This is a genomic window from Pseudomonas sp. S3_A03, assembly GCF_054668275.1.
The window spans coordinates 2,990,713-3,048,383 of sequence record NZ_CP162753.1 but is presented as its reverse complement, the minus strand read 5'-3'; the positions used below and the strand labels follow the sequence as shown (position 1 = coordinate 3,048,383).

The following is a 57,671-nucleotide window of genomic DNA, read 5'->3' as shown; positions in this document are numbered from 1 at the left end:
CGCAGGCTGCTCGCCGCACGCCCCACGCAGTTGCTGTTCGAACTGCTCGATAATCGCCGGCCAGCCCTGGCGGCTGGCGTGTTGGCGTGCATTCAGGCGCGCCCTGCGCAACGTTTCCCGTTCTTCCAGCAGCCAAATGGCCGCATCGCAAAACGCATCCTCATCCCCCGGCATCGCCAGCACACCGTTGTAGCCATGGCGGATGTGCTGGGTGGCGGCCGCCTGGTCATAAGCCACTACGCCCAACCCTGAAGCCATTGCTTCCAACACCACATTGCCAAAGGTTTCGGTCAGGCTGGGGAACAGGAACAGATCCCCAGAGGCGTAATGCCTTGCCAGTTCCTCGCCGCGCTGGGTCCCGCAAAACACCGCGTCGGGCAGCTCGCGCTCCAGCAACAGGCGTTGCGGGCCGTCGCCGACGATGATCAGCCGCATTCGGCGCTGTGGGTACGTTGCCCGCAAGGCATCGAAACAGCGTTTGAGTAACCCGAGGTTTTTCTCCTGGGCCAGGCGCCCAACGTGCAGCACGGCAATATCGTCGTTTGCCAGGCCCCAGCCCTCACGCAGTGCGTTGTCGCGCTTGATCGGGTGGAACAGTTGGCTGTCGACCCCACGCGACAACATCCCCAGGCGTTCGAAATGCCGACGCTCCAGTTCCAGGCGCTGGCTGGCGCTGGGCACCAGGGTCAGGGTGGAGCGGTTATGAAACCAGCGCAGGTACTGCGTGACCATGCGGCTCAACAGGCTCAAACCGTACTGGTTGGAGTACTGCTGGAAGTTGGTGTGAAAACCGCTGACCACGCTGATCCCCAAGCGCCGCGCCGCCCGCAAGGCCGACAGCCCCAGCGGCCCCTCGGTGGCGATATACAGCACGTCCGGGCGCTGCCGTGTCCAGCGTCGCAGCAGCTTGTGCATCGAAGATTGACCCCATTGCAGGCCTGGGTAACCGGGCAACGGCCAGCCACGGCACAACAACAATTGGTCGTCGCTGGGGCGGCTTTGGTCGGCGCCCTGGCGTGGGCGTACCAGTTCGACTTGATGGCCACGCGCACGTAGCCCTTCGCACAGGCGGCCAAGGGTATTGGCCACTCCGTTGATCTCTGGCGGGAAGGTTTCGGTAATCAGGGTGATATGAAGCAAAGCAGTCGTCATGACCCACAGTGTCCCTGTGGGCCATGTCGCCATTGTGTCGTGCAGATGATGGATTTATGACGGGGTCACTTTCGCCACGGCCATCGCCTCGGCACCCTGCTCGCGCACCCAGAACAACGTCGCCCCGGCCACCGCCGCCGGCATCATCAGCAGGTTGAGCACCGGCACCAGCAGCACCAGGTAGACGATCCCGCCGAAGCTCATGCTCTGCCAGCGTTTCTGGCGCAGCCAGGCGAGCATTTCGTTCCAGCCCAGCTTGTGGTTGTCGGCCGGGTAGTCGATGTATTGGATCGCCATCATCCACACGCCGAACAACAGCCACAACGGCGCGGCGATCAGGTTGACCACCGGGATAAACGACAGGATAAACAGGCCGATGGCCCGCGGCAGGAAATAACCCAGCTTGCGCATTTCACGGGCCAGGGTGCGCGGCACCATGGCGATCAGCTCGCCCCAACTAAAGGCCGGGAAGTCATCGGTGCCACGCACCACCACTTCGACCTTTTCCGAGAGAAAGCCATTGAACGGTGCCGCGATGATATTGGCGAGCATGGTGAAGGTGAAAAACACCATCAGCACCACCAGCACCACAAACAACGGCCAGAGCAGGTAATTCAAAAAGCTCAGCCAACTCGGCAGGGTCGGCATCAAATGGTCAACCCAGAGGCTGAACTGATGACCGGCGAAATAAATCAGGCCGACGAACAGCACGAGATTGATCACCAGCGGTAGCAGCACAAACAGGCGCAAGCCAGGGCTCAGCACCAGTTTGAGGCCTTCACGCAGGTATTGCGGGCCGGAAAGAGCAGGGGCAGGCATGGAAAACTCCGAGCATAGGGACGAACGCGCCGACCTTACCGGCTTTGTATTCCGGGCGAAAGCGGCGACATCAGCGGTAACAAACCTGTCGATTGACCGAGCCGACTGCATAGAGACCACCTATGAGCTGGATTGTTATTCCGTATTTCCTTAATCTTGCCCCCCTCTATACGCTGCACCCATTATTTTCAGGATCTGCGAGTTCAAGCCTTCCCCAAGTGCTTCGCGGTCCTTTTTTATTCCAGCCGTCTTGTAGTCCGGGCGGTCGATAGGAGCGAGTCATGTCTGATACCCGTCATTCGCGAGTGATTATTCTGGGTTCCGGCCCTGCCGGTTACAGCGCTGCCGTCTATGCTGCCCGGGCCAACCTCAAGCCGCTGCTGATCACCGGCATGCAGGCGGGCGGTCAGTTGACCACCACCACCGAAGTCGACAACTGGCCTGGGGATGTCCACGGCCTGACCGGCCCGGCGCTGATGGAACGCATGAAAGAGCACGCCGAGCGCTTTGAAACCGAGATCGTGTTTGATCACATCAACAAGGTCGACTTCTCCAAGAAGCCTTACAGCCTGACCGGCGACAGCGGCGTGTACACCTGTGACGCGCTGATCATCGCCACCGGTGCCAGCGCCCGCTACCTTGGCCTGCCGTCGGAAGAGGCGTTCATGGGCAAGGGCGTTTCGGCCTGCGCCACCTGCGACGGGTTCTTCTACCGCAACAAGCCGGTCGCCGTGGTCGGTGGCGGCAACACTGCCGTGGAAGAGGCGCTGTACCTGGCCAACATCGCCAGCACCGTGACTCTGGTTCACCGCCGCGAAACGTTCCGCGCCGAGAAGATCCTGATCGACAAGCTGCACGCCCGTGTCGCTGAAGGCAAGATCATCCTCAAGCTCAATGCCACCCTGGACGAAGTCCTGGGCGACAACATGGGCGTGACCGGTGCCCGCCTGAAGAACAACGACGGCAGCTTCGACGAGCTGAAAGTCGACGGTGTGTTCATCGCTATCGGCCACACCCCGAACACTTCGCTGTTCGAAGGTGTGCTGGAAGCCAAGGATGGTTACCTGGTGGTGCAGGGCGGCCGTGAAGGCAATGCCACCGCGACGAACATCGAAGGTATCTTTGCCGCGGGTGACGTGGCTGACCACGTGTACCGCCAGGCCATCACCTCGGCCGGCGCCGGTTGCATGGCGGCTCTGGATGCCGAGCGGTACCTCGATGGGTTGAAGGACGCTTCGTTCTAACCAACGCCGCAAAAAAACAAATGTGGGAGGGGCGGTGCGACGATTCGACTTGCTCCCGATAACAGGGTGTCAGTCACCGGATTTTTGGCTGATTCACCGCTATCGGGAGCAAGTCGAATCGTCGCACCGCCCCTCCCACATTTTGGTTTGCGTCTGGCTTAGGGTTTGCGGATCAGAGGCTGTGCGGTGAATTTGACACCGGCCAGGCCATGCTCGATCAGCGCCCGAATATTGCCGTGATCGCTGCCCTCAGGCGTAGCCACCACCGAACGGTAATGCTCCCCAAACGCCAGCAACGCCTCCTGGTCACTCAACCCTTCCAGCAGCGCCAAACCCAGGGTCTTGCACGAACCTTCGTTCTGCCCGGCGGCGTTTTCCACGCCGCCGTTGGTGAAGGCTTGCGGCTGGTAGTCGTAGCCGGCAGCGACAAAGGCCAAGGTGTCGGCAAACGCGTGTTCGCCACTGTTGAGGCTTGCGCGCAGGGTGTTCAAATCAGTCATGGGTTTTTCCTTTGACGAACGCCGCGTGTTGCTCGGCGCTGGCTTCTTTCTGGTAGTGGGCTTTCCACTCGGCGTACGGCATGCCATACACCACTTCACGGGCGTCATCGAGGCTGACGTCGATCTGGCGCTCATCGGCCTCGGCCTTGTACCACTTGGATAAGCAGTTGCGGCAGAAACCGGCGAGGTTCATCAGGTCTATGTTCTGCACATCCTTGCGGCTGTCCAGGTGCGCCACCAGCCTGCGGAAGGCTGCGGCTTCGAGTTCGAGGCGTTGTTGGTCGTTCATAAGGCTCACTTAACTATCAGCGGCTGGCCGCCAGAGTGATCGAAACCGACTCGGCAAAACGCAGCGCATGGGGCTTGTCCACTTCGACTTCGGCGTACAGGACCGATTCATTGCTCATCACCAGGTCCAGCAACTCCTGGGTCAGGCGCTCGAGCAGGGCAAAACGGTTGCCCTCCACGTGGGCGATGATTGCCTTGGTGATGGTGCGGTAGTTCAGGGCATGGTCGATGTCGTTGTCGCGCACGGCTTCCTGGGCGGCATACAGGATGGTCAGGTTGATCAGCACATCCTGCTTGTTGAGGATCTCGTCCTCATTGATGCCGATATAGGTGCGCAGGCACAGGTCCTTGACCCGGATGCGCGCCATGCCTGGTTGAAATTGTGGCATTGCTACTTGCTCCGTCCAATCAGTTGCAGGAACTCCATGCGCGTGGTGTTCGACTCGCGGAAGGCGCCGAGCATCACCGAGGTGTTCATGGTTGAATTCTGTTTTTCCACACCGCGCATCATCATGCACATGTGCTTGGCCTCGATCACCACCGCCACGCCGGCGGCCTGGGTCACGTTCTGGATGGCGTCGGCGATTTGCCGCGTGAGGTTTTCCTGGATCTGCAGGCGCCGGGCGAACATGTCGACGATGCGCGCCAGCTTTGACAGGCCCAGCACCTTGCCGGTTGGAATATAGGCCACGTGAGCCTTGCCGATAAAGGGCAGCAGGTGGTGTTCGCACAGCGAGTACAACTCGATGTCCTTGAGAATCACCATCTCGTCGTTGTCGGAGGCGAACAGTGCGCCGTTGACGATGGTTTCCAGGTTCTGCTCATAACCATGACACAGGTATTGCATGGCCTTGGCGGCGCGTGTGGGCGTATCGAGCAGGCCTTCGCGCTCCGGGTCTTCACCCAAGCCCTTGAGAATCTCACGGTAATGGTGGGGCAGGGATAAAGTCATACAACATCCTCACAAACGGCTTACTTGATATGCCGCCCGCCGTTGACGGTCAGGGTGGTACCGGTGACATAGGGATTGTCCAGCAGGTAACGCACGCTCTGGTAGATCACCTCGGGGCCGGGCTCGATGCCCAATGCCGACTTGGCCAGGACCTTGGCGCGGTAGGCCGCGTCGTCGTCCGCGTTGAACATCACCATCGCCGGGGCGATGCCGTTGACCTTGATCTGCGGCGCCAACTGCGCGGCAAATGACAGTGTCAGGCTGTTGAGCCCCGCCTTGGTGGCGCAATAGGCGATGTGCTGACGGCTGCCCTTGCGCACCACATCGTCGCTGATATGCACGATATCGGCAGGTGATGAGCGTTGCAGCAACGGTGAACAATGCAGGTTGATCAGGTAGGGCGCAAGCATGTGTACGCTGAACATGTCGCTGAACGCGCGACTTTCATCGCCTGGCGTTTCCGCGACCCAGGCCGAAGCGTTGTGGATGATCGCACGCAGGCTCTGGGTATGGGTGTTCAGTTCAGCAATAAACGCCAGGATCCCGGCCTCGCTGGAGAAATCGGCAAACACGCCGATCGCACCCCGTTCGCGCAGGGCCTGCACGCCGGGGCGTTCGCTGCGGTAGCTGAAAATCACCGACTGGCCCTCGTCCAGCAGGCGCTGGGCGCAATGCTGGCCGACGCGCTGGCCGGCGCCGGTGATCAGGATCGGGGCGTTCGTTGCAGTCATGGGAGGCTCGCGTCGCTGGCAGGCGCAAATCATACCAGCGACGGGCCGCCCCTGTACTCACGCCGCCGCTTCGGTGGCCTTGCGCGGTGCCGGCGCGGGATGCAGCCAGTTCGAAAGCAGGTGGGTCGACAGCGGAATGAACAGGTAAACCATCAGCGGTGTGAGCGCCAGCGTGCTGACCAGTACGCGCGGCAGCAGGGCCAATTCGTTGAGCAATGGCCCCAGTACAAAGTTGAACAGCAGCGACACCGGGAAAAACGCCAGCCAGATCGCCACGGCCTGCTTCCAGCGCGGCGGCCTTGAACCCACCGCACCGAACCAGCCATCGATGCCGCGCACGCGGTGCTCGGAGGGGTCGGCAAACAGCTCGCTGCCACGGCTCAGCCAGGCGCCGCGGGACGCGGAAAACTCCCAGGCGTGCAGGGTCTTTTCGTCGGCGAAGCGGAAAATGATCTGGAACTCATCATCGTTGGGCGGTGGCGCGAGCACGCCTGAACCCAGGTAACCGGGGAAGTCCGTAGCCAGTTGCTCGCCTTCGCGCAGCCAGGCCATCAGTTCTTCGTAACGACCTTTGGCGACGCGGCGCGCAACCATCAAGGTGACGGGAGAGGTAGACATTGTGTATCTCCAAGTATTCGGGTGCGTTCAACCGGGTAGGTGGTGCACGGACGACGCTGCGGGGTGGTGCCGCGTCGTTGCTCTTTTCACCAGAGCAGACAGGCAAGAATTATTCCTGTTTTAGCGCAATAAATCAGCGACATTGGTCCGAAAAGCACAGAACTTGAAAAAGACAGGTGTAAAGGCGTTAAATAAGCGCCCAATATCCGTCGGTGTTTTGCTCTCAAATGCCCGTGATTACTGCTCCCATTGATAGTCTTTCGCATCTGGAACCGGTCGACGCCGACGCGTTGTTTCCAATCCGTGAAGTCTCGAGATTGACAGGCGTCAACCCGGTCACCCTGCGTGCCTGGGAGCGCCGTTATGGCCTGATCCAGCCCCTGCGCACCGAAAGCGGGCACCGTCTCTACTCCCAAGCCGATATCGTGACCGTCAATCGTATTCTCGATTGGATTGAGCGCGGGGTGGCGGTCAGCAAAGTGGGCAAAATTCTTGCCCGCGACGAGCAGCAGGCCGAAGCGGTTCGCGCTCAGCGGGGCGCCGTCGAAGAGTGCGAGTGGTCGCAGTGGCGGGCCCGCCTGCGGCAGGCCGTCAGTGCCTTTGATGATCGTCAACTGGAATGCCTGTATGGCCGAATCTGCGCGACCTACCCCCTCAGCGTGGCATTCCAAGACATCTTGATGCCCCTCTGGAATGAACTGTTGCGTCATCAAGGCCGTTTCGGCCAGGCCAGTGAATGGCTGTTTTACGACTCTTTCCTGCGTATCCATACCTTTGAGCGCTTGCACCTGGCGAGCGTGTCGCCTGCGCCTCGGGTATTGCTGGCGGCGATGCCCGGCGAGTGCCGTAAATTGGAGCTGCTGGTGGCGGCAATGCTGATGAGCGGGGAAGACCTGGCCGTGAAGGTGCTGGGCATGGGCCAGCCATTTGATGAGTTGACGCTGGTGTGTGAGAAGGCTCGTCCGAAGGCGCTGGTGATGTTCTCCAACTATTCACATAACCACGAACTGGTCGGGCGCCTGAACCGTCTGGCGCAGACCCTGGACTGCCCGCTGTTCATCGCCGGGGCCGCTTCGGACCTGGCGGAACACGACCTCGCGGGGTCTTCCGTCGGTTGCCTGGGCAGTGAAGGGCGCTTGATGCAGCGCCGCTTGCAGCAGTTTCTCCGTGGCAGCCTGGATACCTGAGGTCAGGCGTGCACGTGCGGGTGCATCAGGCGATGTTGATGCAGGATGAACTGGCGCAGGCGCTCGGTTTCGCCCCCATCAGTCTGGCTCAAGCGGTAGGCAAACAGGCCACGGGCGGTTTCCCGCTCCAGCGTGCCACGCAACGCGATGCGTTCGTAGCCGGACGGGCTGAACCACAGTGAAAAGGTCCTGGGTGGTTTGATCCGGCCGCGAATTTCCACCAGCACGCCCTTGAACGACACTTCATGCACCCAAAGCGCGCCAGGAGTACCCCTGACGTTCTCCAATGCCACCGGTTCCTCAAGTGCCATGCGCCACGGCCGGATCATCGGCCCGTCTTCGAAAATGCTCGGTACCCCCAAGCGCAGATGCACCGCATTGAACTCATCTTCGACCAGATGCAGAGGGAAGGTCAGTTGCTGGTTGTCGAACTGCGCCTGGATGGTGACCTGGTCGTGGGCCGCCAGCCGGGTGAGCAAGTCGCGAATCTGTGCGCCTCCATTGACGGTCAGGCTCGACGAAGCCTCATGCAGGTTCAGTTGCGGGTTGTGCTGCATGCTCTGGATGAAATCCAGTTCGTCTTGGGTCAAGAGTGCGTTGCGTGGCATCGCGGTTGCTCAATAGAAGGGCATTAAAGTGCCATTATCCTACCGAATGGCTGCGGATTCTAAATTTTGTTAGATCCGCTCGTCGCCTTGAGCGCGGCCAGCTCGGCCTTGACCCCCGCCAGTTCGCTTTCCAACTGGGTAACACGCTGCTGGGCCTTGACCTGGAGCGTGACGTCCTTTTGTACGCCGACAAAATAGGTTTGTTTATCGGCCTCGTTATACACCGTTGAAAGTGACAGCTCATTCCAGAAATGGCTGCCGTCCTTGCGGTAATTACGCAGGATCTCCCGGCACGCACCGCCGTCCTCCAAGGCTTCGCGAATCGCCATCAGGGCCGGCTGGTCGCGGTCGCCTGACTGCAGGAAGCGGCAGTCCTGATAGAGGATTTCATCCAGCGTATAGCCGGTCAGCCGTTCGAAAGCCGGGTTGACGTAAATCAGCGGCTTGTCCTTGCCTTCGCGTTCGGCGACCACAATGCCGTCGTTGGAAGCGTTGACGACCATTTGCATCAGCTTGGCGTTAATCATTGAGCGATCCGTGGCTTTTATGTGCAAAGGAGCAGTTTATGGCAACTTCGGAATCTTGCACGACGGGCCCCGAAATATTTGCGTCGCTGTTAATATCCCAGGCTTTCACTCAACTACAGGATCAGATTGATGAAAGTCGCCATCCTTTCGGGCTCGGTGTACGGCACGGCGGAAGAAGTTGCCCGCCACGCCGCAAGCATCCTCACTAAGGCCGGTTTCGAAACCTGGCACAACCCGCGCGCCACCTTGGCCGACGTGCAGGCTTTTGCCCCGGACGCCTTCCTGGCCGTGACCTCCACCACCGGCATGGGCGAATTGCCCGACAACCTGCAACCGCTGTACTCGACCATTCGCGATCAGTTGCCCGCCGCCTGGCGTGGCCTGCCCGGCGCGGTGATCGGCCTGGGCGATGCGAGCTACGGCGATACCTTCTGTGGCGGCGGCGAACAGATGCGCGAGTTGTTCGGTGAGTTGGGTGTACATGAAGTGCTGCCGATGTTGCGCCTGGACGCCAGCGAAAGCGTCACCCCGGAAGCCGACGCCGAGCCTTGGCTGGCCGAAGTTGGTTAGCGCACTGCGCAATTGAACGGGCTTTGCCGACGGTGCGCGGCAGTTTTATTGACGGCGTCTCTTTGACGCCGTTTAAACAAAATTAAACTATCCTCACAGCTGACTCGCTCGGTCATCAAGCTGGCTGCGAAGGCAACTCCTTCGGCCAGGGCGTCTGACTAGACTGGCCCATCACTTAAAAAAACAATAAGAACGTGCGCCAAGGAGGTCATTGCCGTGAGCCTAGCCCCGGTTGTATCGCCGCAGAATGTCAAAGACCAGGTCAGCGCTGCCGAATGGCAAACCCGTGTCGACCTGGCGGCCTGCTACCGCCTGGTGGCGCTGCATGGCTGGGATGATTTGATCTTCACCCATATCTCGGCCAAGGTGCCGGGCACCGATGATTTCCTGATCAACCCCTACGGGCTGATGTTCCACGAGATCACCGCGTCGAGCCTGGTCAAAGTCGACCAGGCCGGCAACAAGCTGATGGACAGCCCCTACGAGATCAACCCGGCGGGCTACACCATCCACAGCGCCATCCATGAAGTGCGTCACGACGTGACCTGCGTGCTGCACACCCACACCGCCGCCGGTGTTGCGGTGGCCGCGCAAAAGCAAGGTGTGTTGCCGATCAGCCAGCAATCGATCTTCGTGCTGTCGAGCCTGGCCTATCACGCCTATGAGGGTGTGGCGCTGAATCACGAAGAGAAGGCGCGCCTGCAAGCCGACCTGGGCGACAAGCATTTCCTGATGCTGCACAACCATGGGCTGCTGACCTGCGCCAACACCATCGCCGACACCTTCCTGATGATGTTTACCTTCCAGCGTGCCTGCGATATCCAGGTGCTGGCGCAAAACGGCGGCGCGGAACTGATCGCCATCGGCCCGCAGATTCTGGCGGGCGCCAAGGCCATGGTGGCGGCGGTCACCAAGAGTGCTCAAGGTATGGGGGGCGCGCTGGCCTGGCCGGCGTTGCTACGTAAATTGGATGCTCAAGACCCGGGGTATAGAAGCTGATGCCACTCGCCGAGATCCCCCTCAGAGCCTGGCGCAAGCGCAGCCAGAGTTTCGATTTTCGCGGCCACACCCTCCGCTATTGGGTGGCGGGGCAGGGCGAACCCTTGCTGTTGATCCATGGCTTCCCCCACGGCCAGTTGGGACTGGCATTACCTGTGGCAGCCCCTGACCCAGCACAACCTGGTCATTGCGTGTGACATGCTCGGCTTCGGCGATTCGGCCAAGCCGCTCGATCACGGCTACTGCCTGTTGGAGCAGGCGGATGTGCAACAAGCCCTGCTCGAACACCTGCGGGTTGAGCAGCCGGTGCATGTGCTGGCCCATGACTACGGGGACAGCGTCGCCCAGGAACTGTTGGCTCGCCATTCCGAGGGCCGGTTCCGGATGGCCAGTTGCGTGTTTCTCAACGGCGGGTTGTTCCCGGAAACCCATCGCCCGGCGTTGGTACAAAAGCTCTTGCTCAGCCCATTGGGCTGGATGATCGGTCGAGCCTTCGGGCGCAATGCCCTGGCGAACAGCTTCAACGAGATTTTCGGCCCCGATACCCGCCCCAGCGAAAGCGCCCTGGACGACTTCTGGAGCCTGATCGACGGCAATGACGGCACGCGCATCCTGCACAAATTGATTGCCTACATCCCTCAGCGTCGGCGCCTGCGTGAGCGCTGGGTTACGGCGATGCAACAGGGTGAGGTACCGCTGAAGCTGATCAACGGCGAGCTCGACCCCATCTCCGGTGTTCATATGCTGGAGCGTTACCACCAGTTGGTGCCCCACGCCGACACGGTGTTGCTCGCCAATATCGGCCACTACCCGCAGATCGAGGCGCCGGTGCAGGTGCTCAAGCACTACCTGGCGTTTCGTGAGCGCATCCGGCAGGTTGAGTCGCGAGTGGCTTATTCCTGAGCCGCAGGATCATCCCCCAGCCTTATCGAGCACCATTCAGCCCTGGCCGTTTTTATTGTGACCAGAGACGCTGTGCCTGACACTCCACCCATTGCCATTGTCGCCATTGGAGTTCGGTATGAGTGAGTCAGTGCAGTTCCAGGATAAGGTCGTGATCGTCACCGGCGCCGGCGGCGGCTTGGGCCGGGCCCATGCGCTGTTGTTCGCCAGGCACGGGGCCAAGGTACTGGTCAACGATCTGGGTGGTTCTACCCAGGGCGAAGGCGCCAATGCGTCGGCAGCTGATCGGGTGGTGGCTCAAATCCGCGCGGCGGGCGGTATCGCCGAGGCCAACCATGACTCTGTCACCGACGGTGACAAGATCGTGCAGCACGCACTGGACGCCTTCGGCCGCATCGATGTGGTGGTCAACAATGCCGGCATCCTGCGCGATAAAACCTTCCACAAAATGGACGACGCCGACTGGGACCTGGTTTACCGCGTGCATGTCGAAGGCGCCTACAAAGTCACCCGCGCCGCCTGGCCCCATCTGCGTGAGCAAGGGTATGGCCGGGTGATCTTCACCGCGTCCACTTCGGGCATCTACGGCAACTTTGGCCAGTCCAACTACGGCATGGCCAAGCTTGGCCTGTATGGCCTGACCCGTACCCTGGCGCTGGAAGGGCGCAAGAACAACATCCTAGTCAATGCCATCGCCCCCACCGGCGGCACGCGCATGACCGAAGGCCTGATCCCGCCGCAGGTATTCGAGCGCCTCAAGCCGGAGCTGGTCAGCCCGCTGGTGGTGTACCTGGGCAGCGAGGCGTGCCAGGAAACCTCGGGTCTATTCGAAGTGGGCGGCGGCTGGGTCGGCAAGACCCGCTGGGAGCGCAGCCTGGGTGTGGGTTTTGACCCCGAGGCCGGTTTTTCGCCCGATGACGTGGCGGCGCACTGGCAGCAGATCTGCGATTTCGAAGGCGCAGCCCATCCTCAAGACAACATCGAGGCGTTGAAGGAGATGATGGCCAACCTGCAGAAATACAGCCTGTGATCGTTGCTTGAATACCCTTGAATATGACGGGGCGCCATGGGCGCCCCGTTTTTTATTCCAGGCATAAAAAAGGCCGCTGCAAACGCAGCGGCCGAAGTAAGACGTTGGATCAAGGAGCGACAAATCAACGTCAGTGAACACCGGTAACAGATTGAAAACAGGCACCAATCCATTTGAACATGGCTTTTCTTCCGGTGGCGGAAGCGGGCGGTTTGCCCTGAAAGCCCGGCAAGAATAGCCGTTGGTAACACAATGAGTAATAGCGCTTCGGGACAAGGACTGTTACCGATACGGCAACAGTTGCCCTGGGCGCCATCCATCCCCCTGATAAGCCACCATCCACCCGATCCATGCCGTCGCCAAGACCCCAGCCAGAGCGCCCGGTAATCCTTTTTGAGCGACAACGCGAATCCCTCCTTGGTGCGCTTATCGCTCCCGATGCGCGGCAGTAGGGTGGAGCCTTCTGTCACTCACCGGGGAAGACGCATGACAAAAACAACAATGCGCGCCATCTTCACGCCACAGGCGCTGGCCGCTGCGGTTGCCTTGGGTTGCTGCGCCCAGGCTCAGGCTGTTTCGTTCAATATTGGCGAGATCGAAGGGCAATTCGATTCGTCGTTGTCGGTGGGTGCGAGTTGGGGCATGCGCGATGCCGACAAGAGCCTGGTCGGCACCGTCAACGGCGGTACGGGGCAAGCGTCCACCGGGGATGACGGGCGGCTCAATTTCAAGAAGGGCGAAACCTTCTCCAAGATCTTCAAGGGCCTGCACGACCTTGAGCTCAAATACGGCGACACCGGTGTGTTCGTTCGCGGCAAGTACTGGTACGACTTTGAACTCAAGGACGAAGACCGCGAGTTCAAACAGATCAGCGACCACAACCGCAAGGAAGGCGCCAAGTCCAGCGGCGCGCAGATCCTCGATGCGTTCGTCTACCACAACTACTCCCTGGGCGACCTGCCGGGCACCGTGCGCGCCGGTAAGCAAGTGGTCAGTTGGGGCGAAAGTACCTTCATCGGCAACTCCATCAACAGCATCAACCCGATTGACGTGTCGGCGTTCCGTCGGCCCGGTGCCGAGATCAAGGAAGGCCTGATCCCGGTGAACATGCTATTCGCGTCCCAGAGCCTGACCAGCCAGCTGACCGTGGAGGGTTTCTACCAGTTGGAGTGGGACCAGACCGTGCTGGATAACTGCGGCACGTTCTTCGGTGGGGATGTGGCGGCGGATGGTTGCACGGGTAACTACACGGTGGGCAGCCCCGGGATTGCGCCGTTGCAACCCATCGCGGCGGCGCGCGGCCAAGGCTTTGTGGTGACACGCGAAGGGGTGGTGGTGCAGCGCGCCGGCGACCGCGATGCAAGGGACTCCGGCCAGTTCGGCGCGGCCTTGCGCTGGTTGGGCGACGACACCGAGTACGGTCTGTATTTCATGAACTACCATAGCCGCACCCCGACCGTGGGCACGATTACCGCCAACACTAACCTGGCGACTATCGGTGGCATCGCCGCCGCCGCCCCGGCGGGCTTCGGTTCGGCCCTGGCCCAGAGCACCATGCTTGGCCGCGGCCAGTATTACTTGGAATATCCGGAAGACATCCGTCTGTTCGGCGCGAGTTTCTCCACCACCTTGCCCACCGGCACCGCGTGGACCGGTGAGATCAGCTATCGCCCGAATGCCCCGGTGCAGTTGAATACCACCGACCTGACCCTGGCCTTGGTCAACCCGATCGCCGGCCAACTCGCCTCGCCCATCCGCAGCAATTTCGGCAGCGACAACAAAGGCTATCGCCGCAAGGAAATCACCCAGATCCAAAGCTCCCTGACTCAGTTCTTCGACCAGGTGCTGGGCGCCGAACGCCTGACGCTGGTGGGCGAAGCGGCCGTGGTACACGTGGCCGGGCTGGAAGATAAATCCAAACTGCGTTACGGCCGTGATTCGGTGTACGGCGCCTATGGTTTCCAGGGCGACACCGACGGTTTCGTCACTTCCACCTCGTGGGGCTACCGCGCGCGGGCGATCCTGGACTACAACAACGCGATTGCCGGGGTGAACCTCAAGCCCAACCTGTCCTGGTCCCATGACGTGGCCGGTTACGGTCCCAACGGTCTGTTCAATAAAGGCGCCAAGGCCATCAGCGTCGGCGTGGATGCGGACTACCGCAGCACCTACACCGCCAGCCTCAGCTACACCGATTTCTTCGGTGGCGACTACAACACCCTGACCGACCGTGACTTCCTCGCCCTCAGCTTCGGCGTGAACTTCTGATCTGGCTTAAAGAAGGACAAGAACCTATGCGTAAGACAATTGCAGTATTGGCCCTGAGTCTGTTGGCCGCCCACGTGATGGCGGCGGTGTCGCCGGAAGAAGCCGCCAAGCTGGGCACCACCCTGACCCCGGTCGGTGCCGAAAAGGCCGGCAACGCCGACGGCTCGATCCCGGCCTGGACCGGCGGCATCCCGAAAAACGCCGGCGCGGTGGACAGCAAAGGTTTCCTTGCCGACCCATTCGCCAGCGAAAAACCGCTGTTCGTGATCACCGCCGCCACCGTCGACAAGTACAAAGACAAGCTCTCCGACGGCCAGGTGGCGATGTTCAAGCGCTACCCCGAGACCTACAAGATCCCGGTGTACCCCAGCCACCGTACGGTCAACCTGCCGGCGGATATCTACGAGTCGATCAAGCGCAGCGCGCTGAACGTCAAGGCGATCAATGACGGTAACGGCCTGGAAAACTTCACCGGCAACCGTTACTACGCATTCCCGATTCCGAAGAACGGCGTGGAGGTGCTGTGGAACCACATCACCCGTTACCACGGCGGTAACTTGCGCCGCATCATCACCCAGGCCACCCCGCAGACCAACGGCAGCTACACGCCGATCCGCTTCGAAGAAGAAGTGGCGGTGCCGCAAGCGATCCCGGATATCGATCAGGCCAAGGCGGCCAACGTGCTCAGCTATTTCAAGCAATCGGTCACCGCCCCTGCGCGCCTGGCGGGCAACGTGCTGTTGGTGCATGAAACCCTCGACCAAGTGAAGGAGCCACGCCTGGCCTGGATCTACAACGCCGGCCAACGCCGCGTGCGACGTGCGCCGCAAGTGTCCTACGACGGCCCGGGCACCGCCTCCGACGGCCTGCGCACCACCGACAACTTCGACATGTTCTCCGGCGCACCCGACCGCTATGACTGGAAGCTGGTGGGCAAAAAAGAGATGTACATCCCCTACAACAGCTACAAGCTCGACTCGCCCTCGCTCAAGTACGACGACATCATCAAGGCCGGGCACATCAACCAGGACCTGACCCGTTACGAACTGCACCGGGTGTGGGAAGTGGTCGGTACGGTCAAGCCCAGCGAGCGGCATATCTATGCCAAGCGCCACATGTACATCGACGAAGACAGCTGGCAAGTCGCGCTGGTGGATCACTACGACGGCCGCGGCCAACTGTGGCGGGTTGCCGAAGGCCATGCGCAGTTCTACTACGACCACCAGGTGCCGGCCTACACGGTGGAAACCCTGTATGACCTGATCGCCGGGCGCTACATCGCACTGGGCATGAAAAACGAGGAGAAAAGCAACTTCGTGTTCGGCTTCGCGGCCAAGGCGGCGGACTACACCCCGGCGGCCTTGCGGGCTGAGGGCGTGCGCTGATCCCGGATCGAAGTGGAGGCAAAATCTGGGAGGGGGCTTGCTGCCCCCTCCCACACTGGTTTTGTACACATGGGGTTCTATGCATGGCCCTCAATCACCCCGCTGAATACTTCTTCAACAACCGCCCGCCTCAGGACTAGGGTACGCATCACGTTGCATAACAATAAAAACGCAGGATGCAGCAATGACTGCCATGACACGCTGCCTGGACCGTCCTGGATTCATGCCTCGGCTGTCCGCCCATCATCTGCTGCGCCCGCGCCTGGCCGAGCCGTTGCTGGCGGCGCAGGTACGGGTCAAGTTGTTGTGCGCTCCCGGCGGCAGCGGCAAGAGTGCCTTGCTCGCTGAATGCGCATTGCAGGCGCCGACGGGTTGCCAGGTGTATTGGCTGCCCCTCAATGGCGTGGCCCTCAGCCCGCTCGACCTGTGCCGACACCTGGCGCAGAACCTGGGCCTGACGTTTACCGATGAAGCCACCTTGTTGCTGGACCTCAGCCGTTGGCAGACCCCTGCCTGGCTGTTCCTCGATGATTTTGCCGCTTGCCCGCTCCTGCCACCGACGCCTTGCTCGATCGCCTACTCATTGCCAGCAGCCCGGCGCTGACCTGGTGGCTGGGCGCGCGACGGCGGCCGGCGTGTAACTGGCCGCGGCTGCTGCTCGACGATGAGCTGCTCGAATGTGGCGCCGAACTGGCGTTCAACCCGGCGGAAATCCAGCAACTGCTCAGCCATGCGCCGGGGCAGACGCTGGACAGTGTGTTGCAGTTCAGCGCCGGCTGGTGCGCCGGGGTGCGCATCGCCTTGCTGGGCGACGGCCATCCCGACAAAACCCTGCTCGATTACCTGCAACATGAACTCTTCAGCACCCTGCCGCCCGAACTGACGGAGGCCTGGCAGGTGCTGGCCCATCTGCCGCGTTTCAACATTGGCCTGTGCGAGCATCTGTTCGGCGCCGGTGATGGCGACCAGTATCTGCGCGATCTACAGGCCCTCGGTGCATTTATCCAGCCGTGGGAAGACAGCGACTGGCTGCAGGTTTTTCCGCCGCTGGCGCAGTTGATGCGCAACGCACCCTGGCCGGCCAAGCGCTCGTGGCACCGGCGCGCCTGCCAATGGTTCTGCGCCGAACAGGACTGGCAGGCCGCCTTCGAGCAGGCGCTGTTGGCCGAAGAATATGAAGTGGCGGTGAGCCTGTTGCAGCACTTCAGTTTCGAGGACCTGTTCCGCCAGCAAAACGCCGCGCTGCTGTTGCGTCTGCATGAACAGCACGGCGATGAATTGATGCTCGGTTCGGCGCAACTGGTGGGCCTGCTGACGGCGGCGCTGCTGTTCGCCGGGCGCTTCGATCAGGCGGCGGTGTGCATCGATCAGCTCGCGCGGTTTGCCCCGCAATCCACGGCGCCCCGCCAGCGACATTTGCTGGCGCGCTGGCAGGCGCAGTGGGGCTGGCTGTTGCACCTGGGCGGCGATGCCGAGGGTTCTCGCGGGCATTTTCTGGAAGCCCTGCAAGCCTTGCCCGACAGCGCCTGGACCTCGCGCCTGATGTGCCTGTCGGGGCTGACCCAGCAAGCCTTGCTGCGCGGTGAACTGGACGTGGCCCAGGGCCTGAACCGCGAGGCGTTGTGCCTGGCTCGCGCCCATGGCTCATTGTTGCTGGAGGCGCTGCTCGAGCTGGATCACGCCCAGTTGCTGGAACAGCGCGGCGCGCCTTACCGTGCGCAAAGCCTGCTGGAAGGGGTGCAGGCGATGTTGCTTAAACAGCGGCTCAGCGCGGGCCCGTTGGTTGGGCGTATCGCTCTGCGCCGTGGGCATCTGGCCCTGCGCCAGGGGCAGGATAGCCTGGCGGTGGAGTGTTTCGAGAGCGGCATGAAGATGTGCCTGCACAGCCAGGACAAACGCGTGCTCTACGGGTTTCTCGGCCTGGCGCTGGTGGCTGCCAATCATGGCGATTACGCCCAGGCATTTTTCCAGTTGCGCGAGGCCGAGCGGCTGATGCAGCAACGCCAGGTGCCGGACACGGTGTACCGCGCCGTGCTGTTGTTGGTCAGTGGGCACTTCTGGTTGCAGCAGGGCCGCGCCGAACTGACCGTGGAAGCGATGCGTCGCGTATTGCGCCACTTCCGTGGGCCCCAGGCCAAACAAGCGCCGCCGGCCACCCTGGAATTGATCCCGCGCCTCGAATACCTGCTGGTGTTGGCGGAGGTGAAGCTCGGTTGCGCCGAGCAACCGGTGGCGCGGCTCAGTGCCTTGCTGCAGGCGACTCATCAGCGCGGCATGCTCTGCCTGGAAACCGAACTGCACCTGGTGCTTGGGGAAGTCGCCTGGCACGTCGGCGAGCCCGCGTTGGCGCGTCGCTCGCTGCAAAACGGCTTGGAGTTGGCCGAGCGTTGCCAGGTGCAACAAGCGATCCGCGAGCTGCGACTACGCTCGCCGGGGTTGTTGAGTGAACTGGGCATGGAACCCCGCGCATGCACTTCGGGGGCAGTGGAAAACCCCTTGAGCCAGCGTGAGTTGGAGGTGTTGCAGTTGATCGCGTTGGGCAGTTCCAACCTGGAAATCGCCGACCGGCTGTTTATTTCCCTGCACACCGTCAAGACCCACGCGCGGCGTATCCACAGCAAGCTCGGGGTGGAGCGACGCACCCAAGCGGTGGCCAAGGCCAAGACGCTGGGCTTGATGGTTTAAATGAAGGCCTGGCGGTAATCGCCAGGCGCCGCGCCCATGGCCTGGCGGAAGCGATGGGTGAAGTGGCTGGCGCTGGAAAACCCGCACAGCAAGGCAATTTCACCCAGGGCCAGGGCGCCGCTGCGCAGCAGGTGTTGCGCGCGGCTGAGCCGGCGCGCCAGCAGGTACTGGTGGGGCGGCAGGCCGAAGCTTTGGCGGAACATCCGCGCGAAGTGGTAGTGCGACAGCGCACACAGCCCGGCCAGTTGCCCGAGGCTGATCGGCTCTTCCAGGTGTTGCTCGATGTAGTCCACCAATAGCCGTCGCTGGTATGCCGCCAAGCCACCTTTGAGGCGCAGGCCTTCGCGGCTGCCGACTTGGCTGAGCAAGGTGTGGCTGAGCATTTCATGGGCCAGGCTGCTGGTCAGCAAGCGTTCGGCGGGCTCGGCCCAGTTGAGGGCGATGAGCTGGTGGAAGCGCCGGGCCTGGCGGGCGTCTTCCAGGAAGGTGCTTTCGCGCAGCTCCAGCGCGCGCGGTTCGCGGTCGAGCAGGGTGACGCAACCCAGGGCAAATTGCTCCGCGCTGAAATACACATGGGCCAGGCGGATCTCACCGTTGATCACCCACGCCGACTGGTGCTCGGCCGGCAGGATGCACAACTTGTCGGGCCCACCCTTGGTGCCCGGTTGGTCACGCCGAAACGTGCCGGTGCCGCCGCCGATGTAACAGGACAAAGTGTGATGGCTGGGCGCCTGGTAATCCTGGGCGTCGTGGTGGTTGCTCCACAAGGCTGCGGACAAGCCGTCACCGAGCTCGGCGCAGGCTTCAAGGCGTGCGTTGGGCGAGCGGTTAAGGGCTTGAAAGACTTGCAGGGATTCCAGGTCTGGCATGGTGAGTGTTCTCCGACGCTTTGCATCCTACTCCGCGAAGCCTGCGCTGTGATCCGGGCGCCCGACAAAAGCGCAAGATTGTGCAAGAACGGTGTACGGGTTCAAGGCGACACTGTGGCTCAACCGATGGAGCCCGCTATGAACCTTTCTCTGTATCTACTCACCGTGCTGATCTGGGGTACCACCTGGATCGCACTCAAATGGCAGTTGGGCGTGGTGGCGATTCCGGTGTCCATCGTCTATCGCTTCGGCCTCGCGGCGCTGGTGCTGTTTGTGTTGTTGCTGCTCAGCCGCAAGTTGCAGGTGATGAACCGACGCGGGCACCTGATCTGCCTGGCCCAGGGCCTGTGCCTGTTCTGCATCAATTTCATGTGCTTCCTGACCGCCAGCCAATGGATCCCCAGCGGCCTGGTGGCGGTGGTATTTTCCACGGCCACGTTGTGGAACGCCCTCAACGCCCGTGTGTTCTTCGGCCAGCGCGTGGCGCGCAATGTATTGATGGGCGGCGGTCTCGGCCTGGCGGGCCTGGGTTTGCTGTTCTGGCCGGAACTGGTGGGGCATACCGCCAGCCCGCAGACCTTGCTCGGCCTCGGCTTGGCGTTGCTGGGTACGATGTGCTTCTCGGCGGGCAATATGTTGTCGAGCCTGCAACAGAAGGCCGGGCTCAAGCCGTTGACGACCAATGCCTGGGGCATGGCCTATGGCGCCGCGATGCTGGCGACCTATTGCGCGGTAAGCGGGATCCGTTTGAGATGGACTGGAGCGCACGCTATATCGGTGCCTTGTGGTACCTGGTGATTCCCGGGTCGGTGATCGGCTTTACCGCCTACCTCACCTTGGTGGGGCGCATGGGGCCGGAGCGGGCGGCGTATTGCACGGTGCTGTTTCCGGTGGTGGCGCTGAATGTGTCGGCGTTTGTCGAGGGCTACCAGTGGACCGCGCCGGCGTTGGCGGGGTTGGTGCTGGTGATGGTGGGGAATGTGTTGGTGTTTCGTAAGCCGAAGTCTGCCAGCCCGGCCTTCCAGGCGAAGACCGTCTAATGTGGGAGGGGACTTGCCTCCGATGGCAGTGTGTCAGCCAGACCGCTATAGCGGGGCAAGCCCTCTCCCACATTTCCTGCATTTCATACATTTGATCCAGTTGTGTGGTTATTTGAGGCCAAGGCGCTTGGCCATGCGGCCCAGGTTGGCGCGGTCCAGGCCCAGTTCGCGGGCGGCGCCGGCCCAGTTGTGCTGGTGGCGTTCGAGGCAGGCGTTGATCACCTGGCGCTGGTAGTGCTCGGTGGCCTGGCGCAGATCGCCGGTTATCGGCGCCACTGGGCTGGGCGCGTCAGCGACCGGTGCGCCGACATCAGGCAAGTCCAGGTCCTGGGCGCTCAGGCTGAGAATCTTCGGACGTTCGCGACAGTTGCCCAGGGCTTTCAACGCGCTGCGTCCGATCAGATGCTCCAGTTCGCGCACATTGCCTGGCCAGTTATAGGCCAACAGTGCCGCCTGGGCGTCGCTGCCCAGGCGCAGGCTGCCCAGGCCCATGCGTGAGCGGTTCTGCTCCAGGAAGAAACCCGCCAGCAGCAATACATCACGTCCGCGCTCGCGCAGCGCGGGCACTTGCAACGGGTACACGCTGAGGCGGTGGTAGAAATCGGCGCGGTAGCGGCCGTTGCGCACTTCATCGGCGAGGTCGCGGTTGGTGGCGGCGATCAGGCGCACATCCACCTGGTGCTCCTTGTCCGACCCCAGGCGCTGCAACTGGCCGCTTTGCAGTACCCGCAGCAGCTTGGCTTGCACGGCCAGCGACAGTTCGCCCACTTCATCCAGGAACAACGTGCCGCCATTGGCCAGTTCGAACTTGCCCCGGCGCTCGTTCAACGCGCCGGTAAAGGCGCCGCGGACGTGGCCGAACAGCTCGCTTTCCACCAGGGTTTCCGGCAGGGCTGCGCAGTTGAGGCTGATCAGCGGTTTGTCCGCACGGGTTGATGCCGCGTGAATGGCCTGGGCCACGAGCTCCTTGCCCACTCCGGTTTCGCCGGTGATCAGCACGGTCAGGTCGCTGCCGCCCACCAGTTTGATTTCCTCGACCAGGCGTTTATGAGCCTTGCTTTGGCCGATCATCTCGTTGTGTTGCTGGCCGCTGGCCTGACGGTAGATCTCGGCGCGCTGGTGTTCGTCTTCGGCACGCAGGGCCAGGCGTTCGATGCGTTCGGCGACGTTGACGGTGGCGGCGGCGAGGCTGGCGAAGGCTTGCAGGGCGTCGAGCTCAACCCGTTCGAAACGTTCGGTGTCGAGGGCGTCCAGGGTCAGAAGGCCCCAGGGGTGGTCGTCGACAAACAACGGGCAGCCCATGCAGTCGTGGACTTCAAGGTGCCCGTGCAGGCCATCGACCAGGCCGTCGTAAGGGTCGGGCAGTTCGCTGTCGCTGTCGAAACGTGTCGGGCCGGGGCTGCTCAGCAGCACGCCGAAGCGCGGGTGTTCGCTGACCTTGAAGCGCCGGCCGAGGGTGTCGGCGCTCAAGCCGTCCACCGCCAACGGTACCAGCCATTCGCCATCCAGGCGCAGCAAGGCGGCGGCATCGCAGGGCAGCAGGGCGCGCATGGCTTGCAGCAGGCGGCGGTAGCGCTCGCCTTCGGGCAGGTCGCGGGACAGGTCGGCGACCAGGGGCAGCAGGGTGGTGAGCAGCGACTGTGCGGTCATAATGACTCCTCGTAGTCCTTATGACTATAAAGTGTGGGAAGTCATACTGACTACATATAATTTAAGCTATTGAAAAATAACGGTTTATTAGTTGGCATGAATGCTGACTAGGTAAAGGCAGTCAGTAAAGAAGCCCAGGAGGCTCCCATGCTTAGTGCCCAAGACCGTGCCATCGTCAAATCCACCGTGCCTCTGCTGGAAAGCGGCGGTGAGGCGCTGATTACCCATTTTTACCGCATGATGCTCGCCGAATACCCTGAGGTGCGTCCGCTGTTCAACCAGGCTCACCAAGCCAGCGGCGACCAGCCTCGCGCCCTGGCCAACGGCGTGTTGATGTATGCGCGGCATATCGACCAGCTTGACCAACTCGGCGACCTGGTGGCGAAGATCATCAACAAGCACGTGGCGTTGCAGATATTGCCCGAGCATTACCCGATCGTGGGGGCGTGCTTGCTGCGTGCGATATCCGAGGTGCTGGGCAGCGAGATTGCCACCCCCGAGGTGATGAATGCCTGGGGCGCCGCCTATGGGCAACTGGCGGATATTTTGATTGGCGCCGAGGCGGCGATCTATGACGAGAAAGCCCATGCGGTGGGTGGCTGGCGCGGTGCGCGATCGTTTACCGTGGTCCAGCGCGTGCAAGAGAGTGGTGAGATCACCTCCTTTTATTTCGCCCCGGTGGACAACGGCCCGATCCTCAAGGCCGCGCCCGGCCAATACATCGGCATGAAGCTGGTGCTCGACGGCGAAGAAGTGCGCCGCAACTATTCCCTGTCGGCCTTGAGCGATGCCGGCCAGTACCGCATCAGCGTCAAGCGCGAAGTGGGTGGGCGGGTGTCCAATTACCTGCACGATCAGTTGCAGGTCGGCGCGACGATCGAGCTGTTCCCGCCAGCGGGCGAGTTCACCCTGGCAGACAGCGACAGGCCACTGGTACTGATCAGCGGCGGCGTCGGCATCACCCCAACCTTGCCGATGCTCGAAGCGGCCCTGGCCACCCAGCGCCCGGTGCACTTTATTCATTGCGCGCGTAATGGCGGGGTGCATGCGTTCCGCGAGTGGGTGGATGCACTGGCGGCCAAGCATCCACAGCTCAAGCGCTTCTATTGCTATGCCGAGGATGACGGGGTGAGCGCGGCGGCGGATAAGGTCGGGCTGCTGAGCCAGGAGCAACTGGCCGAGTGGCTGCCCGAGCAGCGGGATGTGGACGCCTACTTCCTGGGGCCTAAAGGCTTCATGGCGGCGATCAAGCGCCACCTCAAGGCGTTGGGCGTGCCGGAGAAACAGAGCCGCTACGAGTTCTTTGGCCCGGCGGCTGCCCTGGAATAGATTTTTCGAAACAACACTGTTCAAAGTGTGGGAGGGGGCTTGCCCCCCTCCCACATTTGCTTCTCTATTCCTCCAAATTAATCCGCTGTTAACCCCCTTCTGTTTTAACCACTCCCTGTGTGTAAACTTGCGCCCATAGGCACAACCAAACTAAGGAATACGGGGATGAGTGACGAATTGCGTTTAGGCAGGGAGCGGCGCTTTCTGGTGTTGCTGGGCATTATCTGCCTGGCGCTGATCGGCGGGGCGTTGTACATGCAGGTGGTGCTGGGCGAGGCGCCATGCCCGCTGTGTATCCTGCAGCGTTATGCCTTGTTGTTGATCGCGCTTTTCGCGTTCATTGGCGCAGCCATGCGCACCAAGGGTGCGCTGACCTTTTTCGAAGGGCTGGTGGTGCTCAGCGCCCTCGGGGGCGTGGCGGCGGCCGGGCATCATGTGTACACCCAGTTTTTCCCACAGGTGAGCTGCGGCGTCGATGTGCTGCAACCGATTGTCGATGACCTGCCGCTGGCCAAGGTCTTCCCGCTGGGCTTCCAGGTCGATGGTTTTGCAGCACACCGTATCCGCCGGTGCTGGGCTTGTCGCTGGCGCAATGGGCGCTGGTGGCGTTCGTGCTCACGGTGGTCCTGGTGCCGCTGGGCATCTATCGCAATCGCCAGCGCAAGGCCTGACCCATTCGCTCAAACGCCCCGGTCCCTCTACAAAGAAGGCCGGGGCGTTTTTGCATGTGCGGGTTTTGTGAACAGAGCGTGACGCCGGACAATTTTGGGTGCGCGCAGTGTGCGACATGTTGTCACACGGAAGCGGGCGCAGGACGTTTCCACGCCGCCGAACCGCACTTTAAATTTGCAAAAAACAGCCGGGGTGTGCTGTCAGTTTGCAGCTTGGACAATGCCGCCAACCTCACGCCGCACGCGTGTTTGCGTGATGTCTGAATGCCTTGTTTTCTGGGGGCTTGCATAGGTTTTACCTGCCCTTACAAGGCGTATGGGGTGTGGCGGTTTGCCCTATAACACGGCAATTTTTGTGGTTTTTGTTGAGAATCGAACGCGATAAGATCGCGAACCTTTGCGATATTGGTGAAGGATTATTGCTGCTTTCGATAAAAATTATTTCTTTATAAGACATGGTTTATACATCGCCAGCTAACTACAATCGCCCGCACTGAATGTCCGGTGCTGTTCAATATTTGAGCATTGGAGCGGTCGAGGGGGCAGATGGATGGCTCTGTGCGACCCCAGGTTCCGGCAGCCTTTCAACTATCCGCACCAAAGGGAATTGGTCTGTAACAAGGCCTTTAACCACGAAATCGAATAAGAACTCACCGCAGGTCCGTGCAACGTACATGTGTGACGTGACGGGCAGGCTCTTATTCAATCGAAGAGAAATGCCAACCCTTGGCAGGGTGAAGTGTTGGCGATCAAAACCCAACTGCATTGCGCAAGCTGCTTTAGAGGTCGTGAGATGAGTAAAAACAGGTACCCCCGATTACTAGGCTTTTTGCCGCTGCTTGGCATGTTCTTAATGCTGGGAGGCTGCAAGTGGACCTTGCTCGACCCAAAAGGACAGGTCGGCCTGGATGAACGAAACCTGATCATCACCGCCACCCTGCTGATGCTGCTGGTCGTGGTCCCTGTGATCATCATGACCTTCGCCTTCGCCTGGAAATACCGCGCGTCCAACACCAGCGCCACCTACGCGCCGAAGTGGTCGCACTCCACCAAGATTGAAATCGCGGTGTGGCTGGTTCCGATCCTCATCATCATTGCCCTGGGTTATGTGACCTACAAGTCGACCCACGCACTGGACCCGTACCGTCCGCTGGAATCCGACGTCAAGCCGATCAACATCGAAGTGGTCGCGCTGGACTGGAAGTGGCTGTTCATCTACCCGGACCTGGGTATCGCCACGGTTAACCAGATCCGCTTCCCGGAGCACACTCCGCTGAACTTCAAGATCACCTCCGACGCTGTGATGAACTCGTTCTTCATCCCTGCCCTGGGCGGTCAGATCTACGCGATGGCAGGCATGCAGACCAAGCTGCACCTGATCGCCAACCAGAAAGCTGAAATGGAAGGCATCTCCGCCAACTACAGCGGCGCTGGCTTCACCGGCATGAAATTCAAAGCGATCTCGACGAGCCAGGAAGACTTCAACGCCTGGGTAGCCGAAGTCAAGGCCGCACCTAAACAGCTTGATCAAGCTGAATACGACGCCCTGACCAAACCAAGCCAGAACAACCCAGTCGCCCTGTACTCCGCGTACGAGCCGAACCTGTTTCAGAAAATCGTCGACAAGTACGAAGGCATGAAACCAGGCAAACCGGTCAAGCACGAGAAGAAAGAAGTGGCCGCGGTTGAAGGTTCTGACACGGGCGCGCATTCAACTGCTGGGGCAGAGGAGTAAACGATGTTTGGTAAATTAAGTTGGGATGCGGTCCCGTTCCACGAGCCGATTGTGATGATTACCATCGCCATGATCGCGCTGGGTGGTCTGGCACTGTTTGCAGGTATCACCTACTTCAAGAAGTGGACCTACCTGTGGACCGAGTGGCTGACTTCGGTCGACCACAAGAAAATTGGCGTGATGTACATCATCGTTGCCATGGTCATGCTGCTGCGCGGCTTTGCCGACGCCATCATGATGCGTACCCAGTTGGCCATGGCCACCGAGGGTTCGCCTGGCTACCTGCCGCCTGAACACTATGACCAGATCTTCACCGCTCACGGTGTGATCATGATCATCTTCATGGCGATGCCTTTCTTCACCGGCCTGATGAACCTTGCGGTGCCGCTGCAGATCGGTGCGCGTGACGTTGCCTACCCGTTCCTGAACTCCCTGAGCTTCTGGCTGCTGGTTTCCGGTGTTGTGCTGATCAACGTGTCCCTGGGCGTCGGCGAATTCGCCAAGACCGGTTGGGTTGCGTATCCGCCGTTGTCGGGCATTCAGTACAGCCCTGGCGTGGGTGTGGACTACTACATCTGGGCGCTACAGTTATCAGGGCTCGGGACGACGCTGACGGGGGTCAACTTCCTGGCCACCGTGCTGAAGATGCGCGCCCCTGGCATGAAACTGATGGACATGCCGATCTTCACCTGGACCTGCACCTGGGCAAACGTGCTGATCGTGGCTTCGTTCCCGATCCTGGCCGCTACCATGGCGCTGCTGTCGCTTGACCGTTACCTGGATTTCCACATTTTCACCAATGAACTTGGTGGCAATCCGATGATGTACGTGAACCTGTTCTGGGCATGGGGTCACCCTGAGGTGTACATCCTGATCCTGCCGGCGTTCGGTATCTTCTCCGAAGTGATCTCGACCTTTACCGGCAAGCGCCTGTTCGGTCACCACTCGATGGTCTACGCCTCGGGCGCGATCTCCGTACTGGGCTTCATGGTCTGGCTGCACCACTTCTTCACCATGGGTTCGGGGGCCAGCGTCAACGCCTTCTTCGGCCTGGCGACGATGCTGATTTCCATCCCGACGGGGGTGAAGCTATTCAACTGGCTGTTCACCATCTATCACGGTCGTCTGCGCATGACCAGCCAGGTCCTGTGGACTCTGGGCTTCATGGTGACCTTCGCCATCGGCGGCATGACCGGCGTACTGCTGGCCATTCCGGGCGCTGACTTCGTGCTGCACAACAGCCTGTTCGTGATCGCGCACTTCCACAACGTGATCATCGGTGGTGCGGTATTCGGTTACATTGCCGGCTTCAGCTTCTACTTCCCGAAAGCGTTCGGCTTCAAGCTGCACGAAGGTTGGGGCAAGGCTGCGTTCTGGTTCTGGATCTCGGGCTTCTTCGTCGCGTTCATGCCGCTCTATGCACTGGGCTTCATGGGCATGACCCGTCGTCTGAACGCCACCACCAACCCTGAGTGGGTGCCGTACCTGTACGTCGCCATGTTCGGTGCGGTGATGATCGCTGTGGGCATCGCCTGCCAGCTGATCCAGCTGTATGTCAGCGTGCGTGATCGCAAGCAGAACATGTGCGAATCCGGCGACCCGTGGAATGGCCACACCCTGGAATGGTCGACCTCGTCGCCACCGCCGTTCTACAACTTCGCCGTGATCCCGACTGCGAACACCATCGATGCGTTCACCGAAGCCAAGGAAGACGGTACTGCGTACCAGCAACCCAAGCACTACGAACCGATCCACATGCCAAGCAACACCGCCACTGGCGTGGTGATGGGTGCGCTGTTGACCGTGTTCGGTTTCGCGATGATCTGGCACATCTGGTGGCTGGCAATCGTGAGCCTGGTGGGCACCATCGGCTACTTCATTGTCCACGCAGCACGTGATGATCAAGGCTACATGGTGCCGGTCGAGACAATCGAGCGCATCGAAGCCGAGCAGCACGCTCGCCTGGTAGCCGAGAAGAAAATCCCGGCCAACCGTGTTGAAACCTCGTTGGAACAGGCTTAAACCATGTCGAACTTAGTGACCAATGCTGGACACGCCCATGTCGATGACCATGGGCACGATGACCATCACCACGACTCGGGGCCAATGACCGTCTTCGGTTTCTGGCTCTACCTGATGACCGACTGCATCTTGTTTGCGTCGATCTTCGCGGTGTACGCGGTACTGGTAAACAACGTAGCGGGTGGCCCGTCGGGCCACGACATCTTCGAACTGCCTTACGTGCTCGGCGAAACCGCCTTGCTGTTGTTCAGTTCGATCACCTACGGCTTCGCCATGTTGGCCTTCTACAAGGGCAACAAGAAAGGCGTGCTGAGCTGGCTGGGCCTGACGTTCCTGTTCGGCCTGGGCTTCATCGGCATGGAGATCAACGAGTTCCACCTGCTGATCTCCGAAGGCTACGGCCCGCACCGCAGCGGCTTCCTGTCGGCGTTCTTCACGCTGGTTGGCACCCACGGCCTGCACGTTTCGGCCGGCCTGCTGTGGATGGCGGTGATGATGTATCAGGTCAATAAGCACGGCCTGACCAACACCAACAAGACGCGCCTGAGCTGCCTGAGCCTGTTCTGGCACTTCCTGGACGTGGTCTGGATCTGCGTATTCACCGTCGTCTACTTGATGGGGACTCTGTAATGGCTAATGCACACTCCCATGACAGCCACGATGCAAGCCACGGCAGCGTAAAGTCTTACGCTATCGGCTTCATCCTGTCGGTCATCCTGACCCTGATCCCGTTCGGCCTGGTGATGTACCCGACCTTGCCGAAGTCGATCACCCTGATGATCGTCCTGGCGTTCGCGGTGATCCAGGTGCTGGTTCACCTGGTGTACTTCCTGCACCTGGACCGCTCCGAGGCCCAGCGCGAGAACGTGATTGCGTTCGTGTTCGCAGGCCTGGTGATCGTTCTGCTGGTTGGTCTGTCGCTGTGGATCATGTTCAGCATCCACACCTACATGATGGCGAAGTGAGGTAAGACCCGATGTCGCTTAAGCACTTTATCCAAATCACCAAACCGGGGATCATTTTCGGTAACGTGCTTTCTGTGGCGGGCGGTTTCTTCCTGGCCTCCAAGGGACATGTCGATCTGGCCATCTTCCTGGCTGCGATGATCGGTACGTCCCTGGTGGTGGCTTCCGGTTGCGTGTTCAACAACTGCATCGACCGTGACATCGACATCAAGATGGAGCGCACCAAGAATCGCGTGCTGGTCCAGGGCCTGATCTCCCTGAAGCTGGCACTGATCTATGCGACCGTTTTGGGTGTTGCCGGTGTGGCGCTGTTGTACAAGGTGGCCAACCCGCTGGCGGCGCTGTTTGCCGTGATCGGCTTTGTCATCTACGTCGGCCTCTACAGCCTGTACCTCAAGCGCAAGTCGGTTCACGGCACGCTGGTGGGCAGTCTGTCGGGGGCGATGCCGCCGGTGATTGGTTATGTGGCTGTGACCAATAGCTTCGACATGGCCGCGCTGACGCTGCTGGTGATGTTCAGCCTGTGGCAGATGCCGCATTCCTACGCCATTGCGATCTTCCGTTTCAACGACTACCTGGCTGCGTCGATTCCGGTCCTGCCGGTCAAGCGTGGTATCCAGGTCGCCAAGAAACACATCCTGCTCTACATCCTGGCCTTCCTCGTGGCGACCTTGATGTTGACCTTCAGTGGCTACGCCGGCATGAGCTACCTCGCCGTCGCCGCCGCCATGGGCATGTACTGGTTGTACATGGCCTGGACCGGCTACAAGGCGGTGGATGACACCGTCTGGGCGCGCAAGCTGTTTGTGTTCTCGATCTTCACCATCACCGCGCTCAGCGTGATGATGTCCCTGGATTTCCAAGTGCCCAAAGAGCTGTTGCTGACTTACGCACACTGAGTGGCATGAGCAACAAAAAGCCCCGCCTTCGCAAGAAGCGCGGGGTTTTTTATTGAGTGACCCTTAAACTAGCGCTAAACCCTATCCGTGCAGGAAGCAAAGCAATGAGTAAAAAAGCCGTTATGGTGTTCAGTGGCGGGCAGGATTCGACGACCTGTCTGATCCAGGCGCTGGCGCTGTATGACGAAGTGCACTGCATCACCTTCGACTACGGCCAGCGCCATGTGGCGGAAGTCGAAGTCGCCCAACAGTTGGCCAAACAGTTGGGAGCCACCGTTCATAAAGTGATGGATGTGTCGTTGCTCAACGAGTTGGCCATCAGCAGCCTCACGCGTGACAACATCCCGGTACCCACCGTGAACAGCTCGGGCGACAGCCTGCCCAGCACCTTTGTGCCCGGGCGCAATATCCTGTTTTTGACCCTGGCGGCAATTTACGCATACCAGGTCAAGGCTGAGACGGTGATCACCGGCGTCTGCGAAACCGACTTCTCGGGCTACCCCGACTGCCGCGACGAGTTCGTCAAGGCGTTGAACCAGGCGCTCAAGCTGGGCATGGAATACGACGTGCGCCTCGACACGCCGTTGATGTGGCTGAACAAGGCTGAAACCTGGGCATTGGCTGATTACTACCAGCAACTGGACTTGGTCCGTGAGCAGACACTGACCTGCTACAACGGCATCATCGGCACCGGCTGCGGCAACTGCGACGCGTGCAACCTGCGCGCGCGCGGTTTGAATGATTACCTGCAGAACAAAGCGCAGGTCATGCAGAGCCTCAAGCAGAAGTTGCCACTGGCCTGACCGCCGACCGTCATGGCAGCTGCTTCGGCAGCTGCAACGACGCCAGGCAACGGCCGATCACGCAGTGGCGTTGGTCAGGTAGCGTTTGAATAATGAACGTGCGCCATAGGCCGGCAAGATGTTGAAGAACGCAAAACCGACTTTGATCGCGATCTGCACGTAGATCATGCTCACAATGTCGCTGGTCTGCATGGCGCCATAAAACGCGATAAAACAGAACAGGAAGCTGTCGATAATCACCGCAAAGAACGTGCTGAGGAAGATGCGCAAGTACAAGTACCTGGAGTTGGTCAGCTCTTTGATCTTGCACAGCAAATACGAGTTGATGTTCTCCGACACCAGGAACGACACCGACGACGCGATCAATACCGATGACACCTGCACGATCACTGCGTTGTAAGGCCCATCGAGCTTCCAGCCTGGCAGGCCGGGCAGAAAGGTCGAGCCGTAGAGCAGGATAATAATCATCGCGTTGCTGGCGAAGGCAAACAGGATGGCCTTTCTGGCAAGCCTTAGGCCGAAGTTCTCGTTGAGCAGATCCACGATCAGGAAGGTCAGCGGATACAGGAAAGTGCCCGGTGTGACGATGATGTCGAGGGATTCGATGTAGATCGGTTTGGTCGCGGCAATGCTGGTAAAAATATAAAACGTGAAGAGCAGCAGGTTCAGGATGATGTAGATCATCCAGGAGTTTTCATTGCGATCATTGAGGTCGTACGCGGTGACCGCGCCGCCCTGGGAATAAAACTTCTTGTACAGGTTTTTAATTTCCATTTTGTTCAGATTGTCCATGATTTCGCTGTTTAAGACTTCGCTCAACTTGACCCGAATGATCTTGCCCGTGGCGATGATCATGATCACCGCCAGGCACTTGTCATTTTCAAAGCCAAGCAGTTTGTATTTGCTGTTTTCGATCTCGCCTTCATACGCCGTCATTGAAGCGCTCCTCAATGATATCGCCCAGTACACACAGGCGTTCTGAGCTGGCGCAGGGTTCACGGCGGATAGACAGCGTCTGGGTGGCCCTGTCGAACACCAACTTTTCCTTATCGTCGCTCGACATGCCCTTTTGGATGATCAACAGATCGCCCGGCTCGTTCACCCCCGGTATGGCCTGCTCCAGCCGCACGCCGATCAGGTTGTGGGACGTGCCGAAGTAGTACGTAAGGGGGAAGAGCGTGGCCAGTTCGCCAATGCGCTTGTCCAGGTGCTGCATGACCTGGCTTTGCTTGAGCACCGGCACGGCCGCCGGGTTCATGTTGCCTTGGGGCGAAACGCTGCTCTCGATAAGCTCTTTGGCTTCAAAATCGATGGTCTCGATTTCTTTGTAAGACACACCGAAAAAATCTGAAATCTTGCGCAGGGTCGACTGCTGTACGTTGACGACCTTGCCTTCGAGGATGTTGTAGATCGTGGTGCGGGTGAGCCCGGCGGCGTTGCACAACGACAACTGGGTCTCGCCGCGGCTTTTGATCAGATACTTGATGTTGCTCTTCAAATGCTCGGTTTTTTCGCGTCTGTGCATCACGTGCTCACCACTTCCTTTTAGTCAGAACCGTTGGACCTTGCCGCTGCCATGGGGTGTTTTCCAGCGATTGAGCGCCCATCCGGGGCGTTTATGGCTGCGTGGCGGGCGCAAGTGTTGCACGCGTGCGGTTCAACAATAAAGTCCAAGATGCTCGGCGCTGGCAGCAGGCAAGGCAGATGGCCATTAACTCGGTTGGAGCGGACGAAAGAGAACATATAATTTGGAAAATGTTTAATTTCCTGTTTAATTGGTCGCCACGGTTCAGGACGAACTGACGAGCAGCAACCCAGAAAAGGACATCGCCCATGGCAGTCAACACCGTACAACTGCAGGATCAGGCTGACTTGCTGCGCCGAGGCATGGCGAGATCTGCGCGCCGAGGACTTGGAGCTGGCGATGCTCCTCGACGCCGAAGTCGAGCGTCAACACCGAACCCTGTCGCTGGTGCCTTCCTCCTGCGCTGTAAAACCCCGCACTCTGGCGGCGTCTGCTTCTGCACTGGTCAACGTCACCGCCGAGGGCACGCGGGGCAGTCGCCATCGCGCCGGTTGCGAGAATGTCGACCGGGTCGAATCCCTGGCGATTGGCCGCGCCCGTGAACTGTTTGATGCCCACTACGCCCATGTTCAGTCGCACTCCGGCTCCCATGCCAACGCCCAAGTGCTGTCCGCACTGCTTGAACCTGGCGATACTCTGCTGGGCATGGCCCCTGATCATGGTGGGCACCTTACCTACGGCAGCCCGGCGATATTTACCGGCGCCTATTACAAGGCTATCCGCTACGGCACCACCGCCGAGGGGCTGATTGATTACGCGCAGGTGCGCAGCCTGGCACTGGCCCATCGGCCACGCGTTATCCTCTGCGGTGCTTCGGCCTATTCGCGAGTGGTGGATTTCGAGCGGTTCCGTGCAATTGCCGATGAGGCGGGCGCGATCCTGCTGGCGGACATCTCCCATATCGCCGGGCTGGTGGCGACAGGTCGGCACCCAAGCCCGATCAATGCGGCACACGTCACCACCACCTGTACTCACAAACAACTGGGCGGCCCACGTGGCGGGCTGATCCTTTGCGGTCGCGATGCACATACCAAGGTGCCCGGCTTGCGGGCGACGTTCAGCCGTGTGCTCGACCAGGCTGTATTTCCGCGCATGCAGGGCGCGCCGGCGGTCAATATGATCGCCGCCAAAGCGGCCGCGCTGGGCTACGCGATGACCGCGGAGTTTGACGCCTGCATGGGCCGGGTTCGCAGCCTGGCCGATGAGCTGGCCGGTGCATTCCTGGCCCGCGGCTATGAAGTGGTGGGCGGGCGCAGTGAAAACCATACCGTGCAGATCTGCTTGCGCGACGGTATTAGCGGTTCCATCGCCGAAGTGGCATTGGAAAGCTGCGGCATCGTGGTGAACACGCATCGCGTGCCGGGCCAGGTCCGCGCGTGCGCTGTCGACAATGGGTTGAGCATCGGCACCGGATCCATGGCGCAACGTAACATCGACACCGATGGCTGCCGACAGGTCGTCGATCTGGTGTGCCGAATACTGCAGCAGGTGACGCCGCTCGGCGAACACGAGTACCGGTTGGAACCGGCAATGCAGGCGCAATTGCGTGCGGAACTCGAGCACCTGTGCGCGAAATATCCCATCGCCGACTACTGGGAAAGCTGAGGCCGTGGCTGGAAAAAAGCCCCGCCTTGAGTGGTCGCGCGCGGCTCGTTTATCGGGGGCTCGGTTAAATCATCCGACGCTTGTCTCGTCATACCTTTCACTAGGAGCAGTGCCCATCCATTCCCTCTACACGGAGTAGTCACCATGGTCAGCGTCAGCCGTCGATCCCTTCTGGCCCTGGGGGCCGCCCTGCCGGTGCTGGGCCACCTGAATTGGGCGGTCGCCGCGCCGCCGGCGGCGGAGACTGACGAGGTGCTGCTCAACTATAACGAAAGCCCCTACGGACCATCGCCGGCGGCCCGCGCGGCGATGCAGCGCGGGATCACGACGGCCGGGCGATATCCCTACACGCATATGTACGCGCTGGCCGGTTTGTTTGCCCAGCAACACGGGCTTGCCGAAACGCAGGTGGCGGTATTTTCCGGTTCCATGGCCGCATTGCGTTATGCCGTGCTGGCGTTTACCAGCCAAACCCGTGGCCTGGTAATGGCCACGCCGTCGTACGAAGTGCCACGGCAGGCAGCCGAGTCACACAAGGCGCCCGTCAAGGAAGTGAGCCTCAACGCCGAGCATGCCCACGACGTGTCGGCCATGCTGGCGGCCGACACGCAGGCCGGCATGCTGTACCTGTGCAACCCTAACAACCCCACCGGCACCCTGACCCCGTTCGAAGCCATCCGCCAGGCGCTGACCAACAAACCCAAGGGCAGCGTGCTGGTGGTGGACGAGGCTTACATCGACTTTGCCGACACGCCGAGCGTGGTCAATTGGGTCAAGGACCACGACGACCTGCTGGTGCTGCGCACCTTTTCGAAAATCTATGGCATGGCCGGTGCGCGCCTGGGCTTGGCGATCGGCCACCCGGCGCTGCTGGAACGCTTGGCGGTATTTGGCGGCGACAACGTTCCGGCGGGCGCTTCTTTGCTCGGAGGCCTTGCCAGCCTGGAAGACGTGAAATTATTGGCGCAACGCAAGGCGCTCAATGCCCAACTGCGCGATGAGACCATCACGTGGCTCAAGGGTCGCGGTTTCGCCTGCACGGCCTCCCAGGCCAACTGTTTCATGATCGACGTCAAGCGGCCGGCGGAGCAGGTCATCGAGACACTCGCCGCACACGGCGTACTCATCGGACGGGTGTGGGAAAACTGGCCGCAGTGGGTGCGGGTGACGGTGGGGAGCAAGCAGCAGATGGCGCGCTTTCGCGAGGTGTTCGCGGCGCAGGTTGAGCGCGTCGGTTGATACCACGTGTGGGAGCGGGTTTGCTCCCACACGTTCAGTTGTGCGGTGTTGCCTGGAGGGGTTATTGCTGCGCGATGCTGTAGCCTTCGAACGCGCTCTGTTGCTGCAGGGCGGTGATCACGCTCTTGCGGCTCAGCGGCTGTTCAATGCCGGCGTTATCCACAAAGCTGTCCACTTCCAACTCCGCTTCATCGCCTTCGCCTACAAAGCGCAAACCCAGGAACTCGAAGGCTTCACGGTCGACATTCAACTTGGAGCGCGGCGTGCGCAGGGGCAGCGTGACGCTGACGCCATCTTTGCTGATCACAAACACTTCGGCTTCTTTCTTGGCGCGTGCGGCCTTGCCCTTGCCGGTGCTTGGGTTGCTGATGGCCTGGTGAGACTGGTTCAGCACTTTGAGGGCCAGGCCGTAGACCAACTCCTGGAACTCGGGGTCGTCCTTGAAGCTGGACAGGATGCGGCTGATCGAGAATTTGCTGCTCAGGTCTTCCAGTGCGATGTTGTCGGCGGCTTCGGCGTCTTTCAACTGCTTGAGCTGGCCCATCAGTTCGTAGGCTTTGTCGTCGTCGAAGGCATCGTGCGCCTGGCGGATGGCGATGCGCAGTTCGCGGATCTGATCGCTTTCCTTGGAGGTATGGAACGCGTCCAGCACCATCTCGCTGATGATCTTGGCGGCGGGTACATGCTGTGAAAGATTGATGGCATTTTCGTATTCAGCTTTGGCGTGCAAGGCGACTACGGATTCTTCGGCGGTGTGTTCGGTGTAAGAATCGGACATTGAAATTTCACTACTTCAGTAAACGGGGGAGACAAAAAAACGTCGCGCATTTTCAGGGGGCGGGGGAATCAGGTCAAGGCAGCACAATGCCCTTATCGTGCGGTTGGGCTGCCGGCCGGCGGATGCGGGGGTTAAACCAACTGCTTGAGACACGCTTGAAGAATATCCAACCCTTCTTCCAGTACCGCAGGTTCAATGGTCAGCGGCGCCAGCAGGCGAATGATGTGCCGAGACTTGCCACTGGGCATCAACAGCAAGCCGGCGTCCCGCGCCAGGCTCAGCAACTGGGCCAGTTGCTTGGGCGCGGGTGTACCGTCGGCATGCGCCAGTTCTATGCCGCGCATGGCACCAACGCCAGTCAAGCGGCCCAGGTAGGGCGACAGATGCTGCTCGCGCCAGGCCTGGTAGCGACTGACGATGGCCGCTTCTTGCCGGGCGCCCCACGCGTGCACCTGTTCATCGGTCATTGCATCCAGGGTCGCCAACGCCGCCGCGCAGGCGATGGGGTTACCGGAGTAGGTACCGCCCAGCCCGCCCTTGGGCAGGTTGTCCATCAACGCTTTGCGCCCGACCACCGCACCCAGTGGCACGCCGCCGGCGATGCTTTTGCCGAGCAGGATCAGGTCGGGTTCGATGCCCAGGCGCGAAAAGGCGAAACGCTGGCCGGTGCGGCCAAACCCCTGATTGGATTTCGTCGGCGATCAGCAGGATATTTTTTTCATCGCAGAAACGCCGCAGGGCTTGGGCGAATTCGCTGTCCAGGAGCAGAAAGCCGGCTTCGCCCTGTACCGGTTCGATGATGAAGCAGGCTACATCGTCGACGTCGATTTCTACGCTGAACAGTCGGTCCATGGCCTTCAATGCTTCAGCGCAGGTGACACCGTTATCGGCACTGGGGTAGGGCAGGTGATACACCGGGCCGGGCAGTACGCCGACCTTTTGCTTGTAGGGCGCCACTTTGCCATTGAGGTTGAGCGTGGCCAGGGTGCGGCCGTGGAACGCGCCGTCAAAGGCGATCACCGCCGTGCGGCCCGTGGCCCCGCGCACGATCTTCAAGGCATTTTCCGCGGCCTCGGCGCCGCTGTTGGTGAGCATGCCGCTGACCGGATAGCCCACCGGAATAAACGCGGTCAGGCGATCCATCAGTTCGAGGTAGGGCTTGTGCGGCGCGGCGTTGAAGGCGTAGTGGGTCAGCTGGGTCGCCTGTTCACGAATCGCCGCCACCACGGCGGGGTGGCAATGGCCGAGGTTGAGCACGCCGATGCCACCGACAAAATCGATATAGCGCTTGCCCGAGGTGTCCCAGACTTCGGCGTTTTTACCGTGGCTGAGGCTGATGGGGTGAACGACGGAAATCGACTGGCTGATGGTTTCGCGGCTCATGGATCCTGGACTCGGCAGTGGCGGGCGTCTTTTTATCTAAGCTGCCGGCGGGGCCTTGGCGCAAAGGAAATAAAATCGCCGGGTCATTCCAAATCGGAAGGAGCTGTTGCCAAAAGGTCGTTTGTGGCGGCGCTGTAAACCCGTCACTCTCCCCGGCAGCATCAGAAACCGGCGCGGGCTGTGCAGCGCCGAATAATAAGGACCGACAGGGAGCGCCTCGCATGAACCTATTCAAAACCACCTTGGCCACGATCAGTGCCACGGCCCTATTGGGCCTGGCCGGCACCGCCCACGCCGGTGCGACGTTGGATGCAATCCAGAAAAAAGGTTTTATTCAATGCGGTGTCAGCGACGGGTTGCCTGGCTTTGGCGTGCCCGACAGTACGGGCAAGATGACCGGCATCGATGTGGATGTGTGCCATGCCGTGGCGGCCGCGGTGTTCGGCGATGCATCAAAAGTGAAGTTCACCCAATTGACCGCCAAGGAACGTTTCACCGCCTTGCAGTCCGGCGAGATCGACCTGATCTCGCGTAATACCACCTGGACCAGCTCCCGCGATTCGGGCATGGGCCTGGTGTTTACCGGCGTTACCTACTACGACGGCATCGGTTTTCTGGTGAACAACAAACTCGGTGTTAGCGCCGCCAAGCAGTTGAATGGCGCCACCGTGTGCATCCAGGCCGGCACTACCACCGAACTCAACGTGGCCGATTACTTCCGCACCCATGGCATGAAGTACACGCCTATCACCTTCGATACCGCCGACGAAAGCGCCAAGGGCCTGGAAGCCGGGCGTTGCGATGTGCTGACCACCGACCAGTCGGGCCTGTATGCCCAGCGCATCAAGATGGCGCACCCGGATGAGTTTGTGGTGCTGCCGGAAGTCATCTCCAAAGAACCCCTGGGACCGTTGGTGCGCAAGGGGGATGACGAGTGGTTCAGCATCGTCAAATGGACCCTGTTCGCCATGCTCAATGCCGAGGAGATGGGCATCACGTCGCAGAATGTCGAAGCGCAGGCCAAGGATTCCAAGAACCCGGATGTGGCGCGGCTGCTGGGTGCCGACGGCGAATACGGCAAGGACCTCAAACTGCGTAAGGATTGGGTGGTGCAGATCGTCAAGCAAGTGGGCAACTACGGCGAAGTATTCGAGCGCAACATCGGCCAGGGCAGCGTGTTGAAGATCAAGCGCGGGCTCAATGCCTTATGGAACAACGGCGGCATTCAGTACGCGCCGCCGGTGCGCTGATACCGGGGCGGCCTATGTCGATACGCCGTCTTTGCCCGCCGCTTTGGCTCGATACAGGGCCTGATCGGCGCGCGCCATCAGGGCGGCGGGGGCTTCATTCACTTGGCGTTCGACCACGCCCAGGCTCAGTGTGACCTTGACGTCGTCGGTTATCCGGTGAGTTCTCAAGCTCTGGCAGATAGTCTCGGCCAGGGCCTTGGCTGTTTCCAATGAGCTTTCGGGAAGGACCACCATAAACTCATCGCCCCCCCAACGAGCCAACAGGTCGCCCTGGCGGACGCAGCTTTCCAGGCGTTCCACCACCTGCACCAGGGTCTGGTCGCCTACGCCGTGCCCGTGTCGATCATTGATCGGCTTGAAGTCGTCAACATCCATCGCGATCAGTGACAACGGCAGGTGAAAGCGCTGGGCGCGTTCGCACTCTTGGAGCAACACTTTTTCCAGGCGATAACGGTTGGCGACGAGGGTCAAGGCATCCCGTTCAGCCAGGACGCGGTTCTCATCCACCTGCAGCTGCAATTGCTGATTGACCCGCGACAGTTCAAGCGTGCGCTCGGCCACCAATGCCTCAAGGGATTGATTGCGCCGCTCCAGTTGCTCGATGGAATATTTGCGCAGCTGGATATCGCGCAGGGCCCCGACCATCCGCGCCACCGAACCGTCGGGGTTACGCGCCACCACATAACCGCGGTCCTCGATCCACAGGTAGCTGCCGTCTTTTTTGCGGCAGCGGTATTCAGTTTGATACTGGGGGGCGCGACGGTTGATGTAGTCGTCAAACACCGTCATCACTTGGTTGTAATCGTCGGGGTGGATCACGTTTTCCCAGGTGAATACGTTGTTGTCCAGAGCGTGGCGGGGGTAGCCGAGCATTTCGTACCAGCCTGGGTTGCGGTAGACGAACCCGGTATTGGCGTTCCAGTCCCAGATCCCGTCGCTGGAGAGCTCCAGGATGGTGTGCAACATATCGGCATTGAGGCGAGAGAAATCATTTTTCGTTGAGCTTTTTCCGGAGATATCGTCCATCTGCGTACTCCTTGCCTGGGCGGGCGACAAAGGCCTGCCAACGTTGACACCGATACTCCGTGGCTGGCGCTACTGTACAACGGCGCTTGGGCACTTTGAATAGAGGCGATGGGACGCTGTGAAAGAGTGGCAGCGGGCTACTGCTTCGGCGCCACCATCCTCGTCCGTGGCTTCCCGTCGGCGTTGTGCTGGTAAATCGCTTCCGGTTGGCCCTGCTCGTTGAAAAATACCTGGCCGATCCCGGCCGAATTCCACAAGCGCTCACCGGCTTCGGCATGTTCCGGAATATGGGGCACTACCTGCATCGTGCGACGCCGGGTGAACCAGTTGAGCGGCGAGCGGGGGAGTAGAGCCAGCGGTTGAGGCGGTCGAACCATTCCAGCAAGCGCGGTGGGAATTCGTTCTTGATGCCGCTGCTGGTGATTTGCCAGATCCTCGGGCCCGCGTTGCGATGACGGATCAACACTTCATAAACGAAGGAGTAGTGCACGTCGCCCGACAGGATCACGTAGTTACCCGGCGTGCGCGAGTGACGGAAAATGTTGAGGATGACCTGCGCGGCTCCGCGATGGGCCATCCAGTTTTCCGCGTCCACCAGCAAGGGGTGGCCGCACCAACTGAAGATTTTCTGCACAGTCTCGATCAGCTTCACGCCAAAGATCGGCGCGGGCGAGACGATGATGGCCGAGGGATGGTCAAGCAGTTCCTGTTGCAGTTCACTCAAGGCTTCCCAGTCCAGCAGGCCGGACGGTTGCTTGAGCGTGAATTCACTGCGCCAGCGCCGGGTACGGGTGTCGAGCACCACCAGGGCGGGGGTGGTGGGCAGCACGTAATGCCATTGTTGAAATTTCAGCAGCGCGCCGAGCAAATTATCCTGTTCGGTCGCGTCCAGGTGATTGTTGTGCGCCTGGCGGCCGAGCGCCTGGGTTTGACTTATTAATGTGTCGAACGCATCCGGGTTGTTACCCCAGCCCTGGCACAGCAGGTACGCGAGCAAGGCATTGCCGATGATGCGCTTGGAGAACGGATGGCCGTAGGCGGTTTCTTCCCACTGGGCGCTGAGGTTCCAGTCGTCGGTGATGTCGTGGTCGTCAAAGATCATCAAGGTGGACAGATGGGCGAATACCCGTGCCACGCCGGGCAGGCCATCGCGGAAGTCATCCACCTGCACTTGCTCGCGGGCATAGCGCGCCGCTTCATCGGTGTTCAATTGTGGCGGTTGCGTGGCGATCAGGCGCCACGGGGTGGGTGACCATACCAGCAGGTACATCGCCATGACTTCGGCGAAGCTCACCAAGTGGTTGTCGGCCGTGCTGCTGGTGAAGATCGGTTTTTTCACGCCACCAAAAAAACGCTCGCGCAGGGTCTCGTTGCTGTCCAGTGCCGGCAGCAAGTCCGCGCGATGGTAATAACTGGCGGGGTGCCCGTAGAGGCTGGCGCTGTCATCTATCACTGCCCCTTCCAGGTATTCGTCGAACAGGCCCAGGCGAGCGATCAGCGCGTGGATCGCCCGCAGCATCGGCCCGGCGACATCGTCGGCGTAGACCTGATCGCCACTCATGATCAGCAGGGCCGGGCGCTCGGCACGGGTTTCGGCGAGCAGGCGGTCGACGCACAGCAGGCCTTCATCGGCGCAATGGTGAGGTTTGCGGCAAGAGCCGTGCACCAGTTGGTGGATTCGGCTGTGCAGTATGAAAGAGGCGGATTGGGCGTTGGCGTACAACAGGTGCGGCGCCCACTGTGCCATGCCGTTGCCATCGATCAGCAGGTCATAGTCGATGCTTACATTCTGCGGCAGCGCCTGCTCCAGCGACACATCGATGAGGTGGATAAACGCCTGGCGGCCCACTGGCACCACTTGGCAGTGGCGCGGGGTCAGTGGGATATCACGCGTCTGCTCGCCAACGTGCAGCCTCAGGCTCAGTACCAGCTCCCGGCTGCCCACCAGCCACATCACCAGCCGCCGAGGTTCCAGGCGGCGGAGCATGGGGCCTGCGAGAACGGTGGGCAATGGGTCGGTCAGCGGCATGCGGATGAGGTTTCCAGGCAGGTTTGAGCCGGCAAGATTAGCGCACTGAATGTCAGTGTTTTGTTAAGCGCCTTCCTTCAAGGGCAGCGTTAGCGCGACTGCCCGTGGCTAGGGTGGATGGCTGGAACACGGCATTGGCGGGCAGGCCGCGCCCAGCGTTTTACGGCGTCAGGTCGGTGAGTTTTCAGTCACCTTCGGCACCGTGAACCGGAACTCACTGCCACGTCCCACTTCACTCTCGGCCACGATCCTGCCGCCATGGGCCTGGACGATGCCCTGGGTAATGTAGAGTCCCAGGCCACTGCCGGTGGGGTTGTTTTCGGTTTGTGTCCAATAGCGTTCGAACACATGAGGTAACTGCTCCGGCGCAATGCCTTCGCCGGAGTCGCGCACCGAGAATACGATCTCTTCGCCATTGCTCATGGCACTGATGCCGATATTGCCCTGGCGCGGGGTGAACTTGATGGCGTTGCCGATCAGGTTCGAGAGCACCTGGAACAGGCGCTCGGGGTCGCCGTTGATTTGCAGGCCTGGCTCGGCGTTGAAGCACAGGTCGATGCCTTTTTCCATCGCCAGCGGCGCAAGCAACGAGTACGCCTCTTCGAACATTTGGCTGACATCCAGTGCCACCGGCTTGACCACATAGCGTCCGGCTTCGATTTTGGAGGTGTCCAGCAAGTCTTCCAGCAGGACGTTCATGCGTCCGGCAGCCTGCTGCATGGTGTCGATTGCCGAGGAAATCCGCCGCGAGGTATGTGGGCCGTCGGAACTGAACGCCTTTTGCATCATGCCGCACAGCATCGATATGACCGTCATGGGGTTGCGCAAGTCGTGGGACACCACCGCCACCAGTTCATCGCGGGCGCGCACGGCTTGTTGCTCGCGCAGCACCTGGCGGGCCAGGTCGTTCTCCAAGGCAAAGCGGCGCAGGTCATTGGCGGCGAACAGGTCGCCATGGCTCCAATTGGTGGAGATACCGGCCATTTCCACTTTCCAGATTTCAAACGAGGTGCGTGGGCGAAGGCGCAGGCCTGCGTCGGAACTTTCCAGGTTCAGTGGCTTGTTCGGGTCGCCGCTCCAGTGGATGTTCTCTTTCACTTCCGGCCGGAACCACAGCACACCATTGTCCACTGGCTTGGGCAGGCTCATGGCCAAGACCCGCTGGCCACTTGCTGGAACTCGGCAGCGGGCGCGTACACCGAGGCCAGGTTATGGTTGGCAAACACGGGTTCGCCGCGTGCCTGCAGCCACTTGTGCAACGCTCGGATCTGCGCCGGCTCGGGGCAGTTGCCGTAGCGGTGCAGTTGCTTGTCTTCGATGATCGCTACGCCGCCGGCCAGGGTCAGGTCCATCAGCAATTGGCCGCGCTGGGCCAAGCCTTCGAACACGTTGTACTCCGAGGCTTTCATCGCCTTGTCCAGCAGTTGCAGGGCCTCGACTTTTTCTTCGCGCTGACGGCTCAGGTCCAGCGCTTCCATGGCGCTGATCTGCAATGACAGCACCTGGCCGATAGTCTGGCAGGCCATGCGCAACTCGTTGGGCACCAGCAGTGGCTCACGGTTACCGCAACTGATCAGGCCCCAAAGTTTGTCGCCCTTCATGAGCGAGATGCTCATGGACGACAGCACGCCCATGTTCTGCATGTACTGGCAGTGAATCGGCGACACGCTGCGCAGGGTGGCGAAGCTCAAATCCAACGGTTTGCCGGTATCCGGGCGCAGCTTGGGCAGCAGCGGCACCGGCTCGTAGGCTGCGTTGGGGATAATGCGCAGCCAGTTGGTGCGATACAGCTCGCGAGCCTGTTCCGGGATGTCGGACGCGGGGAAGAACAACCCGTGGAAAAGCTCCATGGACGGCGCAGACGCTTCGGCGATTACCTGGCCATGGCCTTCGTCTTCAAAGCGGTAGATCAGCACGCGGTCGTAGCCGGTCATGGCCTGGATTTCATTTACGCTGACTTCGTATAACGCCTGCAGGGTTTTCGCTGCCTGCAAGCGTTGCAGCATCTTGCCCAGGTCACTGGTGCGGCCATTCACTGCACGTGGCTGGAAGTCCTCCAGCAACGGCTCGAACTCCAGCACCAACACACCCTGATGGCGATGCAGCAGGCCGTCGAACCTGGTGCCATTGAAGGTCATGTGCAACGGCGGCGCATCGGTAAAATTGTTGAGCTCGACCATGCACCGCACGGCCGCAGCAGGCTCGGCACCGAGCAATACGTGCAGCGGTTGGCCCAGCAGGGTCTCGGGCGCATGGTCGAACAGGCTGGCGACATTGGCGCTGACCTGGAGGATCTGCAAGTCAGGGTCCGACAGCGTCAGCAACACACCATGGGGCTGGATAGCCCCGGGAAAGCGGATAGGCTCGTCGGCGCAGTTGGCAAGCAGCTCTTCAAAATCATCGGGTTTCATAGCAGTACCTCCTGGCTGTCGAGCCATTGCTCAAAGCAGCTAAATGTCGAACGGGCCGCATCCACGGCGCACGGTCTGGCTTGCGCGTCCATCGGCTGGCGGGCCAGGTAATCGAGAAAGTCTTTCCAGCGCCGACCGGTCTCGGCACCGTACACATTGAGAAAGGCACCCCCGTTGTCGGCGTCCAGGCCCAGGCGCCGGGCCATCTCGCGACGCAATACTTGACCGCCCAGGGTTGCGCCTTCCAGCACATAGGCGGCGCCGAGGCAGGCAGCGGGGGTATCAAGGGACGGCAGGTGGGTGCAGCGGGGCAGGGCGTCGATGGCTGCGTCATTCAAGCCGAGGGCATGAAGGTCGCTCACCAGGGTAGGCGTTTTCACGCGCAGTTGCGGATCAAAGCCTTCCGGGATCAGATCACCTTCATACAGCGCGGCTTCAATCGGCGCATAAAACCCGTAATACGCTCGGAGCAAGCTCAGGTAGCCGTCGGCATCCAGGTGTTCGGAGAAAAACGGCAGGCGCTTTTCCAGCGCGATGTGCAGCAGGCCGTGCCGGCGCGTAGTGTTTCCAGCAATGAGGGCGCACCAACGTCATGGGCCTGTGAGTGCATTCAATAAGCTCGAACTGTGGGCCTGCCGGCCATGAATGACGCGAGAAAATGGGCGACGATTCTACACAACTCATAGCCACTGACTGTAGGCGCAAAGCGAAAAGCCTGACCAGCGGATCAGAAAAGTCGCTCCTTGCCCATTAGTGACCGCTGCGCTGGTGTTGAAGTTCGGTTTAAATGATATGGCGACGCTATCGATGCATGGGCGAGCCTTGTTGGGTCAGCGCCGATTGCACACACTCCAGCAGGTGCTCAGTGCTCCAGGGTTTGGGTAAAAACCGTACTCGGCTGCTCAGTTGCGAGGCCATGGCGCTGTTGCCCGAGGTGAGCAATACCGCGACGGTTGGCCAGCGATGGGCTACAACCCGGCTCAAGTCATAGCCATTCAACAAGCCTGGCATCTGGATATCGCTGACGATCAGATCGACTTGTTCATCATCACGCTCCAGAAAAATCATTCCTTCGTCCGCTGAAGGAAACGAAGTGACATGGGCACCAAATTCCTCCAGTACATCCACCATTAACGAGCGAATGATCTCGTCGTCCTCCAGTACCAAAATCGATGGCTGAGCCATGATCCTTACTCCGCCATCAGGGTTCAGTAAGGTGGAGTGGGGCACGGCTGGATAGGTTCGATTGGAAGTGGATTAAACGATGGGTGGTCAAGTGTCTAGGTTGCGTATTTGCCGGGAGGTGAGGCGCGAGCCACAGTTGCAAACGACGTGGCGACCATTGCCTTGATTGTGTATTAAGAGTGGCGTATGACCGGTGCGCTGGCGGTAGGGCTTGAAGCTGTGATCCGGATGGTCAAGCGTTCCTGGCAAGCAGGCATAATCGTGTGCAACAGCTGATGTGGAGTCCCTATGAAATACGCCTTGCTAACCCTCGCTTTGATCTTGAATGCCCACGCGGCCCTCGCAGCCGGCGATGCGCAGGCGGGTGCCAAGCTCTTCACCAAGACCTGCGGCGGCTGCCATAGCGTCGGCGAAGGTGCGCGCGCAGGGTTTGGCCCGGAACTCAACGGCATCATTGGCCGACCTGCGGGGGCGACCACCGATTACCAATATTCCGATGCGATGAAAAACTCGGGGGTAGTCTGGACTCGCGACAAACTTGCCGCCTATATAGAAGCCCCGAAGAAGGTGGTGAGTGGTACGCGGATGATTTTCTGGGGGATCAGTGATCAGGACAAGATTGAAAACATCCTGGCGTACCTTGAGACGTTTCAACCCAAGTAGCCGTTTGGTGTTCGGGAACATTTTGTTCGAGTGCCGGTCAAGACATCACTGACCTCCCTGCGATAAGGACATCCTCCGTGAAGCGAATCGCGCTGCTTTCCCTCGTTCTTGCCCTGTGCGCCTGCCAATCCAACCAACGCGACTCCTCGCCCAGCCTGCTCAAGGATGGCATCCAGTTGCGCCAGAAAACCGTAGCCGTAGATGCCGAGCACGCCAAAGTCATCATGAAAGCCAGTGGCGGCACCAACCCCGTCGAATTTGCCATCCATCGCGAAGGCGACCCCGACTCACGCATGGAAAAGCTCGGCACTGTGATGGATACGGGTGAGGGCAAGGTCTTAAACTGGATCGCCAAGCTCAACCAGACCGTGGCCAGCGCAGGGTTCAAGCGTTTCCCGCAGCTTGAAATCCAGGCCGATCCAGGCAAGAAGCTCACCGTGTCCAGTTCGGCGGGAAGCCAGGGCAACGGGGTTTACTACAGCTGCGGGCCGGTGATGAGTACGTTCAGTCCGGAGAAGGCGAAGGTGTATCTGGTGGAGTTTCAATTCAAGGACGGTCGTTCGACGTGTGCGCAACAAGTGTTTGATATTACGGATCCGGCAAATCGGGTGCTGATTGAAGGCTCGGGGAATGGTTCGAAGGAAGGTTGAAGGTTTGGTGGATGAGTGTGGGGCGGTAGGCAAACGGTCCAGCTTGTTCTGAATGCTGCGATTTACGTTTGCCTAATGTTGTGTCGACGATTTGCCTGGCGCTGGAACAGCAACCCTTTGATCGCAAGGGGCGGCGTCACTGAATGGCTTTGAGGTAGTACTGGAGTGCGTCGAGCGGAGGGGGCAGATCCTCCAGCCGGGTGGTTTGGCTGACGTCGACAGACAACCGCTTCAATTCGCGCCCCAGTACCGTATCGGCACCGCCCACGGCTGCCAAGGCTTGCACGACGCACTCATCAATCTTGAGCAGGATCGCCTTCAGTTGCCCCTGCCTTACCAACAACCCAAACACCTCCCTTTCAAAGCTGCTCATCACCGGGTCATCTCGCAAAACCGGACTGCCGCCGTATTCTTCATGCGCCAGTTTTAGAGCAAAGAGCGCAACAGCTTCCAGCATCAATTCCATGGTTTTGGTTTCTCGATGTTCGGGACGGAGGGCGATGATCACTGTTCTCTATATGAAAAAAAGACCTGGCGAGTCGAATGCAATCCCAGCGCCGGCGTGTGAGGTGCCTCCAAGGTTGCACGCCTGCAGTCACCTCTTAATAAGAGACTGCATTGACGGCGGGGGTGGAGCGGGGGGGGGGGGGGGCGTGAAAAGAATTTCTATGGGAGGGTTGACCGCATAGTTTAATACTGTATTATTCGCCTCCCGCTGACGAGAGATCGGAAGCGCAAGTGGTTGAAGTTGTTGAAGAAATCTTCGAAAGCTTCTGAAAATAACCGCTTGACAGCAAATGAGGCTGCTGTAGAATGCGCGCCTCGGTTGAGACGAAAGCTCTTAACCAACCGCTCTTTAACAACTGAATCAAGCAATTCGTGTGGGTGCTTGTGGAGTCAGACTGATAGTCAACAAGATTATCAGCATCACAAGTTACTCCGCGAGAAATCAAAGATGTAACCAACGATTGCTGAGCCAAGTTTAGGGTTTCTTAAAAACCCAAAGATGTTTGAACTGAAGAGTTTGATCATGGCTCAGATTGAACGCTGGCGGCAGGCCTAACACATGCAAGTCGAGCGGTAGAGAGAAGCTTGCTTCTCTTGAGAGCGGCGGACGGGTGAGTAATGCCTAGGAATCTGCCTGGTAGTGGGGGATAACGTTCGGAAACGGACGCTAATACCGCATACGTCCTACGGGAGAAAGCAGGGGACCTTCGGGCCTTGCGCTATCAGATGAGCCTAGGTCGGATTAGCTAGTTGGTGAGGTAATGGCTCACCAAGGCGACGATCCGTAACTGGTCTGAGAGGATGATCAGTCACACTGGAACTGAGACACGGTCCAGACTCCTACGGGAGGCAGCAGTGGGGAATATTGGACAATGGGCGAAAGCCTGATCCAGCCATGCCGCGTGTGTGAAGAAGGTCTTCGGATTGTAAAGCACTTTAAGTTGGGAGGAAGGGCAGTTACCTAATACGTGATTGTTTTGACGTTACCGACAGAATAAGCACCGGCTAACTCTGTGCCAGCAGCCGCGGTAATACAGAGGGTGCAAGCGTTAATCGGAATTACTGGGCGTAAAGCGCGCGTAGGTGGTTTGTTAAGTTGGATGTGAAATCCCCGGGCTCAACCTGGGAACTGCATTCAAAACTGACTGACTAGAGTATGGTAGAGGGTGGTGGAATTTCCTGTGTAGCGGTGAAATGCGTAGATATAGGAAGGAACACCAGTGGCGAAGGCGACCACCTGGACTGATACTGACACTGAGGTGCGAAAGCGTGGGGAGCAAACAGGATTAGATACCCTGGTAGTCCACGCCGTAAACGATGTCAACTAGCCGTTGGGAGCCTTGAGCTCTTAGTGGCGCAGCTAACGCATTAAGTTGACCGCCTGGGGAGTACGGCCGCAAGGTTAAAACTCAAATGAATTGACGGGGGCCCGCACAAGCGGTGGAGCATGTGGTTTAATTCGAAGCAACGCGAAGAACCTTACCAGGCCTTGACATCCAATGAACTTTCTAGAGATAGATTGGTGCCTTCGGGAACATTGAGACAGGTGCTGCATGGCTGTCGTCAGCTCGTGTCGTGAGATGTTGGGTTAAGTCCCGTAACGAGCGCAACCCTTGTCCTTAGTTACCAGCACGTCATGGTGGGCACTCTAAGGAGACTGCCGGTGACAAACCGGAGGAAGGTGGGGATGACGTCAAGTCATCATGGCCCTTACGGCCTGGGCTACACACGTGCTACAATGGTCGGTACAGAGGGTTGCCAAGCCGCGAGGTGGAGCTAATCCCATAAAACCGATCGTAGTCCGGATCGCAGTCTGCAACTCGACTGCGTGAAGTCGGAATCGCTAGTAATCGCGAATCAGAATGTCGCGGTGAATACGTTCCCGGGCCTTGTACACACCGCCCGTCACACCATGGGAGTGGGTTGCACCAGAAGTAGCTAGTCTAACCTTCGGGAGGACGGTTACCACGGTGTGATTCATGACTGGGGTGAAGTCGTAACAAGGTAGCCGTAGGGGAACCTGCGGCTGGATCACCTCCTTAATCGACGACATCAGCTGCTCCATAAGTTCCCACACGAATTGCTTGATTCATTGAAGAAGACGATAAGAAGCAGCCCGAAATTGGGTCTGTAGCTCAGTTGGTTAGAGCGCACCCCTGATAAGGGTGAGGTCGGCAGTTCGAATCTGCCCAGACCCACCAATTTTGTGTGGGAAACGCCTGTAGAAATATGGGGCCATAGCTCAGCTGGGAGAGCGCCTGCCTTGCACGCAGGAGGTCAACGGTTCGATCCCGTTTGGCTCCACCACTACTGCTTCTGACGTATGAAAGCTTAGAAATGAGCATTCCATCCTGGCGATGGTGAATGTTGATTTCTAGTCTTTGATTAGATCGTTCTTTAAAAATTTGGGTATGTGATAGAAAGATAGACTGAACGTTACTTTCACTGGTAACGGATCAGGCTAAGGTAAAATTTGTGAGTGATTACAGATTTTCGGCGAATGTCGTCTTCACAGTATAACCAGATTGCTTGGGGTTATATGGTCAAGTGAAGAAGCGCATACGGTGGATGCCTTGGCAGTCAGAGGCGATGAAAGACGTGGTAGCCTGCGAAAAGCTTCGGGGAGTCGGCAAACAGACTTTGATCCGGAGATGTCTGAATGGGGGAACCCAGCCATCATAAGATGGTTATCTTGTACTGAATACATAGGTGCAAGAGGCGAACCAGGGGAACTGAAACATCTAAGTACCCTGAGGAAAAGAAATCAACCGAGATTCCCTTAGTAGTGGCGAGCGAACGGGGACTAGCCCTTAAGTGGCTTTGAGATTAGCGGAACGCTCTGGAAAGTGCGGCCATAGTGGGTGATAGCCCTGTACGCGAAAGTCTCTTAGTCATGAAATCGAGTAGGACGGAGCACGAGAAACTTTGTCTGAATATGGGGGGACCATCCTCCAAGGCTAAATACTACTGACTGACCGATAGTGAACTAGTACCGTGAGGGAAAGGCGAAAAGAACCCCGGAGAGGGGAGTGAAATAGATCCTGAAACCGTATGCGTACAAGCAGTGGGAGCCCACTTTGTTGGGTGACTGCGTACCTTTTGTATAATGGGTCAGCGACTTATTTTCAGTGGCGAGCTTAACCGAATAGGGGAGGCGTAGCGAAAGCGAGTCTTAATAGGGCGTCTAGTCGCTGGGAATAGACCCGAAACCGGGCGATCTATCCATGGGCAGGTTGAAGGTTGGGTAACACTAACTGGAGGACCGAACCGACTACCGTTGAAAAGTTAGCGGATGACCTGTGGATCGGAGTGAAAGGCTAATCAAGCTCGGAGATAGCTGGTTCTCCTCGAAAGCTATTTAGGTAGCGCCTCATGTATCACTGTAGGGGGTAGAGCACTGTTTCGGCTAGGGGGTCATCCCGACTTACCAAACCGATGCAAACTCCGAATACCTACAAGTGCCGAGCATGGGAGACACACGGCGGGTGCTAACGTCCGTCGTGAAAAGGGAAACAACCCAGACCGTCAGCTAAGGTCCCAAAGTTATGGTTAAGTGGGAAACGATGTGGGAAGGCTTAGACAGCTAGGAGGTTGGCTTAGAAGCAGCCACCCTTTAAAGAAAGCGTAATAGCTCACTAGTCGAGTCGGCCTGCGCGGAAGATGTAACGGGGCTCAAACCATACACCGAAGCTACGGGTATCACGTAAGTGATGCGGTAGAGGAGCGTTCTGTAAGCCTGTGAAGGTGAGTTGAGAAGCTTGCTGGAGGTATCAGAAGTGCGAATGCTGACATGAGTAACGACAATGGGTGTGAAAAACACCCACGCCGAAAGACCAAGGTTTCCTGCGCAACGTTAATCGACGCAGGGTTAGTCGGTCCCTAAGGCGAGGCTGAAAAGCGTAGTCGATGGAAAACAGGTTAATATTCCTGTACTTCTGGTTATTGCGATGGAGGGACGGAGAAGGCTAGGCCAGCTTGGCGTTGGTTGTCCAAGTTTAAGGTGGTAGGCTGGAATCTTAGGTAAATCCGGGATTCTAAGGCCGAGAGCTGATGACGAGCTAACTTTTAGTTAGCGAAGTGGTTGATGCCATGCTTCCAAGAAAAGCTTCTAAGCTTCAGGTAACCAGGAACCGTACCCCAAACCGACACAGGTGGTTGGGTAGAGAATACCAAGGCGCTTGAGAGAACTCGGGTGAAGGAACTAGGCAAAATGGCACCGTAACTTCGGGAGAAGGTGCGCCGGTGAGGGTGAAGGACTTGCTCCGTAAGCCCATGCCGGTCGAAGATACCAGGCCGCTGCGACTGTTTATTAAAAACACAGCACTCTGCAAACACGAAAGTGGACGTATAGGGTGTGACGCCTGCCCGGTGCCGGAAGGTTAATTGATGGGGTTAGCTAACGCGAAGCTCTTGATCGAAGCCCCGGTAAACGGCGGCCGTAACTATAACGGTCCTAAGGTAGCGAAATTCCTTGTCGGGTAAGTTCCGACCTGCACGAATGGCGTAACGATGGCGGCGCTGTCTCCACCCGAGACTCAGTGAAATTGAAATCGCTGTGAAGATGCAGTGTATCCGCGGCTAGACGGAAAGACCCCGTGAACCTTTACTATAGCTTTGCACTGGACTTTGAATTTGCTTGTGTAGGATAGGTGGGAGGCTTTGAAGCGTGGACGCCAGTCTGCGTGGAGCCAACCTTGAAATACCACCCTGGCAACTTTGAGGTTCTAACTCAGGTCCGTTATCCGGATCGAGGACAGTGTATGGTGGGTAGTTTGACTGGGGCGGTCTCCTCCTAAAGAGTAACGGAGGAGTACGAAGGTGCGCTCAGACCGGTCGGAAATCGGTCGTAGAGTATAAAGGCAAAAGCGCGCTTGACTGCGAGACAGACACGTCGAGCAGGTACGAAAGTAGGTCTTAGTGATCCGGTGGTTCTGTATGGAAGGGCCATCGCTCAACGGATAAAAGGTACTCCGGGGATAACAGGCTGATACCGCCCAAGAGTTCATATCGACGGCGGTGTTTGGCACCTCGATGTCGGCTCATCACATCCTGGGGCTGAAGCCGGTCCCAAGGGTATGGCTGTTCGCCATTTAAAGTGGTACGCGAGCTGGGTTTAGAACGTCGTGAGACAGTTCGGTCCCTATCTGCCGTGGACGTTTGAGATTTGAGAGGGGCTGCTCCTAGTACGAGAGGACCGGAGTGGACGAACCTCTGGTGTTCCGGTTGTCACGCCAGTGGCATTGCCGGGTAGCTATGTTCGGAATAGATAACCGCTGAAAGCATCTAAGCGGGAAACTAGCCTCAAGATGAGATCTCACTGGAACCTTGAGTTCCCTGAAGGGCCGTCGAAGACTACGACGTTGATAGGTTGGGTGTGTAAGCGCTGTGAGGCGTTGAGCTAACCAATACTAATTGCCCGTGAGGCTTGACCATATAACACCCAAGCAATTTGACTACTCGAAAGAGCATCAGATTGCGGTGTGTGAAGACGAAACGAACCGAAAGTTTGTAACTCACAAAACACCGACTGCTGTCACATACCCAATTTGCTGAAGCGAGGCCATCTGGTCACGAGTCAGTACCCGAATTTCTTGACGACCATAGAGCATTGGAACCACCTGATCCCATCCCGAACTCAGTAGTGAAACGATGCATCGCCGATGGTAGTGTGGGGTTTCCCCATGTGAGAGTAGGTCATCGTCAAGATTAAATTCCGAAACCCCATTTGCGAAAGCAGATGGGGTTTTGTTTTGGGCGCTCGAAAAGCCAGACGGAATTCTCCAGCGAGTGACCGACAAATTTGCGCAATTATCCCGAGCTTCAGCCCTTGGTCAATGCACTGCATACCTGGGCGTGGCCCAAGGCGATTTTGTGTCGGAAGGATCGTCATCGGCAAAGCTCTGGATTACAGCTTCGAACGCTGGACAATATTGATTCGACCTCCCTAATAAGGCTGATAACGCTCCACTGCACAGTTGCGCCAAGTGGATGGTTTGCGAATAAGGCACCAGCGGCCTATAAGGCGCCTCACGGGGTTTTGATCGCCGTTACAGCTCCTCATGGGGCTGGAGGCTGCTGCTTGCTTTCTGGGTGCCTTACAGGCTCTCTCCGACAGGTTGACACTTTTCTGCAGACGAAAAAAAAGACCTTGAAATTCAAGGTCTTTCTTTAAGATGGTGCCCGAGGGAGACTGTCGAGTTCCATATACTCTATGGCTTTCAGCTGGATTATAGCTGTAGGGATACACGTGGGGATACATGCTGCGAGTTGCTAAGCTTTTCAGCATAGCTGTCACAATAGTTTTTCTTAATGCTTGGTCTAGGCGCGGGAGCTATCCTCTGTTCGACCTTCGATTACTTACCTGTCAAGGATGAATGTCTCGTCGACGTTCGAAAACTGCGTACCTGACCATGGAGATAATTCACCGATGAATGACACAGAAGGCGGTGTTGCTGCAAATGCCCCGAATGAGTTTCCTCTCGTAGGAAGTATCAGAAACTCGGGACAACCGTTTAAATTTTCAAATGTGGAGCCGCTCTGCGGGGTATCGGTTGAGCCGAGCAGTGACGGTCACGTAAAGGTGTGCACTAGGCTAGCCACCACCTCCGACGACCCCATGTTCCATAAAATGGCTAGCAGCTTTACCTCTGTAGTCAATCATCTGGCCCAACAGGCAGGGGTGGTAATCAGCTTGGACCGCGCAGATACGGTCTTGATGGTCATGAAGGCGGACGATACAGCCGAGCTATGGATTGATACCGCCGCTGTGGTTCTCCGTTGTTCATTGACACGAAGTGTCACCGCAGGAATGGCTATTTTTGCGCACGATATTGCAGATATAACGGCAATGACCTTCCCATGCGTTGATATTCAAAGCACGGATCGAGTCTGGTGCATATTTCGGCAAGACTGGGGGTTTGGCCTTGCCTTCGACTTTAATACGGACGGCAATTTAGATTTAGAAGGTTTCAATACGGCACTCGGTTCCCTGTATCGGCAACTGAAATACCGTCACTTGTATCAAACCATGGCCAATCGAGCTGTTTTTGAGAGCTTGGTAGGTTCCGGGTGGTTTCCGTTTGTGGAGATAATCGCCAAGGAATTCAAAGGACTAGCGGACCACTGCTCGGCTGGTTTTGATGTGGATGTCATTGAGGCAAGCATCTTGGAGAGCTTCGATGAGAGTCGAATGCAGAAAATGATGGAACGATGGGCCTTAAAGCCCCATTTTGCCACCAGAGGGATCATTTTAAAGGTGGCTGTTGATGCGTTTAATAAACGGGAGCCAATAGCAGTAATAAAAATACTTCTTACAGAAATAGAAGGTGTTCTTGCGGACGCTTATCGGGCAGTCAATGGAGGGAAAAGCGCGAAGCTCAAGGATTTGTTGAGCTTCGCGATCACTTCTGCTGAACAGAAGTCCGGTGACTCCGACACTCTGTTTTTTTCTGCCGCTTTTGCTAGATATCTGACGAGTCATACCTTTGCAAATTTCGACCCCGCGCTGCAAACCGGTACTGCCAGCTCTCGTCACGCGGTGGGACATGGTGCGGCGACCGCAGAAAGTTACACGATGACGCGAGCGCTACAGGTGATTCTAACTTTGGATCAGCTAGCCTTTTACACGTAGGGTGAATTCGTTACTTTTAAATTGCACCAACCCATCGCGCGTCATAAAAATCGGCGGGGCCCCTGGCACTTCGAGAAGGGTACGGGGCATGAAACCCGCGGGATCGTGGTAGCGGCAGCCGCACCAGCTTACTGAAATTTCAACGTTGAAATTGAAAGGATCTTGAAGAGAAAAGGGCATCCTTACCGGATCTGTAACGGTCATGGGTTTCGTTCAGGATAGTGAACGATTGTCCTGGTCAACTCGGTCAACCAGTCAACTAACTTTGGAGCCCAGCCACTAACGAGATCCGGCGGGTTCTATGCCCCGTGTATATCCGAAATGCCCAGGGTCCCCAGCGGCTTTCCGATTCATAGGGCAAATGCATTGGTGAACAGCAGTTCACCCGGTTCACCTGTTCACTAAGCTGGGCACCTTTCCGCTGCCACGATCACGCGGGTTTTATGCCCCGTACCTAGAAGAATTCTCCAGGGGCCCCATCATCGAACCCAGGCCAAGAGCATGATCCACCTTGCTTCGCTGAAGGAGCAATACCACAGGGGCTAGGGGGCTACCCAAATAAAACCGTGTTACCGGTGTTACGCGTGTTACATAAGTATATAACTATATGATTTTAATAGATTTATATTGCGTTACACAGCTGGGTCTGGTTTGCCGATATGCGTGTTACATGGCGAAGAGGTGTTACATCAATTAATGCCTTGGCAGGGGCTGGCTGTGATGCTTGCGGCGGGTGCCGTCGACCTAGGGGCTTCGTTTAGAAGGGCCGCTACCGGCCAAGAGCAGACTGTCGTTCACCTCGGGAGCGGACAAGGTATCGTTCATGGATGTGATCTGCTAGAAGAGATCATCGACAGGTTTCAATCAAAAAACTCAACAAACCACTCTCGGGAACGGTTGAAACTGTGGAAAAAATCAAGTTGATCAAAGCGATGATGAAAGCCGGCCGGGCTAAAGATCTACTGTAGTGGTCTAATGAAACCGGACACCCATTTAGGCGAGAATGCTCGCCAGATCGAGGTGTCAGATGACCAAACAACGCCGCTCCTTTACTCCTGAATTCAAACGCGAGGCTGCCGACCTCGTGCTCAAACAAAACTACAGCTACATCGAAGCCAGCCGTTCACTCGGCATTGGTGAGTCGGCATTGCGCCGCTGGGTTGACCAGATTCAGAAAGAACATAAAGGCATCACCCCGCAGAGCAAGGCTCTGACTCCGGAACAGCAAAAAATTCAGGAGCTGGAAGCCCGGATTGCTCGGCTTGAGCGAGAGAAATCAATACTAAAAAAGGCTACCGCGCTCTTGATGTCGGAAGATCACGAGCGTTCGCGCTGATTGACCAGTTGAGTGCACATGAGCCGGTTGATTGGCTGTGCAAGGTGTTTGACGTCACGCGCTCGTGTTACTACGCCCAGCGCCTGCGGCGCCGCACGCCCGATGTTGAACGGCTTCGATTGCGAAGTCGCGTCAGTGAGCTGTTCTCGCAAAGTCGCAGCTCTGCGGGCAGTCGCAGCATCTTGTCGCTGATGCGTGAAGACGGTGAGCAACTCGGTCGATTCAAAGTGCGTAGCTTGATGCGCGAGCTTGATTTAGTCAGCAAACAACCTGGCTCCCATGCCTACAAACGAGCAACAGTAGAAAGACTGGATATCCCGAACACATTGAACCGCGAGTTCGACGTGCCAGCGCCCAATCAAGTCTGGTGCGGCGATATCACCTACATTTGGGCGCAAGGAAAGTGGCATTACCTGGCTGTCGTCCTGGATCTTTGTACGCGTCGGATCGTGGGCTGGGCGCTGTCGGAAAAGCCAGACGCTGAGCTGGTGATCAAAGCGCTGGATATGGCTTACGAGCAGCGTGGCAGGCCTTCGGATCTGCTATTCCACTCGGACCAGGGATCGCAATATGCAAGCCGACTCTTTCGCCAGCGGTTGTGGCGATACCGCATGCGCCAGAGCATGAGCCGACGAGGAAACTGCTGGGATAACGCACCGATGGAGCGCGTATTTCGCAGCTTGAAAACAGAATGGATACCGACCGTGGGCTATCGAACTGCGCAGGAAGCACAGCGCGATATCAGCCATTTTTTGATGCATCGCTACAACTGGATTAGGCCTCATCAATTCAACGATGGGTTGGCCCCAGCGCGGGCCGAGGAAAAACTTAACGTCGTGTCCGGGATTAGTTGACCACTACAGCCATCCAGATACGTCAAACAGAGTTAGTGCAACTCTAGAGGGGAGTCGGATGAACAAGTTTTACAAAACCGTGATCGCGGTAACCTTGGCATCTCAAAGCGTGTTGGTTATGGCTCAAGAACCCAGCAGTTGCCAAGTCATCAAGACGGCGAACGTGGGATGGCTCGATGGTATATCGACAAACGCATTGACTCAGGTGGTTGCCGAAGGCCTGGGCTATAAATTCGACGACAGCATGCTTTCACTGCCAATCGTTCTGAAGTCTCTTAGCGATGGCAAGCTGGATACGTTCATTAACTACTGGTCGCCATCTCAGGATCCTCTGATTACCCCCCTAAAGGACTCTTTGTCCGTTCTCCCAACCCCTAACCTCACAGGTGCAAAATACACACTCGCAGTTCCAAAATTTCTGGCCGATGAGGGGTTGAAGGATTTCAAGGACATAGAGAAATTTAAAGACCAGCTCGGAGGCCGCATTTACGGCATCCAGCCTGGTAGCGGCGGAAACACGTTGGTGCAGAAGATCATCAAGGACAACTCGTATGGTTTGAAGGATTTCAAACTGGTCGAGTCTGGTGAAGCAGGCATGATCCAAGAGGTAGGTCGTTCGATTCAACGCAAGAAGCCCATTGTGTTCCTGGCGTGGGCGCCTCACCCAATGAACGTGAACATGGACATCGTGTATCTAACGGGTGGTGATGATTCCTTCGGTCCCGATTTCGGCGCAGCAACGGTCAAAACTATCACATCCAAAGGCTATGCCGAGCGCTGCGGTAACGTTGGCAAGTTGTACAGCAATCTGAAATTCACGGTCGACATGGAGAGCAGCATCATGAACTCCCTCGACAAAAAGGAGCCCGCTTTGAGTGCAGCGAAAAAATGGCTGGCCGCTCATCCTGAGACTCTGGATAGCTGGCTGGCTGGTGTGACTACCGTCGACGGTAGAGACGCGAAAGCAGCAGTATTAGCAAACATCTCCAAGTAAAGAAAAGCCGCTTCAGTGAAGCGGCTTTTTTTATCGAAAATCCGCAGTTGGAGGCTCGCTGATGGAGCCATATGTAGCCAGTTGCTAGGCGTTTACT

The 57,671-nt window shown here is 58.7% G+C and carries 39 protein-coding genes, 2 tRNA genes, 3 rRNA genes and 9 pseudogenes (1 of these 53 running past the window's edge); 31 read left to right on the top strand and 22 right to left on the bottom strand.

The features are described 5' to 3' along the window. Together AB4O25_RS13925 and cysZ are read right to left on the bottom strand one after the other, a co-directional pair. Positions 1–1,152, bottom strand: partial view of a glycosyltransferase family 4 protein gene (locus tag AB4O25_RS13925; RefSeq protein ID WP_017531122.1) — the 5' portion only. The gene continues 27 nt to the left of window position 1, outside the view; only the first 1,152 of its 1,179 coding nucleotides appear in the window; it begins with the start codon at positions 1,150–1,152; the stop codon falls past the left edge of the window. 54 nt (positions 1,153–1,206) lie between these two features. Further along, positions 1,207–1,971, bottom strand: a complete 765-nt coding sequence (gene cysZ / locus AB4O25_RS13920) for a sulfate transporter CysZ (protein ID WP_017531121.1) — start codon at positions 1,969–1,971, stop codon at positions 1,207–1,209. 281 nt (positions 1,972–2,252) lie between these two features. Between cysZ and trxB the strand changes: the two genes are divergently transcribed. Further along, positions 2,253–3,215, top strand: coding sequence for a thioredoxin-disulfide reductase (trxB, locus tag AB4O25_RS13915; protein WP_017531119.1), 963 nt, complete (start codon positions 2,253–2,255; stop codon positions 3,213–3,215). 158 nt (positions 3,216–3,373) lie between these two features. On the opposite strand, the gene AB4O25_RS13910 is transcribed toward trxB, so the two are convergent. From AB4O25_RS13910 to AB4O25_RS13885, 6 genes are read right to left on the bottom strand one after another with little or no spacing between them, the layout of a single operon-like run. Further along, complete coding sequence (locus AB4O25_RS13910; protein WP_017531118.1) at positions 3,374–3,715, bottom strand: HopJ type III effector protein; 342 nt, start codon at positions 3,713–3,715, stop codon at positions 3,374–3,376. Beyond that, complete coding sequence (locus AB4O25_RS13905; RefSeq protein ID WP_017531117.1) at positions 3,708–4,004, bottom strand: DUF1244 domain-containing protein; 297 nt, start codon at positions 4,002–4,004, stop codon at positions 3,708–3,710. The genes AB4O25_RS13910 and AB4O25_RS13905 overlap by 8 nt, the downstream gene beginning before the upstream one ends. A gap of 16 nt (positions 4,005–4,020) precedes the next feature. Then, positions 4,021–4,392: a dihydroneopterin triphosphate 2'-epimerase gene (gene folX, locus AB4O25_RS13900; RefSeq protein ID WP_460149670.1), complete on the bottom strand. Its 372-nt coding sequence runs from the start codon at positions 4,390–4,392 to the stop codon at positions 4,021–4,023. 2 nt (positions 4,393–4,394) lie between these two features. Next, complete coding sequence (gene folE / locus AB4O25_RS13895) at positions 4,395–4,955, bottom strand: GTP cyclohydrolase I FolE (protein ID WP_017531116.1); 561 nt, start codon at positions 4,953–4,955, stop codon at positions 4,395–4,397. A 20-nt stretch (positions 4,956–4,975) separates the two neighbouring features. Beyond that, positions 4,976–5,686 carry a dihydromonapterin reductase gene (folM, locus tag AB4O25_RS13890; protein WP_017531115.1) on the bottom strand — a complete coding sequence of 237 codons (711 nt, stop codon included), beginning with the start codon at positions 5,684–5,686 and terminating at the stop codon, positions 4,976–4,978. 57 nt (positions 5,687–5,743) lie between these two features. Continuing rightward, the gene (locus AB4O25_RS13885) at positions 5,744–6,304 is read right to left on the bottom strand and encodes an antibiotic biosynthesis monooxygenase (protein ID WP_017531114.1); all 561 of its coding nucleotides are present in this window, start codon (positions 6,302–6,304) and stop codon (positions 5,744–5,746) included. Between the two features lie 227 nt (positions 6,305–6,531). Here AB4O25_RS13885 and AB4O25_RS13880 point away from each other — a divergent pair, with 227 nt between their 5' ends. Beyond that, positions 6,532–7,491, top strand: a complete 960-nt coding sequence (locus tag AB4O25_RS13880; protein WP_460149669.1) for a MerR family transcriptional regulator — start codon at positions 6,532–6,534, stop codon at positions 7,489–7,491. A 2-nt stretch (positions 7,492–7,493) separates the two neighbouring features. Here AB4O25_RS13880 and AB4O25_RS13875 read toward each other — a convergent pair whose 3' ends face one another. Together AB4O25_RS13875 and AB4O25_RS13870 are read right to left on the bottom strand one after the other, a co-directional pair. Next, complete coding sequence (locus tag AB4O25_RS13875; protein WP_068937468.1) at positions 7,494–8,099, bottom strand: hypothetical protein; 606 nt, start codon at positions 8,097–8,099, stop codon at positions 7,494–7,496. A gap of 59 nt (positions 8,100–8,158) precedes the next feature. Next, complete coding sequence (locus AB4O25_RS13870; protein WP_135196883.1) at positions 8,159–8,626, bottom strand: PAS domain-containing protein; 468 nt, start codon at positions 8,624–8,626, stop codon at positions 8,159–8,161. Positions 8,627–8,755: 129 nt separating this feature from the next. Here AB4O25_RS13870 and AB4O25_RS13865 point away from each other — a divergent pair, with 129 nt between their 5' ends. The 7 genes and pseudogenes from AB4O25_RS13865 (at position 8,756) to AB4O25_RS13835 (ending at position 18,466) form a co-directional block, all read left to right on the top strand. Beyond that, the gene (locus tag AB4O25_RS13865) at positions 8,756–9,196 is read left to right on the top strand and encodes a flavodoxin (RefSeq protein ID WP_460149668.1); all 441 of its coding nucleotides are present in this window, start codon (positions 8,756–8,758) and stop codon (positions 9,194–9,196) included. A gap of 216 nt (positions 9,197–9,412) precedes the next feature. Then, positions 9,413–10,195, top strand: a complete 783-nt coding sequence (locus tag AB4O25_RS13860) for a class II aldolase/adducin family protein (protein ID WP_017531109.1) — start codon at positions 9,413–9,415, stop codon at positions 10,193–10,195. Next, positions 10,195–11,098 (top strand): annotated as a pseudogene (locus AB4O25_RS13855) (alpha/beta fold hydrolase). Before AB4O25_RS13860 ends, AB4O25_RS13855 begins: the two are co-directional and overlap by 1 nt. A 118-nt stretch (positions 11,099–11,216) precedes the next feature. Then, complete coding sequence (locus tag AB4O25_RS13850; RefSeq protein ID WP_017531107.1) at positions 11,217–12,128, top strand: SDR family oxidoreductase; 912 nt, start codon at positions 11,217–11,219, stop codon at positions 12,126–12,128. Between the two features lie 486 nt (positions 12,129–12,614). After that, complete coding sequence (locus AB4O25_RS13845) at positions 12,615–14,396, top strand: DUF1302 domain-containing protein (RefSeq protein ID WP_116079745.1); 1,782 nt, start codon at positions 12,615–12,617, stop codon at positions 14,394–14,396. A 26-nt stretch (positions 14,397–14,422) separates the two neighbouring features. Continuing rightward, positions 14,423–15,781, top strand: a complete 1,359-nt coding sequence (locus AB4O25_RS13840) for a DUF1329 domain-containing protein (protein WP_460149667.1) — start codon at positions 14,423–14,425, stop codon at positions 15,779–15,781. Positions 15,782–15,965: 184 nt separating this feature from the next. Next, positions 15,966–18,466: pseudogene (locus tag AB4O25_RS13835) on the top strand (LuxR C-terminal-related transcriptional regulator). On the opposite strand, the gene AB4O25_RS13830 reads toward AB4O25_RS13835, so the two are convergent. Continuing rightward, a complete protein-coding gene (locus AB4O25_RS13830) occupies positions 18,463–19,335 on the bottom strand; it encodes a helix-turn-helix domain-containing protein (RefSeq protein WP_137220421.1) in 873 nt (290 codons plus the stop codon). The pseudogene AB4O25_RS13835 and the gene AB4O25_RS13830 overlap by 4 nt on opposite strands. Positions 19,336–19,473: 138 nt before the next feature. On the opposite strand from AB4O25_RS13830, the pseudogene AB4O25_RS13825 reads away from it, so the two are divergent. After that, positions 19,474–20,375 (top strand): annotated as a pseudogene (locus AB4O25_RS13825) (DMT family transporter). Between the two features lie 108 nt (positions 20,376–20,483). Here AB4O25_RS13825 and norR read toward each other — a convergent pair. After that, on the bottom strand, positions 20,484–22,025 hold the full coding sequence (gene norR / locus AB4O25_RS13820; protein WP_017531101.1) for a nitric oxide reductase transcriptional regulator NorR: 1,542 nt from the start codon (positions 22,023–22,025) through the stop codon (positions 20,484–20,486). Positions 22,026–22,172: 147 nt separating this feature from the next. On the opposite strand from norR, the gene hmpA reads away from it, so the two are divergent. The 8 genes and pseudogenes from hmpA to queC all read left to right on the top strand — a co-directional run bounded on the left by hmpA (position 22,173) and on the right by queC (position 30,449). Continuing rightward, the gene (hmpA, locus tag AB4O25_RS13815) at positions 22,173–23,354 is read left to right on the top strand and encodes an NO-inducible flavohemoprotein (RefSeq protein ID WP_017531100.1); all 1,182 of its coding nucleotides are present in this window, start codon (positions 22,173–22,175) and stop codon (positions 23,352–23,354) included. 165 nt (positions 23,355–23,519) lie between these two features. Next, positions 23,520–24,025 (top strand): annotated as a pseudogene (locus AB4O25_RS13810) (disulfide bond formation protein B). Positions 24,026–24,818: 793 nt separating this feature from the next. After that, on the top strand, positions 24,819–25,760 hold the full coding sequence (gene cyoA / locus AB4O25_RS13805) for a ubiquinol oxidase subunit II (RefSeq protein ID WP_026067513.1): 942 nt from the start codon (positions 24,819–24,821) through the stop codon (positions 25,758–25,760). Between the two features lie 3 nt (positions 25,761–25,763). Next, the gene (gene cyoB / locus AB4O25_RS13800) at positions 25,764–27,782 is read left to right on the top strand and encodes a cytochrome o ubiquinol oxidase subunit I (RefSeq protein ID WP_003176005.1); all 2,019 of its coding nucleotides are present in this window, start codon (positions 25,764–25,766) and stop codon (positions 27,780–27,782) included. Positions 27,783–27,785: 3 nt separating this feature from the next. Then, positions 27,786–28,412, top strand: coding sequence for a cytochrome o ubiquinol oxidase subunit III (locus tag AB4O25_RS13795; RefSeq protein WP_003176004.1), 627 nt, complete (start codon positions 27,786–27,788; stop codon positions 28,410–28,412). Further along, a complete protein-coding gene (gene cyoD / locus AB4O25_RS13790; RefSeq protein WP_003176003.1) occupies positions 28,412–28,747 on the top strand; it encodes a cytochrome o ubiquinol oxidase subunit IV in 336 nt (111 codons plus the stop codon). Before AB4O25_RS13795 ends, cyoD begins: the two co-directional genes overlap by 1 nt. 11 nt (positions 28,748–28,758) lie before the next feature. Further along, positions 28,759–29,646: a heme o synthase gene (gene cyoE / locus AB4O25_RS13785; protein WP_003194050.1), complete on the top strand. Its 888-nt coding sequence runs from the start codon at positions 28,759–28,761 to the stop codon at positions 29,644–29,646. A gap of 104 nt (positions 29,647–29,750) precedes the next feature. Then, complete coding sequence (queC, locus tag AB4O25_RS13780; RefSeq protein WP_017531097.1) at positions 29,751–30,449, top strand: 7-cyano-7-deazaguanine synthase QueC; 699 nt, start codon at positions 29,751–29,753, stop codon at positions 30,447–30,449. A 57-nt stretch (positions 30,450–30,506) separates the two neighbouring features. Here queC and AB4O25_RS13775 read toward each other — a convergent pair whose 3' ends face one another. Next, positions 30,507–31,385: a queuosine precursor transporter gene (locus AB4O25_RS13775; RefSeq protein WP_017531096.1), complete on the bottom strand. Its 879-nt coding sequence runs from the start codon at positions 31,383–31,385 to the stop codon at positions 30,507–30,509. Further along, positions 31,372–31,974, bottom strand: coding sequence for a helix-turn-helix transcriptional regulator (locus AB4O25_RS13770; protein WP_017531095.1), 603 nt, complete (start codon positions 31,972–31,974; stop codon positions 31,372–31,374). The genes AB4O25_RS13775 and AB4O25_RS13770 overlap by 14 nt, the downstream gene beginning before the upstream one ends. A gap of 308 nt (positions 31,975–32,282) precedes the next feature. Between AB4O25_RS13770 and AB4O25_RS13765 the strand changes: the two are divergent. Together AB4O25_RS13765 and ptaA are read left to right on the top strand one after the other, a co-directional pair. Then, positions 32,283–33,639: pseudogene (locus AB4O25_RS13765) on the top strand (serine hydroxymethyltransferase). A 144-nt stretch (positions 33,640–33,783) separates the two neighbouring features. Beyond that, complete coding sequence (gene ptaA / locus AB4O25_RS13760) at positions 33,784–34,878, top strand: pyoverdine biosynthesis transaminase PtaA (protein WP_267864552.1); 1,095 nt, start codon at positions 33,784–33,786, stop codon at positions 34,876–34,878. Positions 34,879–34,939: 61 nt separating this feature from the next. Here ptaA and AB4O25_RS13755 read toward each other — a convergent pair whose 3' ends face one another. Together AB4O25_RS13755 and AB4O25_RS13750 are read right to left on the bottom strand one after the other, a co-directional pair. After that, a complete protein-coding gene (locus AB4O25_RS13755) occupies positions 34,940–35,656 on the bottom strand; it encodes a hypothetical protein (RefSeq protein ID WP_116079741.1) in 717 nt (238 codons plus the stop codon). A 131-nt stretch (positions 35,657–35,787) separates the two neighbouring features. Then, positions 35,788–37,039 (bottom strand): annotated as a pseudogene (locus tag AB4O25_RS13750) (2-aminoadipate transaminase). A 221-nt stretch (positions 37,040–37,260) separates the two neighbouring features. Between AB4O25_RS13750 and AB4O25_RS13745 the strand changes: the two are divergent. Then, complete coding sequence (locus tag AB4O25_RS13745) at positions 37,261–38,289, top strand: amino acid ABC transporter substrate-binding protein (RefSeq protein WP_017531090.1); 1,029 nt, start codon at positions 37,261–37,263, stop codon at positions 38,287–38,289. A 12-nt stretch (positions 38,290–38,301) separates the two neighbouring features. Here the strand turns inward: AB4O25_RS13745 and AB4O25_RS13740 are convergent, their stop codons facing one another. From AB4O25_RS13740 to AB4O25_RS13720, 5 genes and pseudogenes are all read right to left on the bottom strand, one after another. Continuing rightward, positions 38,302–39,315: a diguanylate cyclase domain-containing protein gene (locus AB4O25_RS13740; RefSeq protein ID WP_026067511.1), complete on the bottom strand. Its 1,014-nt coding sequence runs from the start codon at positions 39,313–39,315 to the stop codon at positions 38,302–38,304. 137 nt (positions 39,316–39,452) lie between these two features. After that, a pseudogene (locus AB4O25_RS13735) lies at positions 39,453–41,344 on the bottom strand (alkaline phosphatase D family protein). 168 nt (positions 41,345–41,512) lie between these two features. Further along, positions 41,513–43,755 (bottom strand): annotated as a pseudogene (locus AB4O25_RS13730) (ATP-binding protein). After that, positions 43,752–44,365: pseudogene (locus tag AB4O25_RS13725) on the bottom strand (biliverdin-producing heme oxygenase). The pseudogenes AB4O25_RS13730 and AB4O25_RS13725 overlap by 4 nt, the downstream one beginning before the upstream one ends. A 191-nt stretch (positions 44,366–44,556) precedes the next feature. Next, positions 44,557–44,940 (bottom strand): response regulator, encoded by a 384-nt coding sequence (locus AB4O25_RS13720; protein WP_017531086.1) that lies wholly within the window; start codon positions 44,938–44,940, stop codon positions 44,557–44,559. A gap of 288 nt (positions 44,941–45,228) precedes the next feature. On the opposite strand from AB4O25_RS13720, the gene AB4O25_RS13715 reads away from it, so the two are divergent. Together AB4O25_RS13715 and AB4O25_RS13710 are read left to right on the top strand one after the other, a co-directional pair. After that, positions 45,229–45,603 (top strand): c-type cytochrome, encoded by a 375-nt coding sequence (locus AB4O25_RS13715; RefSeq protein WP_135196889.1) that lies wholly within the window; start codon positions 45,229–45,231, stop codon positions 45,601–45,603. 77 nt (positions 45,604–45,680) lie between these two features. After that, positions 45,681–46,253 (top strand): hypothetical protein, encoded by a 573-nt coding sequence (locus AB4O25_RS13710; protein WP_017531084.1) that lies wholly within the window; start codon positions 45,681–45,683, stop codon positions 46,251–46,253. Between the two features lie 136 nt (positions 46,254–46,389). Here AB4O25_RS13710 and AB4O25_RS13705 read toward each other — a convergent pair whose 3' ends face one another. Beyond that, on the bottom strand, positions 46,390–46,719 hold the full coding sequence (locus AB4O25_RS13705) for a hypothetical protein (RefSeq protein WP_460150972.1): 330 nt from the start codon (positions 46,717–46,719) through the stop codon (positions 46,390–46,392). Positions 46,720–47,265: 546 nt separating this feature from the next. On the opposite strand from AB4O25_RS13705, the gene AB4O25_RS13700 reads away from it, so the two are divergent. From AB4O25_RS13700 to choX, 8 genes are all read left to right on the top strand, one after another. Beyond that, positions 47,266–48,802 (top strand): 16S ribosomal RNA (locus AB4O25_RS13700). Between the two features lie 82 nt (positions 48,803–48,884). Then, positions 48,885–48,961: transfer RNA gene (locus tag AB4O25_RS13695), tRNA-Ile, on the top strand. Positions 48,962–48,991: 30 nt separating this feature from the next. After that, a tRNA-Ala gene (locus tag AB4O25_RS13690) sits at positions 48,992–49,067 on the top strand. 234 nt (positions 49,068–49,301) lie between these two features. Then, positions 49,302–52,193, top strand: a 23S ribosomal RNA gene (locus tag AB4O25_RS13685). A gap of 157 nt (positions 52,194–52,350) precedes the next feature. Then, positions 52,351–52,466, top strand: a 5S ribosomal RNA gene (gene rrf, locus AB4O25_RS13680). Together the 16S, 23S and 5S rRNA genes with 2 tRNA genes alongside form the textbook arrangement of a ribosomal RNA operon. Positions 52,467–53,187: 721 nt before the next feature. Continuing rightward, positions 53,188–54,390, top strand: a complete 1,203-nt coding sequence (locus tag AB4O25_RS13675) for a hypothetical protein (RefSeq protein ID WP_460149666.1) — start codon at positions 53,188–53,190, stop codon at positions 54,388–54,390. Positions 54,391–55,417: 1,027 nt separating this feature from the next. Beyond that, a protein-coding gene (locus AB4O25_RS13670; RefSeq protein ID WP_139129458.1) for an IS3 family transposase occupies positions 55,418–56,580 on the top strand; the annotation gives its coding sequence in 2 pieces (ribosomal slippage) (positions 55,418–55,673 and positions 55,673–56,580; 1,164 coding nt in all). A 58-nt stretch (positions 56,581–56,638) separates the two neighbouring features. Next, positions 56,639–57,574 (top strand): choline ABC transporter substrate-binding protein, encoded by a 936-nt coding sequence (gene choX / locus AB4O25_RS13665; RefSeq protein WP_321144461.1) that lies wholly within the window; start codon positions 56,639–56,641, stop codon positions 57,572–57,574. Positions 57,575–57,671 lie beyond the last annotated feature (97 nt).

Excerpts from the sequence above, each read along its gene's own strand:
- AB4O25_RS13775 (WP_017531096.1), bottom strand. The coding sequence starts at position 31,385 with ATGACGGCGTATGAAGGCGAGATCGAAAACAGCAAATACAAACTGCTT.
- cyoD (WP_003176003.1), top strand. The coding sequence starts at position 28,412 with ATGGCTAATGCACACTCCCATGACAGCCACGATGCAAGCCACGGCAGC.
- AB4O25_RS13830 (WP_137220421.1), bottom strand. The coding sequence starts at position 19,335 with ATGCCAGACCTGGAATCCCTGCAAGTCTTTCAAGCCCTTAACCGCTCG.
- hmpA (WP_017531100.1), top strand. The coding sequence starts at position 22,173 with ATGCTTAGTGCCCAAGACCGTGCCATCGTCAAATCCACCGTGCCTCTG.
- AB4O25_RS13770 (WP_017531095.1), bottom strand. The coding sequence starts at position 31,974 with ATGCACAGACGCGAAAAAACCGAGCATTTGAAGAGCAACATCAAGTAT.
- AB4O25_RS13845 (WP_116079745.1), top strand. The coding sequence starts at position 12,615 with ATGACAAAAACAACAATGCGCGCCATCTTCACGCCACAGGCGCTGGCC.
- AB4O25_RS13870 (WP_135196883.1), bottom strand. The coding sequence starts at position 8,626 with ATGATTAACGCCAAGCTGATGCAAATGGTCGTCAACGCTTCCAACGAC.
- AB4O25_RS13875 (WP_068937468.1), bottom strand. The coding sequence starts at position 8,099 with ATGCCACGCAACGCACTCTTGACCCAAGACGAACTGGATTTCATCCAG.
- AB4O25_RS13880 (WP_460149669.1), top strand. The coding sequence starts at position 6,532 with ATGCCCGTGATTACTGCTCCCATTGATAGTCTTTCGCATCTGGAACCG.
- cyoB (WP_003176005.1), top strand. The coding sequence starts at position 25,764 with ATGTTTGGTAAATTAAGTTGGGATGCGGTCCCGTTCCACGAGCCGATT.
- AB4O25_RS13755 (WP_116079741.1), bottom strand. The coding sequence starts at position 35,656 with ATGTCCGATTCTTACACCGAACACACCGCCGAAGAATCCGTAGTCGCC.
- cyoA (WP_026067513.1), top strand. The coding sequence starts at position 24,819 with ATGAGTAAAAACAGGTACCCCCGATTACTAGGCTTTTTGCCGCTGCTT.
- cysZ (WP_017531121.1), bottom strand. The coding sequence starts at position 1,971 with ATGCCTGCCCCTGCTCTTTCCGGCCCGCAATACCTGCGTGAAGGCCTC.
- AB4O25_RS13740 (WP_026067511.1), bottom strand. The coding sequence starts at position 39,315 with ATGGACGATATCTCCGGAAAAAGCTCAACGAAAAATGATTTCTCTCGC.
- AB4O25_RS13705 (WP_460150972.1), bottom strand. The coding sequence starts at position 46,719 with ATGGAATTGATGCTGGAAGCTGTTGCGCTCTTTGCTCTAAAACTGGCG.
- AB4O25_RS13745 (WP_017531090.1), top strand. The coding sequence starts at position 37,261 with ATGAACCTATTCAAAACCACCTTGGCCACGATCAGTGCCACGGCCCTA.
- folX (WP_460149670.1), bottom strand. The coding sequence starts at position 4,392 with ATGCCACAATTTCAACCAGGCATGGCGCGCATCCGGGTCAAGGACCTG.
- cyoE (WP_003194050.1), top strand. The coding sequence starts at position 28,759 with ATGTCGCTTAAGCACTTTATCCAAATCACCAAACCGGGGATCATTTTC.
- folE (WP_017531116.1), bottom strand. The coding sequence starts at position 4,955 with ATGACTTTATCCCTGCCCCACCATTACCGTGAGATTCTCAAGGGCTTG.
- AB4O25_RS13850 (WP_017531107.1), top strand. The coding sequence starts at position 11,217 with ATGAGTGAGTCAGTGCAGTTCCAGGATAAGGTCGTGATCGTCACCGGC.
- AB4O25_RS13910 (WP_017531118.1), bottom strand. The coding sequence starts at position 3,715 with ATGACTGATTTGAACACCCTGCGCGCAAGCCTCAACAGTGGCGAACAC.
- norR (WP_017531101.1), bottom strand. The coding sequence starts at position 22,025 with ATGACCGCACAGTCGCTGCTCACCACCCTGCTGCCCCTGGTCGCCGAC.
- AB4O25_RS13905 (WP_017531117.1), bottom strand. The coding sequence starts at position 4,004 with ATGAACGACCAACAACGCCTCGAACTCGAAGCCGCAGCCTTCCGCAGG.
- folM (WP_017531115.1), bottom strand. The coding sequence starts at position 5,686 with ATGACTGCAACGAACGCCCCGATCCTGATCACCGGCGCCGGCCAGCGC.
- queC (WP_017531097.1), top strand. The coding sequence starts at position 29,751 with ATGAGTAAAAAAGCCGTTATGGTGTTCAGTGGCGGGCAGGATTCGACG.
- AB4O25_RS13715 (WP_135196889.1), top strand. The coding sequence starts at position 45,229 with ATGAAATACGCCTTGCTAACCCTCGCTTTGATCTTGAATGCCCACGCG.
- ptaA (WP_267864552.1), top strand. The coding sequence starts at position 33,784 with ATGGTCAGCGTCAGCCGTCGATCCCTTCTGGCCCTGGGGGCCGCCCTG.
- AB4O25_RS13795 (WP_003176004.1), top strand. The coding sequence starts at position 27,786 with ATGTCGAACTTAGTGACCAATGCTGGACACGCCCATGTCGATGACCAT.
- AB4O25_RS13885 (WP_017531114.1), bottom strand. The coding sequence starts at position 6,304 with ATGTCTACCTCTCCCGTCACCTTGATGGTTGCGCGCCGCGTCGCCAAA.
- AB4O25_RS13675 (WP_460149666.1), top strand. The coding sequence starts at position 53,188 with ATGAATGACACAGAAGGCGGTGTTGCTGCAAATGCCCCGAATGAGTTT.
- AB4O25_RS13720 (WP_017531086.1), bottom strand. The coding sequence starts at position 44,940 with ATGGCTCAGCCATCGATTTTGGTACTGGAGGACGACGAGATCATTCGC.
- choX (WP_321144461.1), top strand. The coding sequence starts at position 56,639 with ATGAACAAGTTTTACAAAACCGTGATCGCGGTAACCTTGGCATCTCAA.
- trxB (WP_017531119.1), top strand. The coding sequence starts at position 2,253 with ATGTCTGATACCCGTCATTCGCGAGTGATTATTCTGGGTTCCGGCCCT.
- AB4O25_RS13840 (WP_460149667.1), top strand. The coding sequence starts at position 14,423 with ATGCGTAAGACAATTGCAGTATTGGCCCTGAGTCTGTTGGCCGCCCAC.
- AB4O25_RS13865 (WP_460149668.1), top strand. The coding sequence starts at position 8,756 with ATGAAAGTCGCCATCCTTTCGGGCTCGGTGTACGGCACGGCGGAAGAA.